Annotated in this window: 52 protein-coding genes, 1 tRNA gene and 2 pseudogenes (2 of these 55 running past the window's edge); 8 read left to right on the forward strand and 47 right to left on the reverse strand. The window is 29.3% G+C overall.

The features are described 5' to 3' along the window. The 29 genes and pseudogenes from ACOTVC_RS00575 to ACOTVC_RS00715 form a co-directional block, all read right to left on the reverse strand. Positions 1 to 569 carry the start of a capsule biosynthesis protein gene (locus ACOTVC_RS00575; RefSeq protein ID WP_214116656.1) on the reverse strand. The gene continues 610 nt to the left of window position 1, outside the view, so 569 of the gene's 1,179 nt are visible here — the first part of the coding sequence; its start codon is at positions 567 to 569; its stop codon lies off the left edge, out of view. Beyond that, positions 566 to 2,593, reverse strand: coding sequence for a capsular polysaccharide biosynthesis protein (locus tag ACOTVC_RS00580; RefSeq protein ID WP_214116658.1), 2,028 nt, complete (start codon positions 2,591 to 2,593; stop codon positions 566 to 568). Before ACOTVC_RS00580 ends, ACOTVC_RS00575 begins: the two co-directional genes overlap by 4 nt. 30 nt (positions 2,594 to 2,623) lie before the next feature. Further along, entirely contained in the window at positions 2,624 to 3,862 is a 1,239-nt protein-coding gene (locus ACOTVC_RS00585; protein ID WP_421627372.1) for a sulfotransferase family 2 domain-containing protein, read from the reverse strand. Continuing rightward, positions 3,855 to 4,445 carry an adenylyl-sulfate kinase gene (gene cysC, locus ACOTVC_RS00590; protein WP_421627374.1) on the reverse strand — a complete coding sequence of 197 codons (591 nt, stop codon included), beginning with the start codon at positions 4,443 to 4,445 and terminating at the stop codon, positions 3,855 to 3,857. Before cysC ends, ACOTVC_RS00585 begins: the two co-directional genes overlap by 8 nt. An 8-nt stretch (positions 4,446 to 4,453) precedes the next feature. Beyond that, positions 4,454 to 6,169, reverse strand: coding sequence for an SLC13 family permease (locus ACOTVC_RS00595; protein ID WP_214116839.1), 1,716 nt, complete (start codon positions 6,167 to 6,169; stop codon positions 4,454 to 4,456). After that, positions 6,166 to 7,590, reverse strand: coding sequence for a sulfate adenylyltransferase subunit CysN (gene cysN / locus ACOTVC_RS00600; protein ID WP_421627376.1), 1,425 nt, complete (start codon positions 7,588 to 7,590; stop codon positions 6,166 to 6,168). Before cysN ends, ACOTVC_RS00595 begins: the two co-directional genes overlap by 4 nt. Beyond that, complete coding sequence (cysD, locus tag ACOTVC_RS00605) at positions 7,590 to 8,483, reverse strand: sulfate adenylyltransferase subunit CysD (RefSeq protein ID WP_421627377.1); 894 nt, start codon at positions 8,481 to 8,483, stop codon at positions 7,590 to 7,592. The genes cysN and cysD overlap by 1 nt, the downstream gene beginning before the upstream one ends. A 250-nt stretch (positions 8,484 to 8,733) precedes the next feature. Then, a complete protein-coding gene (locus ACOTVC_RS00610) occupies positions 8,734 to 10,212 on the reverse strand; it encodes a sugar phosphate nucleotidyltransferase (RefSeq protein WP_421627378.1) in 1,479 nt (492 codons plus the stop codon). Position 10,213: 1 nt separating this feature from the next. Further along, positions 10,214 to 10,939 (reverse strand): class II aldolase/adducin family protein, encoded by a 726-nt coding sequence (locus tag ACOTVC_RS00615; protein ID WP_421627380.1) that lies wholly within the window; start codon positions 10,937 to 10,939, stop codon positions 10,214 to 10,216. Next, on the reverse strand, positions 10,929 to 12,227 hold the full coding sequence (locus ACOTVC_RS00620; protein ID WP_421627382.1) for an HAD-IA family hydrolase: 1,299 nt from the start codon (positions 12,225 to 12,227) through the stop codon (positions 10,929 to 10,931). The genes ACOTVC_RS00615 and ACOTVC_RS00620 overlap by 11 nt, the downstream gene beginning before the upstream one ends. Next, on the reverse strand, positions 12,220 to 12,813 hold the full coding sequence (locus tag ACOTVC_RS00625) for a hypothetical protein (RefSeq protein WP_421627384.1): 594 nt from the start codon (positions 12,811 to 12,813) through the stop codon (positions 12,220 to 12,222). Before ACOTVC_RS00625 ends, ACOTVC_RS00620 begins: the two co-directional genes overlap by 8 nt. Position 12,814: 1 nt before the next feature. Continuing rightward, complete coding sequence (locus ACOTVC_RS00630) at positions 12,815 to 13,927, reverse strand: hypothetical protein (RefSeq protein ID WP_421627386.1); 1,113 nt, start codon at positions 13,925 to 13,927, stop codon at positions 12,815 to 12,817. Next, a complete protein-coding gene (locus tag ACOTVC_RS00635; RefSeq protein ID WP_421627388.1) occupies positions 13,924 to 14,502 on the reverse strand; it encodes an HAD family hydrolase in 579 nt (192 codons plus the stop codon). The genes ACOTVC_RS00630 and ACOTVC_RS00635 overlap by 4 nt, the downstream gene beginning before the upstream one ends. Next, the gene (locus tag ACOTVC_RS00640) at positions 14,499 to 14,987 is read right to left on the reverse strand and encodes a YhcH/YjgK/YiaL family protein (RefSeq protein WP_421627390.1); all 489 of its coding nucleotides are present in this window, start codon (positions 14,985 to 14,987) and stop codon (positions 14,499 to 14,501) included. The genes ACOTVC_RS00635 and ACOTVC_RS00640 overlap by 4 nt, the downstream gene beginning before the upstream one ends. Continuing rightward, positions 14,987 to 15,664, reverse strand: a complete 678-nt coding sequence (locus tag ACOTVC_RS00645; protein WP_421627392.1) for a cyclase family protein — start codon at positions 15,662 to 15,664, stop codon at positions 14,987 to 14,989. The genes ACOTVC_RS00640 and ACOTVC_RS00645 overlap by 1 nt, the downstream gene beginning before the upstream one ends. Next, positions 15,661 to 16,536, reverse strand: coding sequence for an NAD-dependent epimerase/dehydratase family protein (locus tag ACOTVC_RS00650; RefSeq protein WP_421627393.1), 876 nt, complete (start codon positions 16,534 to 16,536; stop codon positions 15,661 to 15,663). The genes ACOTVC_RS00645 and ACOTVC_RS00650 overlap by 4 nt, the downstream gene beginning before the upstream one ends. Beyond that, positions 16,529 to 17,482 (reverse strand): phosphoglycerate dehydrogenase, encoded by a 954-nt coding sequence (locus ACOTVC_RS00655; protein WP_421627394.1) that lies wholly within the window; start codon positions 17,480 to 17,482, stop codon positions 16,529 to 16,531. The genes ACOTVC_RS00650 and ACOTVC_RS00655 overlap by 8 nt, the downstream gene beginning before the upstream one ends. After that, positions 17,479 to 18,243: an HpcH/HpaI aldolase family protein gene (locus ACOTVC_RS00660; protein WP_421627396.1), complete on the reverse strand. Its 765-nt coding sequence runs from the start codon at positions 18,241 to 18,243 to the stop codon at positions 17,479 to 17,481. Before ACOTVC_RS00660 ends, ACOTVC_RS00655 begins: the two co-directional genes overlap by 4 nt. After that, on the reverse strand, positions 18,240 to 18,917 hold the full coding sequence (locus tag ACOTVC_RS00665) for a cytidylyltransferase domain-containing protein (protein ID WP_421627397.1): 678 nt from the start codon (positions 18,915 to 18,917) through the stop codon (positions 18,240 to 18,242). Before ACOTVC_RS00665 ends, ACOTVC_RS00660 begins: the two co-directional genes overlap by 4 nt. A 13-nt stretch (positions 18,918 to 18,930) precedes the next feature. Next, entirely contained in the window at positions 18,931 to 20,928 is a 1,998-nt protein-coding gene (locus ACOTVC_RS00670) for a 6-hydroxymethylpterin diphosphokinase MptE-like protein (RefSeq protein ID WP_421627399.1), read from the reverse strand. Positions 20,929 to 21,937: 1,009 nt separating this feature from the next. Continuing rightward, positions 21,938 to 22,454: pseudogene (locus tag ACOTVC_RS00675) on the reverse strand (glycosyltransferase family 2 protein); the annotation flags it as partial. Next, positions 22,444 to 23,703, reverse strand: coding sequence for a glycosyltransferase family 8 protein (locus ACOTVC_RS00680; RefSeq protein ID WP_421627401.1), 1,260 nt, complete (start codon positions 23,701 to 23,703; stop codon positions 22,444 to 22,446). The pseudogene ACOTVC_RS00675 and the gene ACOTVC_RS00680, both read right to left, overlap by 11 nt. A 1,083-nt stretch (positions 23,704 to 24,786) precedes the next feature. Continuing rightward, positions 24,787 to 25,306: pseudogene (locus tag ACOTVC_RS00685) on the reverse strand (glycosyltransferase family 2 protein); the annotation flags it as partial. A gap of 175 nt (positions 25,307 to 25,481) precedes the next feature. Further along, complete coding sequence (locus ACOTVC_RS00690; protein WP_421627402.1) at positions 25,482 to 27,635, reverse strand: capsular biosynthesis protein; 2,154 nt, start codon at positions 27,633 to 27,635, stop codon at positions 25,482 to 25,484. Further along, complete coding sequence (locus ACOTVC_RS00695; protein WP_421627404.1) at positions 27,632 to 28,588, reverse strand: KpsF/GutQ family sugar-phosphate isomerase; 957 nt, start codon at positions 28,586 to 28,588, stop codon at positions 27,632 to 27,634. Before ACOTVC_RS00695 ends, ACOTVC_RS00690 begins: the two co-directional genes overlap by 4 nt. Before the next feature lie 8 nt (positions 28,589 to 28,596). Continuing rightward, positions 28,597 to 30,255: a polysaccharide biosynthesis/export family protein gene (locus tag ACOTVC_RS00700; protein WP_421627406.1), complete on the reverse strand. Its 1,659-nt coding sequence runs from the start codon at positions 30,253 to 30,255 to the stop codon at positions 28,597 to 28,599. Next, positions 30,255 to 31,370, reverse strand: coding sequence for a capsule biosynthesis protein (locus ACOTVC_RS00705; protein ID WP_263690984.1), 1,116 nt, complete (start codon positions 31,368 to 31,370; stop codon positions 30,255 to 30,257). The genes ACOTVC_RS00700 and ACOTVC_RS00705 overlap by 1 nt, the downstream gene beginning before the upstream one ends. Beyond that, positions 31,360 to 32,031 carry a capsular polysaccharide export system, ATP-binding protein gene (locus tag ACOTVC_RS00710; RefSeq protein ID WP_039617525.1) on the reverse strand — a complete coding sequence of 224 codons (672 nt, stop codon included), beginning with the start codon at positions 32,029 to 32,031 and terminating at the stop codon, positions 31,360 to 31,362. The genes ACOTVC_RS00705 and ACOTVC_RS00710 overlap by 11 nt, the downstream gene beginning before the upstream one ends. Next, on the reverse strand, positions 32,028 to 32,804 hold the full coding sequence (locus ACOTVC_RS00715; protein WP_421627409.1) for an ABC transporter permease: 777 nt from the start codon (positions 32,802 to 32,804) through the stop codon (positions 32,028 to 32,030). Before ACOTVC_RS00715 ends, ACOTVC_RS00710 begins: the two co-directional genes overlap by 4 nt. Before the next feature lie 81 nt (positions 32,805 to 32,885). Between ACOTVC_RS00715 and ACOTVC_RS00720 the strand changes: the two genes are divergently transcribed. Beyond that, complete coding sequence (locus ACOTVC_RS00720; protein ID WP_421627411.1) at positions 32,886 to 33,683, forward strand: ferritin-like domain-containing protein; 798 nt, start codon at positions 32,886 to 32,888, stop codon at positions 33,681 to 33,683. Between the two features lie 2 nt (positions 33,684 to 33,685). Here the strand turns inward: ACOTVC_RS00720 and ACOTVC_RS00725 are convergent. From ACOTVC_RS00725 to acpP, 4 genes are all read right to left on the reverse strand, one after another. Next, a tRNA-Phe gene (locus tag ACOTVC_RS00725) sits at positions 33,686 to 33,761 on the reverse strand. 68 nt (positions 33,762 to 33,829) lie between these two features. Beyond that, a complete protein-coding gene (locus tag ACOTVC_RS00730; protein WP_421627413.1) occupies positions 33,830 to 34,765 on the reverse strand; it encodes an acetyl-CoA carboxylase carboxyltransferase subunit alpha in 936 nt (311 codons plus the stop codon). Between the two features lies 1 nt (position 34,766). Then, on the reverse strand, positions 34,767 to 35,981 hold the full coding sequence (locus ACOTVC_RS00735; RefSeq protein WP_039627924.1) for a beta-ketoacyl-ACP synthase II: 1,215 nt from the start codon (positions 35,979 to 35,981) through the stop codon (positions 34,767 to 34,769). A gap of 28 nt (positions 35,982 to 36,009) precedes the next feature. Beyond that, positions 36,010 to 36,243 carry an acyl carrier protein gene (acpP, locus tag ACOTVC_RS00740; RefSeq protein ID WP_039617517.1) on the reverse strand — a complete coding sequence of 78 codons (234 nt, stop codon included), beginning with the start codon at positions 36,241 to 36,243 and terminating at the stop codon, positions 36,010 to 36,012. Between the two features lie 145 nt (positions 36,244 to 36,388). Here acpP and tenA point away from each other — a divergent pair, with 145 nt between their 5' ends. Further along, positions 36,389 to 37,054 (forward strand): thiaminase II, encoded by a 666-nt coding sequence (gene tenA / locus ACOTVC_RS00745; protein WP_214098998.1) that lies wholly within the window; start codon positions 36,389 to 36,391, stop codon positions 37,052 to 37,054. A gap of 15 nt (positions 37,055 to 37,069) precedes the next feature. On the opposite strand, the gene feoB is transcribed toward tenA, so the two are convergent. From feoB to ACOTVC_RS00780, 7 genes are all read right to left on the reverse strand, one after another. After that, the gene (gene feoB / locus ACOTVC_RS00750; protein WP_214098999.1) at positions 37,070 to 39,094 is read right to left on the reverse strand and encodes a ferrous iron transport protein B; all 2,025 of its coding nucleotides are present in this window, start codon (positions 39,092 to 39,094) and stop codon (positions 37,070 to 37,072) included. Then, on the reverse strand, positions 39,094 to 39,321 hold the full coding sequence (locus ACOTVC_RS00755) for a FeoA family protein (RefSeq protein WP_039617512.1): 228 nt from the start codon (positions 39,319 to 39,321) through the stop codon (positions 39,094 to 39,096). Before ACOTVC_RS00755 ends, feoB begins: the two co-directional genes overlap by 1 nt. Before the next feature lie 93 nt (positions 39,322 to 39,414). Next, positions 39,415 to 40,755: an MmgE/PrpD family protein gene (locus tag ACOTVC_RS00760; RefSeq protein ID WP_214099000.1), complete on the reverse strand. Its 1,341-nt coding sequence runs from the start codon at positions 40,753 to 40,755 to the stop codon at positions 39,415 to 39,417. A gap of 6 nt (positions 40,756 to 40,761) precedes the next feature. Further along, a complete protein-coding gene (purB, locus tag ACOTVC_RS00765; protein WP_214097768.1) occupies positions 40,762 to 42,126 on the reverse strand; it encodes an adenylosuccinate lyase in 1,365 nt (454 codons plus the stop codon). A 3-nt stretch (positions 42,127 to 42,129) separates the two neighbouring features. Then, entirely contained in the window at positions 42,130 to 43,299 is a 1,170-nt protein-coding gene (locus ACOTVC_RS00770; protein WP_214097767.1) for a trans-sulfuration enzyme family protein, read from the reverse strand. Positions 43,300 to 43,312: 13 nt separating this feature from the next. Next, the gene (gene dcuC, locus ACOTVC_RS00775; RefSeq protein WP_421627417.1) at positions 43,313 to 44,752 is read right to left on the reverse strand and encodes a C4-dicarboxylate transporter DcuC; all 1,440 of its coding nucleotides are present in this window, start codon (positions 44,750 to 44,752) and stop codon (positions 43,313 to 43,315) included. A gap of 3 nt (positions 44,753 to 44,755) precedes the next feature. Then, positions 44,756 to 45,118 (reverse strand): Rid family detoxifying hydrolase, encoded by a 363-nt coding sequence (locus ACOTVC_RS00780; RefSeq protein ID WP_012661024.1) that lies wholly within the window; start codon positions 45,116 to 45,118, stop codon positions 44,756 to 44,758. Positions 45,119 to 45,284: 166 nt separating this feature from the next. Here ACOTVC_RS00780 and ACOTVC_RS00785 point away from each other — a divergent pair, with 166 nt between their 5' ends. After that, positions 45,285 to 45,959 (forward strand): YheO-like PAS sensor domain-containing protein, encoded by a 675-nt coding sequence (locus tag ACOTVC_RS00785; protein ID WP_039617503.1) that lies wholly within the window; start codon positions 45,285 to 45,287, stop codon positions 45,957 to 45,959. Position 45,960: 1 nt separating this feature from the next. Here the strand turns inward: ACOTVC_RS00785 and ACOTVC_RS00790 are convergent, their stop codons facing one another. Genes ACOTVC_RS00790 through ACOTVC_RS00805 form a run of 4 tightly spaced genes read right to left on the reverse strand, consistent with a single transcriptional unit; the run spans position 45,961 to position 50,702 of the window. Further along, a complete protein-coding gene (locus tag ACOTVC_RS00790; protein ID WP_421627419.1) occupies positions 45,961 to 47,292 on the reverse strand; it encodes an anaerobic C4-dicarboxylate transporter family protein in 1,332 nt (443 codons plus the stop codon). Between the two features lie 5 nt (positions 47,293 to 47,297). Continuing rightward, positions 47,298 to 48,695 (reverse strand): argininosuccinate lyase, encoded by a 1,398-nt coding sequence (gene argH, locus ACOTVC_RS00795; protein ID WP_421627421.1) that lies wholly within the window; start codon positions 48,693 to 48,695, stop codon positions 47,298 to 47,300. 60 nt (positions 48,696 to 48,755) lie between these two features. Next, positions 48,756 to 49,226 (reverse strand): ankyrin repeat domain-containing protein, encoded by a 471-nt coding sequence (locus tag ACOTVC_RS00800; RefSeq protein WP_039625330.1) that lies wholly within the window; start codon positions 49,224 to 49,226, stop codon positions 48,756 to 48,758. Positions 49,227 to 49,277: 51 nt separating this feature from the next. After that, a complete protein-coding gene (locus ACOTVC_RS00805; RefSeq protein WP_214115874.1) occupies positions 49,278 to 50,702 on the reverse strand; it encodes a catalase in 1,425 nt (474 codons plus the stop codon). 243 nt (positions 50,703 to 50,945) lie between these two features. Between ACOTVC_RS00805 and ACOTVC_RS00810 the strand changes: the two genes are divergently transcribed. From ACOTVC_RS00810 to acpS, 3 genes are all read left to right on the forward strand, one after another. After that, positions 50,946 to 51,584, forward strand: coding sequence for a helix-turn-helix transcriptional regulator (locus ACOTVC_RS00810; RefSeq protein ID WP_257906153.1), 639 nt, complete (start codon positions 50,946 to 50,948; stop codon positions 51,582 to 51,584). A 76-nt stretch (positions 51,585 to 51,660) separates the two neighbouring features. After that, a complete protein-coding gene (fliL, locus tag ACOTVC_RS00815) occupies positions 51,661 to 52,194 on the forward strand; it encodes a flagellar basal body-associated protein FliL (protein ID WP_421627485.1) in 534 nt (177 codons plus the stop codon). Continuing rightward, entirely contained in the window at positions 52,194 to 52,550 is a 357-nt protein-coding gene (gene acpS / locus ACOTVC_RS00820; protein WP_039640767.1) for a holo-ACP synthase, read from the forward strand. The genes fliL and acpS overlap by 1 nt, the downstream gene beginning before the upstream one ends. Positions 52,551 to 52,560: 10 nt before the next feature. Here acpS and fabG read toward each other — a convergent pair whose 3' ends face one another. Both fabG and gpmI read right to left on the reverse strand, forming a co-directional pair. Next, positions 52,561 to 53,304, reverse strand: a complete 744-nt coding sequence (fabG, locus tag ACOTVC_RS00825) for a 3-oxoacyl-ACP reductase FabG (RefSeq protein WP_421627425.1) — start codon at positions 53,302 to 53,304, stop codon at positions 52,561 to 52,563. 14 nt (positions 53,305 to 53,318) lie between these two features. Continuing rightward, complete coding sequence (gene gpmI / locus ACOTVC_RS00830) at positions 53,319 to 54,797, reverse strand: 2,3-bisphosphoglycerate-independent phosphoglycerate mutase (protein WP_421627426.1); 1,479 nt, start codon at positions 54,795 to 54,797, stop codon at positions 53,319 to 53,321. Positions 54,798 to 54,875: 78 nt separating this feature from the next. Between gpmI and mraY the strand changes: the two genes are divergently transcribed. Next, a complete protein-coding gene (mraY, locus tag ACOTVC_RS00835) occupies positions 54,876 to 55,934 on the forward strand; it encodes a phospho-N-acetylmuramoyl-pentapeptide-transferase (RefSeq protein WP_039640761.1) in 1,059 nt (352 codons plus the stop codon). Beyond that, positions 55,934 to 57,133 (forward strand): UDP-N-acetylmuramoyl-L-alanine--D-glutamate ligase, encoded by a 1,200-nt coding sequence (murD, locus tag ACOTVC_RS00840; protein WP_421627429.1) that lies wholly within the window; start codon positions 55,934 to 55,936, stop codon positions 57,131 to 57,133. Before mraY ends, murD begins: the two co-directional genes overlap by 1 nt. Here the strand turns inward: murD and ACOTVC_RS00845 are convergent. Continuing rightward, positions 57,125 to 57,671, reverse strand: the 3' portion of a protein-coding gene (locus ACOTVC_RS00845; RefSeq protein ID WP_421627431.1) for a LysR family transcriptional regulator. The gene runs 317 nt beyond the window's last position; only the last 547 of its 864 coding nucleotides appear in the window; its start codon lies beyond the right edge, outside the window; it ends in the stop codon at positions 57,125 to 57,127. The two genes, murD and ACOTVC_RS00845, sit on opposite strands and share 9 nt — an antisense overlap.

Consider the following 57,671-nt stretch of genomic DNA (forward strand, 5'->3'; position numbering starts at 1 on the left):
AATAATTTTAAACTTCTATGGTGTAAAGAATTATTAAAATACCAAGAAAATAAAAAAGCAAAAAGCCAGTATAAAAATGAAGCAAAGGCCATATTTCTAAAAGTGCTTGAGAAAGTTTTAAATTTAAAATCTTTATCAAATTTTTTCTGGTTTAGATAAAATTCTTTTTCTCTTGGCAAAGTGGAGTTTGCATTCACTCCATCTTTTTCAAAAGTAATGAAGTTTGGTCTTATATAACCTTCTTCAAAAATCCATACTTCAATACCCATTTGCTTAGCTACATTAATGGCGATTTCATGAACTTTTCTACAATCATTATACATAATGATAACTTGAATTTGTTTTTCTTCAAAAAGCTTTTTATAAAAGTCTTCAAGCTTGGCTAAACTTTTAGTGTAATTAATGCTTTTAAAAGGATAAAAGAAAAAATCTCCGCCGTTAAAATTTACCTTATAAACCTTAGCTTGTGGAATTTTTGTAGCAATTTTACGAAAAAATCCACCCACAGGACCTTGGAGCAATAAAACATTTTTACCAGAAAATTTTTTTAACTTTTTACTTAAATTCATCTAATCAAAATAAATTCTATTAATCTTCTTATTTTTCTTAATATATAAATTCTTATATCTATAAACCAACGCAAATAAAATTTAGAAAAATAATCTTTTTGCATTTTTAACATTATATCTAATGCAAGTTCAACTTCACATAAATTTTTACTTTTTGGATGGATATATCTTGGATAAAGGATCAAAACTCCAGCAACAAGCTCTTCTAAACTAAGTACCCTTGTGCGTCTTGGAATTTCATGTAAATCCATAGTTAAACCCCAACCTGCATAAAAAGGCTTACCATAGACCACAACTTTTTTACCACGCAAAAGAGCGTCAAAACCGCTTGTAGAGGTTATAGTGTGGACTTCATCACTTGCATTGATAGCACTATCTATGCTGACATTTTCTATAATTTCATCACAATATTTTAAAATAATGTTTTTATCTTTTAAACCCTTACGGTTACCGCTTAAAACATCAGGGTGAGGTTTAAAAACTATAAAGGCGTTTTCATTGGCCTTTCTCACACTTTGTAAAAGTTTTAAGGTATCATAACCTGCACCACCTAAGATCATAGAAGCATCATCTTCTACTTGAGCAGGGATTAAGATGATTTTTTTATTGGTATTAAAATTTAACTTTTCATGCTTTAAGCCATTATACTTTGAAAATTTATTTTGCGTGATGGTAGTGATGAGTTTTTTAGCTCTTTGTTTTAAACTTTCATCAAAGATGTAATTTTGCAAAATATCTTCTAAATCGCTTGGCTTACTTGGATCAACATACAAGCCTTTACTATCTACTATCAAAGAAAAAGGGCGCGTAAGATCTGAACCTAAAAAAACAGAGCGTAAAAAGCCATCTTCTACTAAGAAAATTTCATTATTAAAATCTTTAGCTAGCAAAATTTTATCATACTTTTTACCCCAAATGAAAATTTTATCTTCAGGATTTAAATTTGCTTTGTAAAGTTCATTAAGCGAGTTTAAAAAAATGATTTTATTATTTTTAGCTTTAAAAAAAGGTCTTACAAACTCTCTTTTCCATTTAGAAAAACCTAAAAAATACAAAGTATTAGAATTAGCTTGCTCTATCTTTTTATACTTTGCTAAAGTATGAATAGTATCAAAAATATCACTTTTTTGATTTAAATAAGGATTAAAATACTCACTATATAAAATATAAGTAGCATAAAAAACTTCTTCTAAGCTTCTTTTTTTAAGCCTTCTTTTACACACTTGTTTATCTTGAGTTAAACCCCAGCCTGCATAAAATGGCACACCATAACACACACATTCGCATCCTAACATCAAAGCTTCAAAGCCCATACCAGAAGTTTTAGTATAGACTTTTTTAAAATAACTTAGCAATTCTACGGGATTATAATTTTCTTTTATAACTACACAATTACTTGGTAAATCTTGTGCGTTAAAATCACTTTGTTTTTTACCACTTAATACATCAGGATGAATTTTAATGTATATTTTGGCATTTGGGTTTTCTTTGATAGCATCATTTATGATATCTTGAGTTGAAAAACTATCAGCTAAACCAAATTTTAATGAAACATCGCTTACTACTTGAGTGATGATCAACACGGGTTCTTCATTAGCACTAAAAAACTCTTTTGGTATACAAAGGTTATTATTATACTTGCTAAGTTTTTCTTTTTTTATAAGTTCTATAGCTTTTTTTGCTTGCTCTAATTCTTCGGTACTAAACTCATAAGTATTTAAAATCTTTTCAAGCTTAGAAGGCGTAGTCGCATCGTAATAAATTCCTATATCGTCTTTGACGATAGAAAAACTTGGACTATTTTCTACACCTAAATTTAATGAGCGTAAAAAACCATCCTCTAAAAGTAAAAATTTTGCATTATGTTTTTTAGCTAACTCTATGGCTTTTAAACCTGACTTTTTTCTACCCCAACCTACAAAAATATCTTCTTTTGTAATGTTTTTATAGGTATGATATAGAGTTATTGTATAAAAATTTTTAACATTTTCTTTTAGCTTTTTAGATATGGTATAAATTTTCATAATCTCTCTTTAATTAAAAGAAAGATTATATCAAATTTTATTTCTGAATTCCCTTTTTAACTTCCTTACTTCAAACCACATCTTAACATACCCACCCTTATACCAAGTTTTATTAGCTTTTATAAGGGCTTGTCCTAGTTTATAAGAAAGATGATTTTTAAGTTTTAAGGCTTCTTGACAATCAGGATAATCTTCTAATAGAGGTAGTTTTAAAGAAGGATCTTTTTTTATTTTTTCTTGGTAGATTTTTTGTTCTTGTTTATGTGAAATCATTATACTTAATAATGCCATAGGCATTATTAAGTAACCTAGAAAAGATTTTGAATTTACTATCATAGCTTGACCTAGTTTATAAGAGAGTTGGTTTTGGATACGAGATTTTACCGTGCCATGTTTGGCTTGGAAGGATAGTTGATTACTTAACAACTGAATTTGAGTTAAATTATTTTGAATAGCCTGTTCTTTAAGTTTTATATTTTGATTTAAATTTTGAATTTGAGTTAAATTATTTTGAATAGCCTGTTCTTTAAGTTTTATATTTTGATTTAAATTTTGAATTTGAGTTAAATGCTTTAATCTTAAATTTTCTAGCACATCATTCTTATATTCTATTTTATTTTGCAGTATATTTAAGATAACATTATCAGAAATATTAAAATATTTTTTATCCTCTAAATCATAATCAAAAATCTCAAAATCATTCTTATAAATTTCTCTTATAATTTTATATGTTTCACAATTATAATAATCTTTATAGTTGCAGTGCTTACTCTTATTTACATGGATAAGACTGTCTTTTCTATTGAGAATATTTAAAATTTTTTTAAAATCACTATTTAATTGTTCAAATCTTCCAATAAAATCTACTAAGACATTCATATTCTCATCACATAAATATTCATACTGAAAAGAAAAGTGATTTTTAGTTAAAATTTTTTGCTTAAACTCCTCATCTTGTAATTTTAAAACAAACTCTTCAAATTCTAAATCTCTAATATTCAATTTACCCCATTCTATATCACAAGGATCTGGACTATCATTTTTTAAATAATGATACGCTGAAACTACTCTATCATAAGGATTTCTCACAAAACTAAAAGAAAAATAACTCTCAAATTTATTCCTATCAAGCTTTACATAATCACTTGCTTTTACATGTCCAACAAGCCATCTATCTGTTTGATATATCACTCTTTCTATACTGCTACCAGCAACCTTTGGCACATGAATAAAAATACATTTATACTTATCATGAAAATCTTTAAACATCACACTTTCTTCCATTTAAAAATCTCAAAATCATATCCACATTCTCATTAAGATCTTCTTTTGTTATATGTATATGCGGGTTTTTAGGTTTTTCATAAGGACTATCTATACCTGTGAAATTTTTAATCTCTCCGCTTCTTGCTTTTTTATAAAGTCCTTTTGGATCTCTTTTTTCACAAATTTCCAAAGGTGTATCAACAAATATTTCTATATATTCATCCTCATCTAAAAGATCTTTTATAAGCTTTCTATCTTTTTCAAAAGGCGATATAAAAGCACAAAGTACTATCATACCAGCATCTACAAAAAGCTTACATACTTCTCCTATACGTCTTATGTTTTCTACTCTTGAAACCTCATCAAAACCCAAATCTTTATTAAGTCCATGACGTACATTATCTCCATCTAAAAGATAAGTATGAAAACCTCGCTCAAAAAGTTTTTTTTCAACCGCATTTGCCAAAGTAGATTTACCACTACCACTAAGCCCACTAAACCACAAAACACATGGTTTTTGATTTTTAAGTTTAGCTCTTTGAGTTTTTGTAATGCTACTTGTATGCCAAGTTAAATTTTTACTCATTTTTTTCCTTAAAAACTAAAAAATACCGGAGTTATAGTTAAAACAATAGCTGAATAAGTCAAAGAAACTACCCATCCTATTTTTATAAAATCAGTAGTTTTATACCCACAAATTGAACCTACCATCAAGTGAGTTTGATAACCATGTGGCATTAAAAAAGCACAACTTGCCCCGTAAGCAACCGCTAATATAAACGGAGTTGGATTAACTTCAAGCGCCAAAGCAGTACTATAAGCGATAGGAAAAGCCAAAGCTGCGGCAGCGTTATTGGTAATGATTTCAGTTAAAAGCAAAGTTAGAAGATAAATTCCCACAAAACTACCATATAATCCATACACTCCAAAAGTTCCTATAACAAATTCAGCCAAATCTTTAGCTAAACCACTATCAACTAAAACTTTAGTAATGGCTAAAGAAGATCCTACTATGATAAAAATTTCCAAAGGAAAGCGTCTTTTTACTTCATCAAAACTTATGATTTTAAATATAAATAAGCAAGCTAAAAACACTAGCAGCGCTTTAAGCAAAGACACTAATTCCAAAGCAGATAAAGCAATGATGGCTAAAAACGCAAAAATCACTATAAAACTTTGGATATTACTTAACTTTTGATTTTGCGTGATATTTGAGATAATGTAGAAGTTTTTATTGATATTATCTCTTGAGTGAAAGTCCTTACCCACACTTAAAATAAGCCTATCTCCAGCTTGTAATAAACTTTGGCCGATTTTTGAAATATTTTTTGAGCCTCTTTTTAGAGCTACAATCCCTGCATCAAATTTAGCTCTAAAGTTTGCTTCCTTAACACTTTTTCCTATCAAGTTTGACTCAGAATTTATAACAACATCTATTAAATTTAATGTTTCTAATTTCAAATCTTGTGAGCCAATTTGCAAGCCATCAAATTTTTTCAAAGCCTCTAAATGTGTAATATCTCCACTAAAAACTAATACATCTCCTTCTTTAATAAGCTCATTATGACTAACAGGAGTAATAAGCTCATCTTTTCTTTGAATTTCAAGTAAAAACAAAAACTCCAAATTCCTTAAGCCATTTTCTTGTATAGTTTTCCCCACTAATGAACTATTTTTCAATACTTTGGCATTGATTAAATACTCATTGATGACATTTTCTCTTTCTTTATACTCAGGCAATAAAAAGCTAAAAATCAAAAGTACTACAAGCACTCCAACACTTATACAAAAACCCACCGCAAAAAAATCAAAAATCTTTAAACTTTCCAAACCATTTTGCACTACAAAAGAATTGACTATCAAGTTAGTTGAAGTGCCTATCAAAGTCATTGTTCCACCAACTATGGAAAAATATGAAAGTGGGATGAGTAGTTTAGAAGGAACTTGAAATTTGTTATTTTTTATAATACTCATAAAACTTGCCACTACTGCAGTATTATTTAAAAAAGCTGAAATACTAGCTGTAACAACTCCAAGCTTTAAAAGTGATAGATGATAATTTTTACCTATGATGAACTTAGAACACCAACTTATCACAACGCTTTTTTCTATAGCCAGTGAAACTAACAAAAGCAAAATAAGCACTATTAAAGATTCACTCGTGTAAGAGCTAAGCCAAGTACTTAAATTTAAATACCCTAAAAGATAATAAAGCACAGCTACACTACCAAATAAAATAAAAGGTTTAATTTTATTGCTAATTAACAAAATAAGCAAAATTAAAATACTTAATGCAACAATAATTTTCATATTTTTTTACACCCCCACTCAGGATAGTTTTTTCTAATGTAAACATTAAGTTCTATTTCTGCTTGAGTGTAAATTCTACTCTTTTCTTCGCTTGCTAAAATTTCTTCTACCATACCCGCTGCTAAGGTTTCATTAGAGTATTTATCTATGATGATAAAGCTTCCTAAAATTTTATTGTCCTTATAAGCTTTAAGGGCTGTTTTTTTATTAAGCTTTAAGGTGCATTTAGCAATATCATTGAGTTTTAATTCACTACTTTGAAATTCTTTGAAAGTATTAATGTCTTTTTTAAAATCAATTTTTTCAAATACTACATTAGTAGTTAAATTTGCTATTTTGATAAGATAGTTTTCATTTAAATTAAACTCAACTTCACTCATCCATATTACCATAGCTTTAAAAGAATTTGAAATTTCTATACTATGGTTTTTAGAAGCTATTACATCGCCTCTTGAAATGTCTATCTCATCTTCTAAAGTTAAAGTCATAGCACTTGGAAAGCTAGCATTTTTAGCACTTTGAACATTTTCATTTTTACCAAGTGCATTTAGGTTTTTAATATCAGGCGTGATAATTTGTTTTATTTTGCTTGTTTTTAAAGAAGGTAAAATCACAACTTCATCTTTAACACTTATACTTCCACTAGCAATATTTCCACAAAAACCTCTAAAATTTAAATGAGGGCGATTGACATATTGCACACTCATGATAAACTCATCGCTTAAACTAGTAGCAATAGGCAAAGTATCTAAAAGCTCAGATAAGGTTTTTCCACTATACCAAGGCATATTAATACTTTTAGAAGCTATGTTGTCTCCATCTAGTGCACATATAGGAACAAAGTGAGTTTTAATATGTTCATGATTTTTTAAGTATGGTAAAATTTCTTGATAATTTTTACAGATTGTATTAAAAATTTCTTGATTATAATCGACCAAATCCATTTTATTCACAGCAATAATAAATTGTTTTATGCCAAGCAAACTCGCTATATAAGAATGTCTTTTGGTTTGAGTTAAAACCCCTTTTCTAGCATCTATAAGTATGATAGCAATATCAGCTGTACTAGCACCTGTTGCCATGTTTCTAGTGTATTGCTCATGGCCTGGAGTATCTGCTATGATGAATTTTCTTTTTTCACTTGTGAAAAATCTATATGCTACATCTATAGTTATACCTTGCTCTCTCTCGCTTGCAAGGCCATCTACTAAAAGTGCAAAATCAAGCTTTTCTCCTGCATTGCCAAGCTTTTTGCTATCTTTTTCTAAAGATAAAATTTGATCTTCAAAAAGCATTTTTGCATCATAAAGCATTCTACCTATAAGGGTAGATTTGCCATCATCTACACTACCACAAGTAATAAATCTACAAAGCTCTTTATTTTCATGTTCTTTTAGGTATTTTTCTACATTCATTTTCATTAAAAATACCCCTCTTTTTTCTTTTTTTCCATACTTGCTTCTTCATCAGTGTCTATAAGCCTACCTTGTCTTTCACTTGTTTTAGAAAGCAAAAGTTCTTCGATGATTTCTAAGGCATTACTAGCACTTGAGTTTATGGCTCCTGTTAGCGGGTAGCAACCTAGGGTTCTAAAACGAACCAATTCTTCTTTAGCATTTTTAGCAAGTTCTTTTGGCATACGCTCATCATCAACTAAAATTTTAGCTCCCATATACTCTACCACCGGACGCTTTTTAGCAAAATAAAGGCTTGGCAAAGGAATGCTCTCTTTATAAATATACTGCCATATATCAAGCTCAGTCCAATCACTAAGTGGAAAAACCCTTATAGACTCACCTTTTTTATGGCGACCATTATAGATATCCCATAATTCTGGACGTTGATTTTTTGGATCCCATGAGTGATTTTCATCACGAAAAGAATAAATTCTTTCCTTTGCGCGTGATTTTTCCTCATCTCTTCTTGCTCCACCAAAGACTGCATCAAACTGGTATAAATCAAGCATTTGTTTTAAACCCTGGGTTTTAGCAATATCTGTATGCATAGATGAACCATGTGTAAATGGAGAAAGGTTTAATTCCTTGATTTTAGGATTTTGATAAACTATAAGATCCATACCAAGTTCTTTGGCGCGTTTGTCTCTAAATTCTATCATCTCTTTAAATTTCCATGTAGTATCTACATGCACCAAAGGAAGTGGAGGTTTAGTCGGATAAAAGGCCTTACGCAAAAGATGAAGCATAACTGCACTATCTTTTCCTATGCTATAAAGCATAGCTGGTTTTTCAAACTCAGCTACCACCTCACGGATAATATGAATAGACTGTGATTCCAAATATTCTAAATGGGTCATTTTTACTCCACTGTAATATAAAAATCTTAATTACATGAAAATACACTTATGATTTTTATAACCAACCTAATCATTGCATCTATAAAAATATTTTGAAAATAGTTTTATAAAATTTTCTTTTTATATTTTTCTAAAAATACACAATCATAAAAGTAATAAATATGTTAAAACTTATAGACCACTTCTAAATAGTATTTTATAATAAATACCTTAATTTTTATACTTTAACAAACAGTAATATAATAAAAAATTAGTTGAAATTACACCAATATCCATTTTCCAAATACTCCTCTGGAGTTCCAAAAGAAAAATAATTATCAACGATTACGTAACCTATCTTATGTGTTTTAATTAACAATTCAAACACATTGTCTATATAAAATTCACCGTTAGTTTTTATATCTTCTTGGAATATTTTATTTATATACTCTAATAACAAAGAATTTTCCTTAAAATAAAAACTTCCTATCATTACTAAATTTGCATCATTAGATCTATTTTTAACAAAAATATTATCTATTTTATTATTTTCCCCATCTACCCAAGTAAAATAATGCGGATTATTAATATTATATTTAGAAGCATGTGTAACAAACACAATAACTTCATATTCTTTTTGCAATCTTATAAATTCCTTAGTAATATGTTTAGCAATCAAATCACAAGGGATAATTAAAACATCGCTTGACAAATCTCCACAAGATTCTTTGTAAGAATACGCCGCACCAATTTTATTCGGTTTCACAAACCTTACTTCTTGCTTTATACTTTCCCAATATTTTTTATGATCTTGTGCACCAACGCAAATAACTTTCGTCTCAATATCTTTTAAGGTATCAATTATATTCTCTATAATACTTGTTTTACCAAGAGGCAAAAATGGTTTTGGTTGGTTAAAATTAAGATTTAAAAATCTCTCTCCTCTACCAGCAGATAATATGATAGTATTTTGTATTTTTGTTTTTTCGTTATTAACATCTTGTGAGTTAAGTTTTTCTTTTACATATTCAAAATCTTTTGGAGTACCAAATTGATAAAACTTCTCTATAAAAGGATAGCATAAAACATTTTCTAGATAATTATTAGTTATAGACACATAATATTCTCCAGAAATCATATCTTTGGCTTCTATTTGTTTTTTTATTGCTTCAATAGCTAATTTTAAAGTTCTAAAATAATAAATACCAGAAGAATGATATTCTTCAAATTTATTCTTAGAATTATATTTTTCTATAACCTCATACACTTTATAAGTATTATCATACGCCTTGCATACTGCATACACATTTTCTAAAGGCAATAAATGAGGATGATAACCAGTATAACAAGGAATTATAGCCTGAGCATCTGGGTTTTCTTGTACAAATTGTAGAAAATCATTATAGTCCCATTCTTGCCCAAAATCACAATAGCTAACAATAACTTCCTCATCAAATATATCTTGCAACTGCGACACCACACCATATAAGCTTCCAACAGGTCCTAGTTTTTCCCCTTTGTAAACAATAATTTTTGCTTTAATTTTTCTAGATAAAACAAAATCTTCAAATTTATTTTTTTCACATTCTTGAACAATAAAACAAAAAACATCTTTTTGAGTATCAAAGCATTCAATCACATAATCTAAAACGACTTTATCTTTCATAACTTTAATAAAAGGTTTTAATTCTTTATATCCAACTTCTTTAAACCTCTTACCTATTCCAGTTGCAGGTATAATAATATTCATTCTAATTCTCACTTTCCATAATTCTTTTTCTATATTGCTCATCAGGCAAATTTAACAATTTATCAATTTCACTCACTTTTAATGGGTGTAGATTAATTTGTTTTTTAATAGCAATATTCTCCATTACATTTCTAAATAACCATAGCTCCTCATTGGTCTTATCAACCGCATCATCTGGAGTATATACAAAATCATTTTGTTCAAAAAATTCACTTTTTAATTGATTGTATAATTCTATTATATCTTGAATTTGCTCTGCGTAAACAACAACACCATGATTTCGTAGCAATATTATACCTTTTTCTTGATAAGAATAATTTTTTCTTAATGCTTCATACAAATCATTTCCAGGCAAGGCAAAATCAATAGTTTCATAATTTTCAAATTTATATTCCCTAGCACACAAATAAGGTAAAATATAAACAGGATGATAATGTGCTACATATTTATTTTTAAACACCATATGCATTTTGATTTCCATAGATGGCTTCACAATATCTACAGAATAATCTTTGTAATAAGAAAAAGAATTGATATTATTTTTAAAAATAGAAATTTTATGCTCTTTTTTTAAATCCCCACCTGAAGCCTTAATGATGAAATATTCATCATTCTTTATAGAAATATTTCCACCTTTTGATGGAGCATCTAAAATATTGCCAAAGATTTTACACAACACTTGATAGTCTTTAATACATCCATTAAGCTTTTCATTACTATGCATCATTTTCCACTATCCATCTATTTTTCAAAATCAGATCAAAAATATCTTTTACGGTTTGAATCAAATCTTCATATCTACCAGTATATTCTTTTTGCAAGTAATCATTTAACAATATATCCCTTAAACGTATTTTAAAAATACCATCTCTAACTATAATTAGAAAATTTGCATTGTCTTTTTGTTTTTCAAGATATTTTTTATAATCTTCCTCTCGTTTTTGTATAGTATCTATAATCTTAGAATGATTATAATTTCTTTCTTTGCTATCTCTATTTATCTTCTGTTTATCTGCTTCATCTGAATCAATATATATTTTGATTTTTACAAAATCTCCTATAACCTCTTGATATAAAGTGTGCAAACCCTCTATAATCACAATATCTAAATCTTTAATCTCAATCTCATTGGATTTAACAATCACTCCATTTTTGTGATCATATAATGGTATACATAGTTTACTCCCTATGTCTTGATAGATATGCTTTATATCCATAGCTAACTGGATGAGATTATTCGCTTCAGGATTATAGTGTGTCACCCTCTCCCACATCTTAGAGTGCCTTTCATATTTATGATAACCATCTGTACTAATAATAAAACTTGTATATATCTCATCAATAGCATTACTCAAAGTAGTCTTTCCACTTCCACTTTTTCCAGAAATTGAGATCAGAAGTTTTGAACAATTATATGGATAATAATTTATCCTATACCCCCCCCCTAGAAAATTATCAGCGATAGAATCTCCGATCATTACAATTTCTTCTTCATCAATACATTTCCCATAAAGCTCTAAAGCTCTATTAACAAGCGCTTTATTTGGTTTTTCAAGCTCAAATTCTTCAGAGCATACCAAATAATCAATCATATTTGTCAAATTTGCACAATTTAGTTTATGGATTTGCTCAATAAAATAAAAGTTTGTTATAGCTATTACTTTTTTATTAAGACTTTTAACAAAACATAAAAATTCAAACATTGTTTTATCTACTTTTAAATTTCTTGTAAAAATAGAAACGTACAACTCAAACATTTCACTAGCTTTTGAAAAATGAATATTTTTATTTTCACAAATAATTTTAAAATACAATTCTTTTTTATGATGATTTGCAGATAACCCTCTTTTTGCAATCATCTTTTTTGCTAGATCATAATCTTCTAATGTAAAATTATATTGTTTCATTGTAGCTTCTAAGGCATTTTTATGTGCAAATGTGTAATTAAATAAAGTATTATCAATATCAACCATAATAAGTTTATATTTTTCAGCTATTTTTCTTAAATTAAACATACATACTCCATAAATCAGGCTTTTTAGTACACACAGAAAATCCTTTTGGTAGAATACTTTGAATAGGTTTTATAAGTTTCATATATGATAGATCGTATAACTCAGGAGAAACCAATATAGGTTCAACTTGTCCTAATTTTGGCTTGATACTGTAAATAAATTCTTTATAATCTTTAATATCAAAACTAGAAAATTGTGAGTAATCTACCCATGCATATTTAGGCTTGCTAATATCCATAAGCTTTTTATTATAAGATTCAACATCTGAAATTCTAATGATAAATTTACCTTGATATCCATTTTTTGATAATCTTAAAATATCTGGAATTTGAGAGTCTAAAAAATAATACTCAAAATTATCACCGAGTAATTCTATAATTTTTTCTTCTAGTCCTGATTCTTTTACATTACAAATAATAGGGATATTTTTCATAAATTGAATTTTTTCTTTAAAAAAAGGATATAGAGAATTTTTTTCTAATAGATCATGATTTAATATTAATTTTTCATTATATCTCAAGTCAATTTCTATGCCATAATTTTCAATAGGAAACTCTAAATTATTTTGGCGATGTAAAAATATCATCCTATATCCTTTTTTTTGTATAAAATTCCCTTTTCAACTTCCTAGCTTCAAACCATAATTTAATATACCCTCCCCCATACCATGTTTTATTAGCTTGTATAAGAGCTTGACCAAGTTTGTAAGTTAAACATTCTTTTTCTTTTAAGGCTTCTTGATAATCAGAATAATCTTCTAATGGAGGTAATGCTAATGATGGATCTTTTTTTATTTTTTCTTGATAGATTTTTTGCTCTTGATCGTGTTTGTCTTTTATATAAGATAATACAAAAGGCATTCTTATATAACCTAGTATAGATTTAGAATTTACTATCATAGCTTGACCTAATTTATAAGAAAGTTGGTTTTGAATACGAGCTTTGGCTGAGCCGTATTTGGTTTGGAATAATAATTTAGATTGAGCTTGATTGAGTTGAGTTATTTTAAAATTTATAATATGATCTTTTTCTCGACTACATTCATAACCAACAGGTCTTTTAATGTCACATTCTATACCGATACGATACTTCAAATAAATCTTTATTTTATCTTTATCTTCAGCGTTTGGTACACAAAAATTACTTACTTTTGTAAACCACAAAATATCATTTGCTGGAGTCCATCTTGGATCATATAATGGAAAGTTCTCTAAAATTCTAGAAGCACACATAATAAATTTCTCTGGCAGTCCAATATTTTTCAGCGGACTTTGCGAATATAAATCTAAATAATAAGACAATCTAAATTCTTTAAAAAAAATAATATCCGGTCTAGTAAAAAGTACATAATCATAGTTAATATTATTTTGCTTTTCGTATTCTTTTCGAAGCTCATTTACACGCCTGACAGTTGTATGCAAGCCATATTCCTTCTCTAATGTCTCAATGCTTATTTTTTTTGGATGGTATATTTGATAGAGTTTGTCAATATCTATTTTTGTTAATTTTCTTTCATCAAAATCATGTCGACCTCTATGCCAACTCCCAACCGAAGAACTTAGAGTATCCCATGTATGAATAAAAATATCAATTTTCCACCCATCTTTAATATTGGGGTTTACAATATTGTCATAAAAACTTTTACATGTCATCTCGTATGTTCTTAAATGACCAAACAAATGTATTGCCAACTTTTTCATGATAATACTCCATAAAAATAAATTTTATTTTTTAATGCAGCTTCAAAATCATTAACACTATCCCCAATCAAAATTGTTTCTTTATTTTTATAATTATTATTTATAAGTATATTTTTTACTAAAATATCTTTTTTTACAGGAGAACCATGAATACTTAAAAAAAATTGCGATAGTTTTAATTTATCACAAATCTCAAGTAAATCTTGCTCATCTGCACCTGAAGCTATATGCATATTATAACGCATTTGATTTTTTTTAATAAAATCAAAAGTTTCTTTTATAATATACTTAAAATTACATAATTTCTCTTTTGTAAGCTTGGAATATTTTTTTGCATATTTTGAAATTTCACCATCTGAAATTTCTCTATGAATGATATTTTCAAAAAAATACTGAATTTTATAATATCTGGAGATGCCGCCATTTTGCAAGTGGAATTTTAACAATTCTTGCACTTTATCTTTAGGAAATTCTTGAAAAAGTTCAGCAAAAGCTTGTGTTTTTAATTCCACAGAATCAAGTATAACCCCATCAAAATCAAAAATAATATTTTTTATATCTTCTATATTTATCATATCTTACGCTTTATCACAGTTTTTATTATATAAGAATCATCTTCTATACTTAAACCTGGCATATGTACATCTTCAGGATAAAAAATAGCAATATCATTTTCATTTAAAATCAAACTAGAAGTTAAAAATTTAGGTTTTTTATATATAATTAAATCCTTGGATTCATCATATTCTTTTTCAATTTCAAACAATTCTTTATCACCAAATTCAATCTTTTCTTTACCGCTTACAATAAGCTGAATATCTATATGATCTTTATGAGATTCAAAAAAAGCTTGATTTTTATTTTTAGCAAAATAAGTTTGTTCTAGAGCAAAAATATCTTTAGCAAGTTCAATTTTTTCAAATGCTCCTATATTATACGCATGTAATCTCTGGAATTCTTTACTATTTGGATTAGCACAACTAGACAAATAACTAAGAATCAAATTTAGATCTTTTATATTATATCTACCAATATCTCTTAGTTTACAAAAAATAGCCATTACAATACCTCTGCTATAACTGTACAAGGCAATCCATCAGAATTTTCAATTCTTAATGGTGCGACTATAAGTTTTTTTACATTATCCTCTTTGTATATTTCATTTAAATTCATATCTTCTAAAAGTAAAATTGGTTTTTTTGGATCTAGAAATTTTCTATGCGCAATTCTACCCAATTCTCTATTTGTAAAACTAGAAACAGAAATACTATCAAAACCAAACAATCTAACATTAGGAAAAAATTCTCTAATATAATCAGCTATGTCAGGATGAAAACCAAAATTTTCTTTCCAATATACTTCGCCATTTCTTTTGGAACCAATTCCTGTTTTTACAATAATAGCCTCAATACCCATTTTATCTTCTGCTTTTGATAACTCTTGAATTAAATTTTGATTAATTATAGTATCACTTGAATTAATTTCGACGAATAAAACATGATTAAAAATGAAATCACTACAGCAAAAATCGTTTATACTTTGTCCATTAGAAAAAAAATGCAAAGGCATATCAATGTGCGTTCCATTATGAACACTTGTTGTTATTATGGTATGGTTTGCAATATCATTATGCTCTATAGAGCTTTTTTTTATTAAATTCACTTTATCACTATTGCCATAAGTTGGAGTTGTTTCATTTAAACAATAAGATAAATATATATAATTATTAGTCCTCATAAATATTTCTTTTCGATAATTCTCATACACTCTAATATGCCTTGTCCCATATCAATATGAGGATTTGCTACTAATTTTTTACTTCTAGTTGGATGAAAAGAATATGGAGTTGTTTTATAGTGGTTATGATAACCTGAAGCCTTGAGCAAAATCTCTATTTTACCTCCAAGCATTTCATTTATCATTTCAAATAATTCTTTTCTTTGCATTCTTTCTGTGCCAGTTAAAATCAAATGCTCATTTTCAAATTCACTATTCTCTATAACTTGTAAAGCCAATTTTGCAACATCATAAGCATGAATATATTCTCTAATTTCTGCACCATCGCCACTATGAGAAATCTTTCCATTAAGCATTGCTTCTTTAACTAAATTATAAATATAATTATTATAATATTCTTTTTCTCCATATACCGAGCCATAACGAATAATGGTAAATTTTAACCCGAATTTTTTATAATATTCTTCGATAATTTTTTCAGAAGTTAATTTACTAATACCATAAAAAGACCCTTTATCGCTCATAGCATAAGCACTACTTGCATAAATATATCTTTTTATTTTATGTATTTTGCATCCTTCTAAAATATGCATATTTCCTATAACATTTAATTCTAAAGTTTTCAAAGGATTTGCTATGGCATCATCTAAATTAGCAAAACCTGCAAAATTGAATACTATATCCACATCCTGACATAAAAACTCAACTTCTTTTTTTTGCATAATATCACATTTTATAAAATACCGCATTGGAATATTATCGCATGGATTTAAATCAGCATATAACACATTGTAATTATTGGTCAACAACTCCTCTACAACATAGCTACCTATAAAACCTCCTCCTCCAAAAACCAATACCTTTTTATTCATTTTCAAAAACCTCATTTTTTAAAGAAATGTTGTTTTTATATCTTATTGCTTCTTCTACAGCTTGCGTCTCCATATCTGTTCTACTTTCTATAGTACTAGCACCCATATGACAAGTTAAAACAACATTATCAAGCTCTCTTAATTTACCTTTATATGGTTCTTCTTCAAAAACATCCACAGCTGCACCAGCAATTATTTTGTCTCTTAGAGCTATAAATAAATCTTGTTCATTTACTATACCACCTCTTGCAGTGTTGATTAAAATAGCCGATTTCTTCATTTTTTCCAAATCATCAAGTGTTAGATAATCTATAGTATCTTTTTTTAATGGTAAATTTAAAGATACAACATCAGACTCTCTTAATAGTTTTTCTTTATCTACTAATTTTATATTATACATCTTTAAAAAAGCAAAATCTGGATTTGGCTCACACACCTTAAAAGAAACATTGAAAGAAGATAAAAGCTTAATCAAGCTTTTTCCTATTCTCCCCATACCAATAATACCAATCGTTTTGCCGTAAAGTAACATACCCATATGTCTATTCCAAATACCCTGTTTTAAATTTACATCTGTAAAACTAATTTTTCTTGATAGATCAAGTATCAAACCTACACATAATTCAGCTACAGCCATAGTAGGAGCATCTGGCGTATAAACAACCTTTATGTTATATTTGCGACATAATTCAAAATCTATACCGTCCAAACCTATACCAACTCTTGATATAAGTTTTAAATTCGGAGCATTTTGCAAAACTTCTTCTGTAATTTTTTCAGTTCCAGCTATCAAGATTTCAGCATCTTTAATGTCTTCAGCTAATTCTTGTGAAGATATTTTCCTTCCATGGTTGTTTAATCTCACACTAAACCCATTTTCACTTAACAACTTCAATGGATTTTCAGATGTTTCTCCAAATGGATGTGTTGAAACAAACACTTTCATTTTATATCCTTTTTGATAATTTCCATTCCCTTTGTTGCATTATCACTCAAAAATAAAAAATCTATACTGTAAGCTAAAAAAGTACAGCCTTCGTTGATTTTTTCCTGAAGTTTTTTTGGATCAGTTTCTATTACATGAAAACCCGAGGGAATATTGTATCTTTTACAGCATTTCAAAACTTTAGCAATAGCCTCCTTCACTTCTACCCTATGATACTCCCCTGGAAAACCTAAACTACCAGATAAGTCATATGGTCCTATAATAACTCCATCAATTCCATCTGTATTTACTATATCTTCTATATTTTCAACAGCTTCATAATGCTCTATCTGAGCAATAATAATAAGATTTTTATCAACCCATTGTTTATATTCTTCAAATTTTAATCCATAGTTTTGAGCTCTAAATAAACCCACTCCTCTTTTACCCACTGGAGGATACTTTGCAAATTCAACTGCTTTGATGGCATCTGCTTTATTTTTAATCATAGGAACTATAATACCATCAGCACCCATATCTAAAACTTTCTTAATAATTACCTCTTCGTTTTTACATACTCTAACCAATGCTTTAATCTTTTTAGATTGAATGGTAGTTATCAAATTTTGCACTGTTTCATAATTCATCGATGTATGTTCAAAATCTATTACAAGCCATTCAAAGCCCGCATTTGACATAATTTCAACTACACAAGGATGCCCTATACTTATCCAGCTACCTATAGTTAGTTTATTATTTTGCAACTTTTCTTTTAAATTCATATTATATCCCTATTTTTATATAACAATTCTGCTAGGATAAAATCTTCAGGATTGTCTATATCCACAGCCTCAAGCTTATTCATAGAAAATATCTGCGGTCTCAAACCAATTCTTTTTTTACCAGCCAAATTAAAAGATTCTTTAGAAAAAATGTAAAAGTTAGAATTTTCTTCGTACATGGGTTCTAAATCCTGGGTTCTTAAAAGCTCATTTGGATCGTGATTTATAGCCTTTGCATTCTTATCATAAAATCTAGTCTGTACTTTTGTAACACTAAATAAACTATCATACAAATCCAAGCCATCAAAAAACTTTTTAATGGCCAAATCAATGGTAGATGTTTTTAACAAAGGATTTGTGCTGTGTGTTTGTAAAAAATACTCTCCATTACATTGGGTTAAGTCATAAGCGATGATGTCATTCATAGATACAAAATCACCTTGAATTTCTTTAGGCCTTTTAATAATAACAACTCTGTCACAATCAAAATTTTTATTAACATCAGATGCTATAATATCGCTATCTGTATTTATAAATATTTTATCTATACAAGAAGACTCTAACAAAACTTTCATTATAGCATGATACAATGGAAATCCATTAAAATCTTTCATATTCTTATTTTTTACTCTTTCTGAATTCCCTTTCATCGGCAATAGCGCATTTACCTTCATTTCTTCTTAATTCCTATTTTCTTTTTTTGTGTTCTATGATAATTTTTATTAATTTATACAATAAAAACGGATTTTTATAATTAGAAACTATACACTTCCCTAGCTTATAAGAAAAATACTGTTGCACCTTTAGGGCTTCAGAATAGTCACTATATTTCCTTAAATTTTTACAATTTTTATTTTTTTCTTTTTTATGATTTCTAATAATACTAAATAATCTAAAAGGAATATTTACCACATCACTTATCTTCTTAGTATCGTGAACAATAGTTTTCCCAACTTTATAACTTAAATGATTTTTTACTTGGTCAACAGCACCAATATTTGATACATTTGGTTTTTCAAATATAGAATAATAGTCTATTCTATCGAAAATTTCCAACTTTCCACCGATAGTAGCATTGTAAATTTTTCTCCCTGAACTTTCATAAATTAGCTTTGCCATTTTATAATTTTTTGCAACTTCATGAAGCTTAGGATCGTGCCAACTTTTACCTTTTCCAAAATAATCCTTATGAAAATGATTTGGATCATCCGTATTAGATATCAAAGTACTACCAATTCGCTTGTGTGATTCTGGTATAACATAGTGAAAATCCATACCAATTAAATACACTTCTTCAAAACCCATAAAATAAGCCAATTGCAATGCAATGTAAGTTACACTTTGTCCGCAAAATAATTCTTCGGTTGCATCCAAAGAAAACCTTGGAATACGGAAATATCTAGAAGTTCCTTGATAAAAACCTAAATTCATTTTGAAAAAAAATTGATTTGGAGAAGGCTTTAGTAATTCTTTGTAATTTATGGGAAAAAACTTATATTGAACTTCATAATCTTCTATTTCTTTTAACCTTTCTTTCATTACCAAATTATCTTCTACAATATAAAAATTTGGCCTAAATTCATCTTTTTTATAGAAAATAGAGTTAAATCCGAAAGTAATCTCATCTTTCAATAATGATAAATCATGTTTATTTAAAGAAGGACCATTACCAACTATAAAACATCTTTTTTTTCTCCTAAATATATTTCTAAAATTATTTATTTTATAAATATCGTTAAAAGTAATTTGAAATAGTGCTTCTCCATATTCTAAATTTTTATAATGGAATTCATTGATTTTTGATTGAGCTTGGCAAAATTCTTGCCATAGATTTCTTTTTTCAAAACGATACAGATCAGCATCTCCAAAGAAATGTTTTTTTAATAAATTATATTTTTCAATTTGTTTTATATCAAATTTATCATTGCTTGAACAAATATTATTGAAAATTTTTCTACCCTCAAAATAGCTTTCTCCATATTTTTCTTTTAAGAATGTAAATCCGAAATTATTTAACTGTTTATCATCATTGGGACTCCATAAGCAAGTGTATGTCTCATTAGAAATTCTAATCTCATTTTCTTTACAAATTCTTTTGAGCATTAAATTTAATATTTTATTTTCAATTTCAAAAGGCATATGCTGATTAAAACCATTAATCTCCAAAAAGAATTTCTTATTAAATATGCACAAACCATCCATAATAAATTTTATAGGATGAGGATTTTCCAATGGTATATTTTTAAGATCCAATCGTTTTTTAAAATTATCCGAATCAGCTTTATTTAAATAGTGTATATATCCACATGGAGAAATAACTTTATATTTTTTTTGATCACATAAATAAACTTCTTCTATAAAATTATCTTCTACAATAAAATCAAAATCATAGAAAACAATAGTTTTTGCATTTGAAAAATGTCTTGCTGCTACATTTTTTCCCCAATTAAGATTAAATTCATAAGGATTATAAAGAAAATAATATCTCACATTGTTATTCTCTTTACAGTATTTCTGCAACTCATCTTTTAAAAATGTGTTAACATCTTGTTCCAAAATGATAATTTCAAATAACTTGCCATATTTTTTAAGCAAACTATTTAATATAAACAAAAAATTATCTATTTTGACTTTATTCTCAGCTTTTACATTAAAAATTATAGAAGCTAAATACTCTCTTTGCATTACTATCCTTCATGTGTTTTATAAATTTTATAAATATCATATGGTAATTTAAAAATACCACCTTTATACCATATTTTACAATTTTTAATCAATACTTGTCCCAATTTATAGGAAAGATAATTCTTAACCTTTAATTCAGCTAAGTATTCTAAATATAAATACATATCAGAATTTTCATTTCCAAATTCTCTCTTTTCTTTTGGTGATATTTTTATCTGTTTTTTGATTTTATAATTTATCATTATCTCAAACACACTATAAGGCAGTAAAATAATATTAATTAAACCACGACTATTAAGTATTTTATTACCCAATTGATATGAAAAAAATCTTTTTTTTTCTTCAACTTCTTTTAAAAAAAATTCTTTGTGACTAGGATTCATAAAAGCAATCAAATCGTTTATTTTCGAATGAATTAAAAAATCAATATTGCTAGGATCTTTATATATATTTTTTTTAAACATAATTGAAAATAGAAAATAGTTATTTATCATTTTTTTTAAAAAAAAATTTTCAATTTTTTGTATTTTCTCTTCATGCATAAAATTCAAAAGCTGCAAAGCCATTGCGCACCAACTATAAGCTATAATATATTTTTTTGCTTGTATATTATCATTGGAAAATTTTTTATAAATGCCGATCATATGTGAATTAAAATTTTCTTTTTTTATTTTTTTATCGTGATTCATAATACTATTAGCTCGTATTCTATAATTGTACATTTTAGCAGGAAAAATAAAAATATTTTTTAACTGCAAAAACAGCAAAACACCAAATGATTGATCTTCATATACAACGCCATCTAAAAATTTAAGTTTGATTGATTTCAAGTACTTAAAATCAATCATGCCCATAACAGAAAACCAAAATTTCATAATATTTAATTCTAAAGATTTTTCTAACCATTTTTCTCTACTCACAACGCCTTCTTTTTGAAATCCATATAATTCAATAAGAAATTTAGGTATTATTTTTGGTTCTTCCACTCCGTCATAAAAACGTTTTCTATTAAACCAAAGCACTTCTACCCCATCCATTCTAGGTACACATTCTTCTATGCAGTTTAATTCCCAATAATCATCAGAATCTAAAAAGATAATATAATCTATACTAGGATAAGTAAAGTTAGTTAAATATTGTTCATTACTAAAAGCTTTATAGCTTTTATATACAGTATATATTTCATAAGGATTATTACCTTCTATATTAAATTCTATTAAAGAATTTTCTTTTAAAGTTTGAGTTTTGTTTTTGAGTTTATATTCTCCACTAAAATATTCTATACCTACATTTCTTGCACTGCTTAAACCACCATTTTTTTTATCAAAAAGAGTGATTCTTTTATCTTTTAGGGTATATTCTTTTGCAATATTGAGTGAGTTTTCATCTGTGCTACCATCATTTACAAGTATGATTTCTAAATTAGTATAAGTTTGATTGATTACACTATCTAAACATTCTTTTAGATATTTTTCTACATTGTATATGGGGATTACTACGCCTACAGTCTTAGTATTATTTTTCATCTTTCCATTGCCTATAAATTTTTCTTATCTTAAATACAAAAGTTAAAGGGTTATCAACAAAAGCTTTACCCATCATATAAGATAAATGTTTTTTAACATATGCAACATCCTTATAATCTACATATTTTTCCAAAGGTACCATCTTAAAAGATGGGTTTAATTTTATTAGAAAATTATAAAATTTTCTTTGCGCTATATGAGATATACATAAAAATGCAATCGAAAGAGGTAAAAAAAGAAATTTAATTGGATTTTTTGCATCTATTATAGTCTTGCCTATTTTATAAGAAAGATGATTCTTAACTCTCTCTACAGCACCTTTTTGAATAAACACACTTGCATTTGCCCTCTTATTATATTTGAAAAAAAGTTCTAGCAATAATTTTTCGTAGAATGTAGTTTGCTTAGCGAAACTCCACCATATTTCTGCTTTTTCAGCATCTATGTTATCCCAAGGCTTTCGTCCCCCATTAAAATGCCATATTTTAATGTTTTCATCCGAACATATATACTTCGAAGGTAATCTTGATAAATTCGGACTTATATTTTGTTGGTAATTCCAAGAAAAATTTATTAATTTAACCCTCCCCTCTAAGACACTATTAAGTATATCCTGATCACGCCAAAGAGGATGTTTTAAATCTTTCAATTTTTTCAATAATTTTTCCTCCAAATTAAATTTCAAGCATTTCTTTATATCAAAAAGGATAACACCTGCGTTAAAGTAATTTTTTGTATTTTTCATATGAAGATGGTTGGTAAAATATTCGCTACTTGACATTTGTTTTTCGTTAAAAGAAACCCTAATATTAGAATCTACCAAAAAAGCAACATCTGGACATGCAATAGCTAATTCCTGTTCAGATAATTCTTGTTCAAACAAATAAGAAATATCACTCAATACTAAAATATCAGCATCTAAATACAAAACTTTATCACACTCATTTAAAATTTTTGGAATAAAAAATCTATAATAAGTTTCTTTTGTTACACGTTCTCCTTCATGAAAAATAGAACTGTCTATATCTTTAAAATGTTCATTAAGATCTATAGCTCTAAAAGAACAATGCTCTAAATTTTTTAATCCATTCAAATATCGTTTATACGAAATATTAAGATCTGTATAAAAAATGACAATTTCGTAAAAATATTTAGTATTGATATTGTTTAATATAGATTGTATAGTAACAAGTAAATATAAAAAAAACTCATTATTGATAGCAAAACATATTGTAATTTTATTTTTCATAAATTTAACCTTTCCTAAAATATTTATTTCATTTATTTTTTCTACTTTTATAAATTTTCCTAATACTAAATGGCAATTTAAAAATACCACCCTTATACCATATTTTATAATTTTCAATTAATATTTGTCCCAATTTATAAGAAAAATGATTTTGAATCTTAATAGCCTCTTGATAATCAGGATATTTTTTCAAACTAGGTAAAGCCAACAATGGATCTTTTTTTAAATTATCATGATATATTCTCTTTTCTTGCCAATCCGCAATTATAATCGATAACAAATAGATTGGCAACATCAACACTCCAAATATATTCTTGTAGTTTGTGATTAAAACTTTTCCTAATTTATAAGAAAGATGGTTCTGAACTCTTAATTTTGCTGTTCCATATTTGCTATAAAATAATACTAAGTTGGTTTCATTATTCTTTATATGTGCAATATCAGAAGCAAAATCTATCATTAATTCTAGATTAATAGCTGAATTACTAGACATTATATAAAATTTTTTTATTGTCAAAGATATTGCTTTGTTTAAATATTTATCATCAAAATCAACTAAACTGTTTCTCCAATTTTTTAATTTTAACCAAAAAACTTTCTTTAATAACATCACACCATTCAAATGTTCATTTTCATGAATAAATTTAAATACCATTAATGCGGTTAAAGCTTTACTGGAAAGTGTCAAGTATTTTCTATATAAAAAATAATTCCTATCAAAAATTTCATACGTAAATCTATCATATTCTGGTATATACAAACCACTAAGATCATAATCCATAATGCTATTTTGTCTTATACGATAAAAATATAATTTTTGTGTCAGAATATAAATAAAATTTGATTGAAAAAAAAGTAATTTCCCAAAGTGATGGTCTTCGTGAATAACACCATCTAAAAATTTAAGTTTGATTGATTTCAAATACTTAAAATCAATCATGCCCATAACAGAAAACCAAAAAGTATCTCGATTTAACTCAATCATTCTTTCAAAGAAATCCTTTGATTCAACTTTACAACTCAAATAATATTTATGACTTTCAATAATAGTTGAACGTGGTTTTAATTGCTCTACATTATCATAATAAAAATAATGATCAAACCAAAGCACTTCTACCCCATCCATTCTAGGTACACATTCTTCTATGCAGTTTAATTCCCAATAATCATCAGAATCTAAAAAGATAATATAATCTATACTAGGATAAGTAAAGTTAGTTAAATATTGTTCATTACTAAAAGCTTTATAGCTTTTATATACAGTATATATTTCATAAGGATTATTACCTTCTATATTAAATTCTATTAAAGAATTTTCTTTTAAAGTTTGAGTTTTGTTTTTGAGTTTATATTCTCCACTAAAATATTCTATACCTACATTTCTTGCACTGCTTAAACCACCATTTTTTTTATCAAAAAGAGTGATTCTTTTATCTTTTAGGGTATATTCTTTTGCAATATTGAGTGAGTTTTCATCTGTGCTACCATCATTTACAAGTATGATTTCTAAATTAGTATAAGTTTGATTGATTACACTATCTAAACATTCTTTTAGATATTTTTCTACATTGTATATGGGGATTACTACGCCTACTTTTTTCATATAAAATCCATTATCTCTTCTAATAAAGTGTTTTTCCAAATTATAGTCTTAAACCTATTTAATAAATACAGATCCACTAATTCTAAACATTTTTATAGTCTTTTACAAAAAACATTAAAAATATTTTATCTTATTTCTTAAACAAAAACATCATAAATATATTTAAAATCCTAAACTATCTGTATTTTTTTATATAATCAATAAAAAATTTTCTTGGATTATACACTAACTTTCTAAAAAGCTTATAAAACCTAGTATGCATAATTCTTAATTTTATGAAATCTGGGAAAATCAAATTAAATGCTTTTACCATGATACCTGTATGATTAATTTCACTAATATATGGTTTATAAATTAAGGACTTTAGACTATAATGAATTTTATTTATATTTTTGACATTTAAATAATTCTTTAAATCTATATTAATGCAATAATATTTCGTTTCATATACTTTAGAATAAATTCTGTTGTTTTTTTGAACTACTTTATACTTAGATTTTCCAAAACTATACACATTGTTTTTAAGATAATATATAAACCTTATAACCTTTTCATAATCAACACTCAAATCACTTTTCAAATACTTTAATAACTCATCTTTATTTAACGCTTGATAATTAACTCCATTAATAGCATAAAAAGCAAATGCACAATTAATACAAGGTTTATTCATCATCATAGCATAAACTCCCACACCAGAATTTAAAGTCAATATCACATCACACATATCAAGCAAATCAATAATATTTACATCATCTTCTGTGAAAATCAGTGAGTCATAACTCGTTTTATTTATTTTGCATGTTAAAGGATGTTTTTTGATTAAAAAAACATGACTATGTTCTAGTTGTTTTGCCATTTCGTTAATAATCTCTAAAAAGTTATTATATTCAAAAGGTGCATAAGTAAAATATTTTACCACCGTATCATTTTCAACCTGCAAAGGAACAAAAACTATTTTCTTATCTTTTATATTTAATTTGCTTTTTAATTTTTCAGGATTTCTTTTTCCTTGTTTTTCTAAAAAATTATCTTCATTTAAGACTTTATTTGTATATTCTTTGCATTCGTTAATTTCTTCTATGGTTAAGTTTTTATTCCAATTTTCTTCTTTATAAGTAGAAGAATCATAATTGAATCCTTTGGTGTCAAAAAACCAACTATCTGGCAAAGCACCTCTATCATAACAAATAAATTTAAGATTGTTATTTTTCACAAATTCATAAATAATTAGCCTCTTTTCATTGCCATATGGGTTTGGAAATAATACACATTCAATATGATTTTCTTGAATGAAGTTTAAAAATTTATTGCTACTAAATTCGTCTTCATTGAAGAAAAAATTTTCATTTTTGCTTTGTATTTTACCAAGATAAACACTCACATCTTTTATTGAATTAAGTATCAATTTATCATTATTACATAGCAATAAAATATTTTTATTTATCGCTATCTTATCTTGAAGTGGTGGTATACTATAATCTTTTAAATTTTTTAAATTATTATAAAATTTTCTATGATTTTGAAATCTATTCCCCATGTAGTTATTTTGATTTGGCTCATCATGATAAAAATGATACATATAAACACCATGAAAACTCGCCTCATAACCAAACAAAGAAAACCAAGTTCTAAAGCCTTTAAATTCTTTTATATTCCAACTTCCCTCATCATAACACAACTTTTTTGGCATTTTTTCAAAAGAAGTTGTTTCAAATAACAATCTTGCGTAAAAATCATGATCTTCATAACTATGACCTATAAATGCTTCATTATTTCCACCTAAAGATAGAAATTTATGTTTATTTAAAACTAAAGAACTAGAGCTTAAAGAAAAATACTTAATCCACTCTCTTTTTCCACTGATTAAATCATTTTTAATCAAACCATCCCATAAATCTTTTTCTTGCGTGTAAATAAATTCACTACCCTCTTTACTAAGATAAACAACAGGAAGTACTAAAAACTCATTAATATTTTGTGAAATATTTTTTATATCTATAAGTTGTAAAATTAACTCAAGAGTTCTTGTAGAAAAATAACAATCCACATCTAAAAACATCACCACGTCTGAATTTGCAAAAGATGCACCTAGATTGCGACACTTTCCTTGGGAGAAAAAATCTTTTTGGCTTTCATCTTTAAGGTAAATATGTCCATTTTCTTCAATAACACGCTTTAAATCATTTTCTAAAGAAGAATATCCTTCAACAAAAATATATTTAACTTTATCATCGCTTTTAAACTCACATGCTTTTTGAATAACACGATCTTTTATATAAATTCTTTCCTTACTTAAACCAAAAGGTATGATAATAGAAAGCTTCACACATTTCCTATCGCATAAAGTTGTATGATACCTACTATTTTTTCATCTTGAACAACAACTATTTCTTTGATTTTGTGTTTTAACATAAGCTCTTCTGCTTCACTTGCCATAGCACTTGCTTCTATGGTTTTTGGACTCTCGCTCATGATTTCTTTAGCTTTAAAATCAAATCTTGGCTTATCATTTGCTCTTAATGCTCTTCTTAAATCACCATCTGTAATAATTCCAACTAGTTTTTCATTCTCAAGTACTATACAAAGTCCTAGTTTACCACTAGTCATCACATCAACTAGCTCATTAAATTCACTCTCAGGACTTACTATAGGTAAATTATTTGACACCATCAAATCACCTACTCTAGTTAAAAGCTTTCTACCCAAGCTTCCTCCTGGATGAAATAAAGCAAAATCATCAGGTCTAAAATTCCTTGCCCTCATCAAAGCTACCGCTATAGCATCGCCCATCGCTAAAGTAGCTGTAGTAGATGAAGTTGGAGCAAGCTGGAGTGGGCAAGCTTCTTTTTTTACTGCTATGTTTATAAAAATATCTGCTTGTTTGGCCAAAGTAGAGTTTTGATTTCCTGCCATGACAATTAAAGGAATTTTTCTTTTTTTAATCACTGGTATGAGCTTTAAAACCTCTTCAGTTTCACCTGAATTTGAAATAGCTAAAAGCACATCCTCGCTTGTAAGCATACCAAGATCTCCATGTAATGCTTCACCTGGATGCATAAAAAAGCTCGGGGTACCTGTACTAGCCAAAGTCGCAGCTATCTTAGCTCCTATATGACCTGATTTACCCATGCCACTTACTACACATCTACCTTTAATAGATAAAATCAGCTCAATGGCTTTATTAAAATCTTCATCTAAATTATCGCATAAATCTAAAATTGTTTTTGATTCTATCTCAAAAACTTCTTTGGCTATTTTAATCGCATCTATTTGGTTCATCTAAATTCCTATATATTTAACACTACATTAGTTGCAATAGCTATTTGATATAAAATTTGTGTTAGCATGCTAAAAATTTGGAGATTTTGGCTATCTACTTTTGGTAAAACTAGAATTGAATCTCCTGCTTTGATATCCGCTGAGCTTCTACCGCTGTATTTAGTTGCTTTACCATTAACATTGATTACCAAAACTCTTGATATATCAGCTCTATCGCTAAAGCCACCCGCTAGGTTGATATAATATCTTAATTTTTCTTTATCCATATATACAAATGCACCTGGTATAGAAACTTCACCTTGAACTAAAACAAGATTATTTTTACTAGGCACATTCACTACATCGCCTTCTTCTAATACTATAGAATTATATGCTTTGACATTGTCTATAACGATTTGTCCTTTTGGCTGAGCTTGCTTTGCACGCGCAATAAATTCTAAAATCGTCTTAGCTTGAGTAGCTCTAATGCTAGCTTGCTCAGCATTTACTGAAGAACTTGTTAGAGCTAGTGTTTCAAGCTCTTTAAGCTGAGCTTCTATAAGTTGTTTTTGAGTAGCTGCTACACTTTTTCTAAAAACTTGTAAGGCATTAATGTTTGATTGATCGTTAACTGTAATCATTTTAGCAAGTTCAGCTAAAGTTGTGCCTTTTTTTATCACCATAGAATGCAAACCACTATGCTCACCTTCTATACTAATGCTAATATTTTGCGCTGTATAATCAGGTCTAAACTCTATCTCATCACCATTGTATAATTTCACGCCTAAAAATTGCTTTTTGCTGTAAGCATCTACATGCAATTTATGATCATCTCTATAGCTTTTTACCACTGCATTAGTTACTATAGGCTTAGCTCCTGCAACTTTTGCTATATCTTCTAAATTTAAAATATCATTACTGAGTTCAAATCTAAAAGGTTTTTGCACGTCTCCTTCTACAAAAACATACTTTTGCACACTACCCACTAAGATCACATCACCCATTCTAAAAGGAAAAAGATCAAGTTGACCTTTAAGTAAAAAGTCATATAAATCTACCTTTTTAATGACTTTATTATCTCTTAAAATTTGAATATCTCTAAAACTACCATATTCTAGATTAATACCATTTGCTTTATCTAAATACTGTATGATAGAATCTGAACTTAGTCCTTGATAAAGGCCTGGTTGATTTACATTTCCTGTAACAAATACCGATACATTTTGATAAATATCCATATCCGCATATACATAGACATTGCTTTTATAAATTTTATTAATAGCTTTTGTAATAACTTGAACCAAAGCACTATTTTTCACACCCAAAAGATTAATCGCACCCACTTTTGGTATAAAAATATTTCCTTGAGAATCTACTGTTAAAGTTTGTATAAACTCTACTGCGCCCCAAATTTTTACATTAATCCTATCACCTACTGCTAGTTTATAATCAGGATTATAAACATGTTGAGTAAATTTAGTAAAATTACCATTAAATAAATGTGCACCAAAAACTTTAGTTATCGGAGTTTGAGTTTGATTAAAATCACTTTGGTTGTTATCATAATTTATAATTTGTGGCTCTAAAGATGGAGTTAATGGCTGATTTTGAATTTTAGCAATCTGAGAAACATCTACCGCTGAAAATAAAAACAAAGGTAAAAGTAAAAATAAAAATATCTTTTTCATTAGTATCTATGCTCCTCTATAATCATTTTAATAAATTTAACAATTCCATAAATCAAAGATAAAATCATAAAAGCCGTGAGTATATTATACAAAGCTTCTGGATATTTTGCGCTTTGAGGTAAACTTGGACTTTGCACTATAACCACTTGTTTTATCTTTCTTAAAGCTTCTATCCTAGCACTTTCATAAGCTTTTAATGCAGCTGTGTAAGCACTTTCTGCAAAACCTGCCTCTATAGTTAGATCTTGAAATTTAGCTGCAAGATCATTAAGCTTTTGAGAGGATTTTGGGGATGAAATTTTGGATTTTTCTTTTTGAAGTTGTTTTTTTAAGGCTGTGATTTCACTTTTTATAGTGACAATTTGCGGTGCATTATCATTAATATAACTTTGCATCATCAAAAGTTCAGCTTCTTTGGCTGCTATTTTTGATTCAAGTTCGGCAATGAGTTTTAGAGTACCTTCTGCTTGTTTAAGTGGATCAAATACTCCATATTTATTTTGAAAGGCTAAAAGTTCATCTTTAGCCTTTTGATATCTTTTTTTAAACTGCAAAAGCTCTTCTTCAGCAAATTGCATTTGATCTCTTGCGGCTTTATGTGAAATTTCATTGATAAATTTTTCACTTTCTTTAACTATAGTTGAAGCTATTAAATGTGCGCTTTGTGGATCAAAACCTTCTACTTCTACACGCAAAAGCCCATTGGCTGAGTTTTCTTGAATAATCTTAACACGGTTTTGATAATACTTTAAAAAATCCTCTTGGTCAGCCGATGAAGAAATACTATAAAAAAAATCAAGTTTTTGTTTTTGATATAACTCGCGAATTTGGATTTTTTCTTCTAAGATATTTAACATATCTAAAGAATGAATATATGATTTTAAGAAGGTTATATCCTCGCTTGAAAAAGAATTATTAGTTAAAAGTGCGGCAATTCCAGTAATAGCTCCGCTATCTCCTGTGGTTGATTTCACACTTAAAACACTTTCACTCACATAGCGATTTGCTGCTATAAAAACATAATAAAATACAACAAATGCCGTTAAAATCAATACTATTTTAAAAGAATTAAGTATCTTTAAATTTTTAAACTTTTTTAATAAATCATTTTGCATTTATTTTTCCTTGATACACCGCTATGCCCTCATCTACATCATCGTATATAGTAGCTTGTCCATCTTGCATAAATATAATTTTATCACACCATTGTTTAATTTCAGCTACATTATGCGAAACCATAATAACTTTTGACTGACTTAGCTTTTCTTTATAGATTTTAGAGCTTTTTTCTCTAAATTTAGGATCACCCACAGCACCTGCTTCATCGATTAAATAATAATCAAAATCAAACGCCATGCTTAAGCCAAAAGATATCCTAGCACTCATACCTGCTGAGTAAGTATTCATAGGCTCATCGAAAAATTTTCCAAGCTCAGCAAAATCTTCAACAAATTTAATCTTTTCTTCTAAAGCCTTTCCTTTATAACCATATACTCTAGCCACAAAGCGTGCATTGTCTCTTGCTGAGAGTCTGTGTTGAAACGCACCTGCTAAACCTAATGGCCAAGATAATTTTTTATTAGTGATAATCTTACCTCTATCAGGAAGCAAGGAACCACTTAAAAGTTTCATTAAAGTAGATTTTCCAGCACCATTGCGCCCCATTAAGCCTATACTACAATTTTCAGGGAATTCAAAACTTAAATTTTTAAAAACATAATGTCTTCCACCATTGCGTAAAGGAAAAGATTTTGTTAAATTAACTAATTTTATCATCGCACCGCTATCAACTTTTCTCTAGTAAAATAATAAAAAAACAATCCCAAAAACAAAATCACACTCAAACATGCAATAGGGTAATAGTAATTATAATCATCGAGCAATGGATAATTTTGAAAAAAATTATATTTTAAAAGCTCCATGATATGTAAAAGTGGATTGTAATATAAAATGTCTAAAATAGGTTTTGGAACTATCCATATAGGAAATACCACCAAAGCTGTCCAATATAAAACTATATTTAAATAATTTAATACCATTTTTAAAGGCTCCGCAAAATGTCCTGCTATAGCAAAACACATCCCCATAGCAAAACCAAATACTACAAGCAAAAAAAGCGAAAACATCACTTCTAAAAAATGTTTAGGTATAACTTGCATATGCAAAAACCAACCTGCCAAAAACATTACACAAATAAAAATAGTAAAATAAATACAAAACTCAAGCATAGTTCTAGCAATAAATACATGTATAGGTTTTACTGGCTTATAAGCAAATAAAGTTAGATTAGAACTAATGCCATTTAAAAGCTGAGTAATAATACTTCTAAACATAAAAAAAGGTATAATCCCTACTGCTAAAAATAAAAAGATAGAAACACCCTCGGGCATGATTTGATGATGAAATTCTCTAATAGCTGTTATAATGGAAGTGATTACCAAAACCACCATCATAGGCTCTCCGATCACCCAAAAATAGCCCAAATATTTATTAATACCAAATCTTGTCTTTAACTCTCTAAAAAAAAGAGCATATATGACATTAAACATATTTTTAGCAAACCTTTTTAAATTTTCAAAATTTTTATATTATACTTTTTTATCTTATATAATATTTAACAAGGTTTAAAAATGAAAAGAAATTTCTTTGAAGAATTAGAAAAAATTTTATATCACAAAAATATTTTTAAAAAGATTGAATTATTTAATGAATTTTACGAAAATTTTAAATCTAATTTGTATGATTTTAATCATTCCCATGAGGCGATCATTTGTGAAAACTCACAAGTTAAAATCCTTCATCCTATGAAAATAAGACGTCCAAAAGAGGCAAATAGCACTTTATCTTTAGCTAAAATCTTACATTCAGTTGCACATATAGAATATAGTGCTATAAATTTGGCTTTAGACGCTAGTTATAGGTTTAAAAATTTACCATTGAAATTTTATCAAGATTGGCTTGAGGTAGCTGATGAAGAAATTAAGCATTTTTTACTTTTAGAAAAAACTTTAAATGAACTTGGTTTTAAATATGGAGATTTCCATGCTCATGATAATCTTGAAAAAGCCTTGTTTTTAACCAAAGATAATCTTGCTCACAGAATGGGCATAGTTCATAGAGGACTTGAAGCAAAAGGACTTGATGCTAATCCTTTTGTTTTAGAAAAATTAAACACAACTAATCATCCTATAAAAAGTTTATTTAGTGAAATTTTTACCATTATACTAAATGATGAGATTAAGCATGTAAATAAAGGGGATTTTTGGTGGAATTATGCAAAAAATGAAAATGATAGCTACCTTGATCTTTGCGCTAAATATAAAGAATTTAATCTTTTAGGAAAAGTATATAACAAAACAGCTAGAATTCAAGCAGGATTTAACGAAAATGAACTTCAGGAATTAGATGATTTTTATAATAAAAAATAAAATGGTGGTTAGAGGCAGAATCGAACTGCCGACACGCAGATTTTCAGTCTGCTGCTCTACCGACTGAGCTATCCAACCACTGAACTGAAGTTGTAATTATACAATAGTTTTTTTAAAAAAAGTTGAAATTTGCATAAAAATGCAAATTATTCAGAAAAAGCTCCAAATTTAAAGATTTTTTGCATTCTCAATGCAGCTAATTCACGTTTATCGTATTGTTCTAATTCTTCTATAGCTTTTAAGACATAATCACTTAAATTTTTAATTGCATTTTCTTTATCTCTATGTGCTCCACTTATTGGCTCTTCGATAACATCATCTATCAAACCTTGGGCTTTTAAATCATCAGCAGTTACTTTCATCGCCTTAGTGGCAGCTTCACTTTTTGATGGATCATTCCATAAAATAGCAGCACAACCCTCAGGTGAAATCACAGAAAAAACTGAATTTTTCATCATAGCAAGTTTATCAGCTACTCCTATAGCCAAAGCACCACCACTTCCACCTTCGCCTATAACTACTGCTATAGTGATTGTTTTAAGGGCGCTTAATTCATATAAATTTCTAGCTATAGCTTCACTTTGACCACGCTCTTCAGCACCTACTCCTGGGTAGGCACCCGGAGTATCTACCAAAAATAACACTGGTATGTCAAATTTTTCAGCCATTTTTGCCACTCTTAGAGCTTTTCTATAACCTTCAGGATGAGGCATACCAAAATTTCTATGAAGTTTATCTTTAGTACCTCTACCTTTTTGCTCACCTATAACAATAACTTTTTTACCACCTATATAGCCCGCATAACACACAATAGCAGGATCATCTCTAAAAGCACGATCGCCATGAATTTCATAAGCATCACTTAATATAGCTTGGATATAATCAAGCGCATAAGGACGATCAGTATGTCTTGCAAGCTGTAAGCGTTGGTAATCGCTTAAATTTTTATAAACTTTTTGGGTTTCTTTTTCAAGGTTTTTTTCTAAAATTTTTACTGCTTCATCATCGCCTTTGATTTTAGCATTTGCTAAATCCTCATCAATTTGCTGAATATTTTTTTCAAAATCTAAATAAGAAGCCATATTAATCTACTTTTTTGAAAATCACACAACCATTTGTTCCACCAAAACCAAAAGAATTGCTCATTACAACATTAACTTCGCTTTTTCTTGCAGTATTTGGTATATAGTCAAGATCGCAATTTTCATCTGCTACGATTTGATTGATAGTTGGCGGTAATATACCTTGATCAAGTGCCATTAAAGAAATAACAGCTTCAATTGCTCCAGCAGCACCTAAACAATGTCCTGTTTGACCTTTTGTAGAACTAACTAAAGGAATTTGATCTTTGAAAAGCTCTTTAATAGCTGCTGTTTCATTTTTATCATTTACAGGAGTAGAAGTTCCGTGTGCATTAATATAATCTACTTTTGGATTTCCTGCCATTTTTAAGGCTTTTTTCATAGCACGCAATGGCCCTTCTAAAGTAGGTGAAGTGATATGATGTGCGTCCGCACTTTCGCCAAAACCTACCAACTCAGCATAAATTTTAGCTCCACGCTTTTTAGCAGCCTCATACTCTTCAAACACTAAAGCACCGGCACCCTCACCCATTACAAAGCCATCTCTTTCTTTATCAAATGGTCTTGAAGCTTTAGCTGGATCATCGTTTCTAGTAGAAAGAGCTTTCATAGCAGCAAAGCCACCTATACCTACAGCACAAATAGCCGCTTCAGCGCCTACTACAAGCATTTTATCTGCATTGCCTAAAGCTATGCTTTTATAAGCTTCACCTATAGCATGAGTTCCTGCTGCACAAGCAGTTACGCATGAGATATTTGGTCCCTGTAATCCATGCTCGATTGAAATAATCCCACCAAGCATATTAACCAAAGCTGATGGTATGAAAAAAGGAGTAATTTTACGTGGTCCACGTTGTGCACAAGTAACAGAATTTTTTTCTATATTTGGTAAACCACCTATACCAGCTGCTGAAACTACACCAAATTCTTCTTTGTTTAAAGTTTCATCAAATTTAGCATCTTCCATAGCTTCTCTTGCTGCTTTAATACCAAGTTGTATAAAACGATCTATTTTTTTAACCTCTTTAGCATCACAAACACTTAAAGGGTCAAAATTTTTTACTTCAGCAGCAATTTGCACTGGAAAATCAGTGGTATCAAAAAGAGTGATTTTATCAACACCGCTTTTGCCATCACAAATTGCTTTAAATGAGCTATCTTTGTCTAAGCCAAGGGCATTGATCATTCCTATACCTGTTACTACAACGCGTTTCAAACCGCACTCCTTATTTTAAAAATTAAAATTATTTTTGAAGATTTTCTATATAATTAACAACATCTTCGATTTTTACTAGTTTTTCAGCATCACTGTCTGGAATTTCGACATCAAATTTTTCTTCTAAAGCCATAACTAATTCAACAACATCTAAAGAATCTGCACCTAAATCTTCAATGATTTTAGATTCCATTTTAACTGCATCTTCATCAACACTAAGTTGCTCAACAACTACTTTTTTTACATCATCAAAAATTGCCATTTTTATCTCCTAGTTTAAAAAATTAAACCACATTTTACAATAAAAAAATAAATTTCTTGTTTAAAAAGTTAAAAATTAAAGATTATTACGAAAAATTTAATTATCTGTGTTTAAATAAAAGCTTAATTTTTAACAAAGGAAATTAATGCTTTTGGATAAACTTATAAAAGAAAATAAAAAAACTTGGGATCGATACATCCATCATGAATTTGTAAAAAAACTTCAAAATGGCACTTTAGAAAAAGATGTATTTTTGTTTTATCTTAAACAAGATTATATCTTTTTAAATAATTATGCAAAATGCTATGCCTTGCTTGCTTTAAATGCAAATAATGCTAAAGAAATTCAATTTGCTATTAAAAATCAAAACTACACTTTAGAAGGAGAATTAGAGCTTCATAGAAGTATTTTAAAGCTAGGTATTGATGTAGAAAAACTTGACCATAAGGATGAAAGTTTAACTAATATTGCCTATACAAGATACTTACTAAGTGTGGGACAAAATGGAGATTATTTGGATATGCTGTGTGCTTTGAGTGCTTGTGCTATAGGTTATGCATATATAGGAGAAGAAATTTATAAAGGACTTAATGAAAAAAGCTTAGAAAATCATCCTTACAAAGAATGGATTTTAACCTATGCAGGTAAAGAATTTCAAGATGAAATTAAAGAATTTAAAGACTTTTTTAATTCTTATGCAAATAGCATTAGTGAAGAAAAATTTAAAAAATTAAATGAAATTTTTTATACTACTGTAAGACTTGAAACAGCCTTTTGGCAACACTCTTTAGAGCAAAAAATGGAAATTTAATCATCATGAAGATGATTAAATTATCAATTTAGTAATATTAATCCCTACAAAAGCAACCAAATACGCACATAAAGATGTAAATATAAAAAGATACCATGCATATTTTTTATTTCCTGCTTCTTTAGCAAAAACTATAGTTGCTGCAAAACAAGGATTATAAATCATAACAAAAAGTACAAAAGCTACTGCTGTGCTAAAAGGGATGTTTTCTTTTATAGCCTCTTGTAAATTTAAACTTGTCTCATCAACTTCATCACCTAAAGAATAAAGCACGCCCATAGTAGAAATCATCACTTCTTTAGCAGCTAAACCACTTACCAAAGATACACTAAGTTTCCAATCAAAACCAAGTGGTGCAAAAATAGGCTCTATTGCTTTACCAAATTGTCCAAGATAACTATTTTCTATCTGAAGTTCTTGAGTTAAAGCATTTTGAGTATTATTTTCTTGTGCAGGAAAATTACTCGCAAACCAAATAAGTAAAGAAGCTATCAAAATAAATGTTCCTGCTTTTTTTAAATACATTTTGGCTTTGTTAAACACCATAAACCATACTAAATTCCAATTTGGCATTCTATATTTTGGCATTTCCATCACAAATGGTTCATCTTGTCCTCTAAAAGCACTCATTCTTAAAATTTTAGCTGCAATCAAACCCAAAAATGCACCTAAAAGATAAATCCCAAAAAGATAATTTCCCGCTACATCAGCAGGAAAAAACACTCCAACAAAAAGCACATACACAGGAAGTCTTGCACCACAACTCATAAAATTAATAATAAAAAGAGTTAATAATCTATCTTTTTTATTTTTTAAAGTTCTTGTAGCCATAAATGCAGGTACCGAACAGCCAAAACCCGTGATTAAAGGGATAAAACTTTTACCATGTAAGCCAAATTTATATAAAATGCCATCTAATAAAAATGCAACCCTAGCCATATATCCGGTTGTTTCAAGTAAGGCTATACCAAAAAATAAAATCATAATATTTGGCAAAAAAGTCACAACCGCGCCAACCCCACCTAAAACACCATCAGCTAAGGCTGAAGCGATAAATTCTTTGCTAATATTATTTTTTACCATATCACCTAAGTTAGTAAAAAACATTTCTATATAATCCATAGGGATTTGACCTAAAGTAAAGGTTAGTTGAAATAAAGCCCACATAAAAAACAAAAATATAGGAATTCCTAAAAATTTATTGATTAAAATAGAATCTATTTCTTTAGTATGATTTTTATACTTAACACCCTTGCTTAAAACCTTAGCACATATACCATTTGCAAAAGCAATCAGCTCTTCTTTAAAAATACTTTCTATATCTTTACTATGATATGCCATATAAATTTTTTCCAAAGCTTCATCAAGTATTTTTCTCAAAGCGAGTGAAATGACTATATTGGCTTCATTTTTAAGTAAAGCAAGTGCCAAATCTTTTGTAGAAAAATCTAAATATGTAATTTCATTTTGATTTAAAAAATCACTTATTTTTACAAGTTCTTCTTCTATAATATCACTATAAACACGCTCTTTAGCTTCAAATTTAGCTTCATGGGCTGAAATGATTAAATCCAAAAGTGCATTTAGATTTTCTTTAGTTTTAGCACACACGCCAAGACAAGGTGTATTTAGAAGTTGGGATAAAATTTTAAAATCTATACTAAAACCTTCATTTTTAGCTTCATCTTGCATATTTAAAGCCATAATCATTTTGGTTTTAGCTTCTATTAAAGATGCACTCAAAATCAAATTACGCTCTAAATTTGTAGAATCAAGCACATTTACTACAAGATCAAAATTACCCTTTTTTAAAAAATCTTTTGTAATTTTTTCTTCTTCGCTATAACCATCTAATGCATAAGTTCCTGGTAAATCTATAAATTTAAACTCATAATTTTTATAAATTAATCTAGCTTCAGCTTTTTCAACCGTAACACCGCTAAAATTTCCAACTTTCATATTAGCTTTACAAAGTGCGTTAATTAATAAACTTTTACCAACATTTGGCTGACCCACTAAAGCAACGATGATTTCTTTCATTAAAACTCTTTTGAAATTTGTATTATTTTTGCTTCACTTGAGCGTAAAATCACGCAAGTTGTATCAAGTTCTACCATAATAGTAGAATTTGCAATAGAAGAGCGAATTTTTTTAACTTTTTTGTTTTTTGCAAAACCAAAACTAAATAGTCTTGCTTGGAGTTGTTTATCTGCTTCAAAGCCTACTATAAGAGCTTCTTCATTATCTTTTAATGTATCTAAAGTCATGTTTTTCCTTACAAAAACTAAGATAAAACATTATATAAAAAATTAAATTATTTCTTTTTTAAAATAATAAGCAATCTCAAAAAAATGAGATTGCTAGAAATCAAAATCATTTAGATTTTCTAAATTTTGAAGCTTTTTGACTAATTCCTCAGCCTTTTCTAAAGAAAGTGCTATACTAGCATTAGAAAGAAATTTATCTTTTAATTCATCAAAACTTAAAGGATTATCAAAATTTCCTTTGTTAATCAGTACATCTTTTTTAATTACCTTTCCATCATTTAAAACAGCTTCTAAATGTCCTGGAAAGTATTTAGGGAAACCACTAGATTTTTTCTTTTCATAGCTAATTTTTTTAGCAAATTCTATTAGTTCGGCTCTATTTAAATTTTCATAAGATTTTAAAGTGATCTTTCCATCAAAAAATGCCAAAGCCATTAAAAAAGGCATGGAAAATTTAGCAGCATAAGCACTTTGTGGAGTGTATTTTGCTTCTATTGGATCACAGATAAATGAAATTGGTACCTCATCTACAAAACAATGCAAACTTTTGATATCTTGTGCATTTAAGCCATCATTTCTTAAACTCATAGCACAATCAATAAGCCCATGTGCAAAATGACAACTTGGATAAGGTTTTAATGATACTTGCATTACTTGCCAAATTTCATTCAAACCCTTACAAAGTTCATTTTTATCACACTCATATTCTAAGCCAAAAGTTCTAAAGACATTATCCCTTCCTTCAAATATACTCAAAGGACCACTCATATTAGCTTTTGCGCAATTTGCTACTAAAATTCCATTTTTCAAAGCATTAGCTATGTGTAAAACTTTAGAATTAGACCCATTAGATAAAAACTCATTTACCCCACTTGCAAAACTTCCTGCTAAACCTAGAGCATTGATGATTTGTTCTTTGTTTAAATCAAGCAAAACACAGCTTGCAGCCACACTACCAAAAATTCCTGCTATAGCTGTAGTATGAAAGCCGCGTTTATGGAAACTTCCTTTGCTTGCTATACCCACTCTAGCAGCAATTTCCCAACCAACTATAAAAGCTTTTAAAACTTTTTTTCCATCTTTACTTACGCTAAATCCATAAGTTAAACAAAGCGGAGTTAAAATAGCACTAGCGTGCAAAATAGCTTCAGTATGAGTATCATCAAAATCAAGGGCATGCGCTGCAATGGCATTTACCATCGCAGCATAAATTACATCAAGCTTTTTATCCCCACTCCAAATTTTTTCACTAGGATTTATGCTTAAAGCTTCAAAAGCCTTAGTTGCATTTAAAACACAAGCTTCATTTTTAGCAGCTAGGGCTGTTCCTAGTGCATCAAGCATAAGCTCTTTTGCTCTTTGCTTTACTTCGTTAGGAATAGCTTCATAGTCTAAATTTACGATAAATTCGGCTAGTTTTTCACTTAAATACATTTTTTCCTACTTTAGAATTGGCGCATTAGCGATTTTTTCTAAGAACTCATCAACTAATTTTGGCGCATAACCTACATAAGTTGTAGCATCCATTAAAACATCAATATCTTTTTCACTTAAAACCTTACTCACACGCTCATCTTCAAGTAAAACTTCTTTGAAAGTTTTATGATTTTCTATGCCTCTCATAGCATTTTCATAAACAATTTCATGTGCATGTTGCTTACCATAATGATCACTCAAAGCAAACATCACGCGTTCTGCTAATACAAAGCCATTAAGCGTATCAAGATTTTTTAACATTTTGTCTTTTTTAACTTCTAAATCATCAAAGACAAATTTCATATTTGCTAATACCACTGAAAGCATTAAAAATGCTTCTGGTAAAAGCTTCCATTCCATTTTCCAAACTTGACCATCTCTTTCATGCTCATGTCTTTCTATATCGCTTAAAATCGCAATATTAGCTCTTAGGGCATTACTTACAGTCACTGCGTTTTCACTTACTGCTGGATTTCTTTTATGAGGCATAGTAGAGCTTCCTACTTGACCTTTTCCAAAAGGCTCAGCAATTTCATCAATTTCATTATGAGCTAAGATTAAAAGTTGATGTGCGATTTTGTTAAAGGTTGCATTGATATTGCCTAAAACATAACCAAGCTCAATAAAACGATCTCTTGCTGGTTGCCATGAGATATCAGGAACTTCTAAACCTAAACTTTCTAGAGTAAGTTTTTCTACTTCATTAGCTTTGTCACTTAAGCTTGCTTTAGTTCCCACTGCACCTACGATTAATCCTACATATAATCTTTTTTCAAGCTCGATAATTCTTTCATAATGGCGATTAAGTTCACTTAGCCAAATTGCAACTTTATGTCCAAAAGTTATAGGTAAAGCTTGTAAAGCTAAGGTTCTTCCCATCATTGCAGTGTTTTTGTGCTCTTTTGCAATTTTTGCTAAATTTTTAGCTATATCTTTTAAATCTTGCTTGATTAAAGCCATAGCTTCTTTAAATTGTAAAACTATACCTGTATCAATGATATCTTGCGTTGTTACACCAAAATGTACATATTCACCAAGACCATTTTCACAAGCTTTTTCTAAACCACGCACAGTAGGCACCAAAGGGTGTTTGGTCTTTTTAAACTCAGCAAAAATAAAATCCATATCCATAAATTCATAATGCGCTTTTTTAGCTATTTCTATAGCCGCTTCATTAGGAATAATGCCAAGTTTTGCTTGGGCTTTTGCCAAAGCAGCTTCTACATCAAGCCATTTTTGAATTCTATTTTCTTCACTAAAAATAGCTCTCATTGCAGGGGTACTCCAAGAATCTTGAAGCAACCTCATATCAAATACACTCACACCCATGTTTTATCCTTTAAAATTTATTTTTTCAAATGCTTGTTTTAAGTCAGCAATCAAATCCTTACTATCTTCAAGACCTATATGAAATCTCACAAAAGGTCCTCTAGCACTCCAATCTGTTGCTGTTCTTGGCGGAGTAGTAACAGTAGCTAAACTCTCATATCCACCCCAGCTTGCACCGATTGAAAAATACTCTAAATTATCTACAAACTCAATAGCTTGTTCTTTAGAAATGCCATCTGCAAATTCAATCGTTACCATACCATTAGCACCTTTATGATCGCGCATAAAAACTTCGTGATTTGGATGAGTTTTTAATTTTGGATAAAAGATTGTTTTAACTTCTTTTCTACTTTGTAAAAACTCTACCACCTCATCTGCACTTTTTTCATGTGCTTTCATTCTTACATCTAAAGTTCTCATACCACGAAGTACTAAATAAGCATCATCAGGACTTGTAGTAAATCCTAAAGCTTCTGGCAATTTGTCAAAATTTTTCCATTCTTTTTCATTAATCACTACTATACCCATGGTTACATCTGAATGCCCGCTTAAGTACTTAGTCGCTGCAATTACTGAAATATCTGCTCCAAGCTCAAGTGGATTTAAAAAATACCCACTTGAATAAGTATTATCAATCGCTACTGGTATGTTATGTTTGTGTGCAATTTCGCAAAGTTTTGGCAAATCTATGATTTCATAAAGTATAGAACCTGGGCTTTCACAAAGGATTAATTTTGTATTTGGTTTGATTTTTTCTTCTACATCAGAGGCATCAGCTTTTAAAAAGTCAATTTCTACGCCCATTTTAGTTAAAAATAAATCACAAATTGTTCTAACAGGTCCATAAATAGCATCAGTGATTAAAAAATGAGCATCTTTACTAGCATAATTTAAAAGCACCATAGCTAATGCTGCAAGTCCTGTTGGGAAAAGTTGCGCTCTATGGCCACCCTCAAGCTCACAAATTAGTTTTTCAAGTTCAAAATTAGTTGCTGTTCCTCTAGCACCATAACTTAAAACACGATCTGTTTTTCTTAACTCACGGTATTTTTGCCAAGTTGCATGATCTTTAAAAAGTATAGTTGATGCACGCATTAAGGTTGGATTAACTGATCTTACTTCAGCATTTTGATCGCCTCTTCCTAGGTGGATTAATTTAGTTTTGTTGTTCATTTTGTACTCCTTTTTATAGATAAATATAAGTCATAATCACATTAACAATAGCAGCTACGAGCATAGGAATAGCCGTTCTTTTCACAACTTGTAGTGGATTTACTTTAGCTATAGCCGAAATTGCCAAAATAGCAGGTGCAATAGGCGAAACACATCTACCAAACCCTGTCATGATTTGAATAGGCGCTATCATAGCTATGGTTTCAACCCCAAAAGATTTTGCTATATTTGGAATAAGTGGCGCAAAAGAAAAAAATGCTGCATTTCCTGAACCCATTAAAAATGCACATACAGCAAGCAAAATAGAAACTGCTATAATAATAGCAAGCACTCCAAAACCTGCATCTTTTGCAAAACCTATTAAAGTATCTACAAAGCCAACTGATAAAAGTCCGTTTGCAAAAACTTGACCACAAACAATCAAAGAAACTGTAATTACAAATAAATGCCCCATGCCTTTAAAAAATACCATAATAGAATTTAAAGTATCAATCAAACTTCTATAACGAATGATTTCAAAAATAATTGCAATAAAGGTTGAAATCATCATTGCAACTGGTACATTCATTTTAATAGCAGTAGATGAAGCGACTTCAACTTCTTCCATGGTAGCAAATCCCATTAACACCATAATGCTATCTAAAACACTGCTAAAACCCAAAATTAACACTAAAGGTATAATAGGTAAAATCGCATAGATTCTAGGTGGTTTTTTCACCTCTTCTTTTTTGCTATCATTTTCTGACAACTCTTTTTCTATCTCATCACGATTAAAAACAAAATTTTCTTTTTTATCAAAATATTTTGAGCAAAAATAAATCGCAATACCCACAGCAATAATAATAGGTATAGTTGCAGGGAGTTGGTAATGAACAAAATAAATTGCAGGGTCAATTTTGGCTTTTTCTGAGGCCATAATCACATTACCACTGCCTGGGCCATGGTCAATGTATTGACAAATAGCGATAATTGAAAGCGCAGAAAGCTTAGAAACGCCTGAGCGCACTAAAATAGGATACATTGTAACCATAAGTAAAAGCGCCAAACCTGCATGTGAAGGTATAAAAAGCACTAAAAACTGGATTACAAAATATGAAACTAGCAATAGAACATAAGGTGATTTTACTGCCTTTAAAGGTCTTTCAAATACTTTAAATAAAGCATAACTTGCGCCCACATGATCCATATAAGCAGAAAATCCCGCTATACACATCAAAGTAAGTCCAAGTCCTGCTAGAGTGCTTGACATATTTGTATTAACAACTTGGAAAATATCAAAAAGACCTAAATGCAAAGATTGCTTTTCACTAATGATAGGAGAAAGTCCAAAAATTCCTGCTAGAGATAGCAAGAATAAACCACTTAAAAGCAACGCCATATGGGCGTTGATTTTTTTATAGAGCATAAAAACAAGTAAAAATACAGAACATCCTGCAAAAAATAAACCCAACATGCTCTATCCTTTATGAGCAATAACCTCTATCTCCACTTTAGCACCCTTAGGAAGATCTTTTACCGCAAAAGCACTTCTTGCAGGATATGGAGCTGCGAAAAATTCAGAATAAACCTCATTGAAAGCCACAAAATCATCAATATTTGCTAAAAAGCAAGTAGTTTTTACCACATTGTTAAAATAAAGATTATTTTCTTCTAATATAGCCTTAATATTTAACAATGACTGTCTTGTTTGTTCTTTTACATCTTCACTTTCTATATTTCCACTTTCTGGATTAATAGGAAGTTGTCCTGAAATGAATAACAAACCGTTAGCTTCTCTATAAGCTGAATATGGTCCTATAGCCTTTGGATAATTTGCCATGTATACTCCTTGTGTTTAAATAAAATCATAATATGATATTATCATCATAATAATAAATTGTCAATATTTTTTTATCATAGTAATAATTTTTTTTATTATGATAAATATTGGCAACTTTGATGAAATATTTTGTAAAATAACAAAAAACAACAAAAAGGTCTAGATCATGGATGAACAACAAAAAGAATTATTTATCAAACTCACTCAATTTTTAGGGCAAGTACTTGGAGATCAATATGAAATCGTTTTTCATGTAATTGCACCTGAGGGTTCGTATATTGCAGCCATTGCAAATAACCACATTAGTGGAAGAACAATTAATTCTCCATTAACTTCTTTTGCAAGCGAGCTTGTACAAGAAAAAGAATATTTAAATAAAGACTTTTTATGTGATTATAAAGCAAAGGTTGGAAAGTCTAAGATTGTTACTGGATCAACTTTTTTCATTAAAAATCAAAATAAAATCGTAGGGATATTATGTATAAATCACGATACCACAGAGCTTAGAAATGCTATTAGTAAAATCATAGAACTTGAAAAAATCAATGATTTTAGTGATTTATTAGATATTCATAATCAAAACAATGTAAATTTACATAATGTGAGTAATATAGAAACACTTAGTCATTCTATAGAAGATATTTTAGCTGAAAACATAGATTTGAAATATTTAAATTCAGGATATAGCTTAAGCACTGAGCAAAAAGATGAGATTATTAAAAAGCTTCATTCAAAAGGAATTTTTAACATCAAAGGAAGTATACCTATAGTTGCTAAGTCGCTTAATATATCAGAACCTAGCGTCTACAGATATCTACAAAAACTTAAAAACAATCTCTAAGCTAAAATACAAGCTTAGAGATAAAATAACCCACAATAGTCGCACTAATAATCAAAACAAACCCCGGTCTTAAGTAAGAGTGGTTGATTACAAATTTACCTATTTTTGTTGTACCCGTTCTATCAAAAGCCACGCATGCTATTTGATTAGCACCTGGAACTATAAAATCTCCACTCACACAAGGATAAAGTACAATAAGAATTTGGGGAGGAATTCCCAAACTCACACCCAAAGGCATTAAAGCAGCTACCGTTGCTGAAGGAGAAAAAATCACCATAGAAAAGGCGAATAAAGCTACCCCAAATAAATACGGATAGTCCTCTACAACATGTGATAAAGAATCGCTAAATAAAGGCTTATAAGCCTCAAAAAATGTTCCTGTCATCCAAGCTATACCAAAAACCCCTACAACTCCTATAAGTCCTGATTTAAATACAGAAGCTTCACCAAGTTTATTAGCAGGAACTTTAGCAAAAAGCATAATCAAACAAGCTGTTGCAAGCATGGTCATTTGGATTAAATTTGGGGTAGAAAGTCTTTCTATTTTACCATTTGCAAGCTCATAATGAGGCAATAAATTCGTAAAAGTTCCAAAGAAAATAATAGTTAAAATCCCCAAAGCAAAAATATATAAAGACCTTTTAGCCATAGGATCATGCTCGCTATCTTTATTTTGCAAGTCTTCACTTAAAAAATGATATTCTCCTGCTTTTACTCTTCTTTGAAACTCCTCATCTTGCTCAAGCTCTTTTCCTCTTTTAAAAACACTCAAACAAGCAAGAAATACACCTATAAAAAAAGCAGGTAAACTTACCATTAGAATTTGCACTATCGTTGTACCACTAAAAGCTAAAATAGCTACCATAGCAGCAGTAGCTGCACTCATAGGAGAAGCTACCACGCCAATACCTGCTGCAATCACTGAAACAGAAAGTGCTCTTTCAGGTCGAATTTTAGCCTGAGCAGCCACTTCTGCAATCACTGGGTAAATAGAAAAAGCTACATAAGTAGTACCACAAAAAATAGTAAAAGTAGAGCTAATCAAAGGCCCCATAAAAACAATGGCTTGAGGTTTTTTCTTTAAAATTTTTTCTGCTATTTTTACCAGCAAATCAAGCCCGCCTGCACTTTGCAAAACACTTACACAAGTAATCACAGCAAGTATAATAAATACAACACTCACAGGAAGCGAAGCTGGTTGCATACCAAAAACCAAAACTAAAACACACATACCAAGTCCGCCTGCAACACCAAGGCCTATACCGCCATATCTACCACCTATGGCTATCATTGAAAAAATAATAAAAAGTTCTAATAAAAAAATAATATCCATTAATCTTACGCCTTATATTGATTCAAAAGCTCTTTTGCATGTTTAATTTGCTCTAGTACCACTTTAGTTCCTGTGCCACCATAAGATACTCTTGCATCTATACAAGTTTCTAAAGCAATTGCTTCATAAATATCTTCTTGGATATTTTTATTAAACTGATGGAATTCCTCTATACTAAGTTCTTCAAGCATTTTGTTATGTTTAATACAATAATTCACAGCACCACCAACTATGCTATGAGCTTCTCTAAATGGTATATTTTTTCTTACTAAATAATCAGCCATATCCGTAGCATTTGAAAATCCTTTTGCAGCAGCTGCTCTTGTATTATTAGCATTTACTTGCATTTTTTCTATCATAGGAGTTATGATTTTCAAACTTGCCATTAAAGTATCCATAGAATCATAAACTTGAGCCTTATCTTCACTCATATCAGTATTATAAGCTAGTGGAATACCTTTCATAATAGTTAGCATTGCCATAACATTACCATATATTCTACCTGTCTTACCACGCATTTTTTCAGCTACATCAGGATTTTTCTTTTGAGGCATTATGCTTGAGCCGGTACAAAAATCATCACTTAATTCTACAAATTTAAAATCTTGACTTGAAAAAAGTATAAGCTCTTCGCAAAAACGACTAAGGTGCATAAAACACATAGCAGCCACAGAGGTAAATTCAACCATATGATCTCTATCACTAACACTATCAATACTGTTTTCTGTTGGTTTTGTAAAACCTAATTCTTTGGCACAAAAATGTCTGTCTATATTAAATGTAGTTCCACCAAGCGCAGCTGCTCCTAAAGGACACTCATCCATTCTTTTATACAAATCCTCAAAACGAGAATAATCTCTACTTAACATCCAAAAATACGCCATAATCCAATGTGAAAAAAGTATTGGCTGACCCGTTTGTAAATGTGTATAACCTGGCATAATAACTTTGATATTTTTTTGAGCTTGATTTATAATCTCTTCTTGCAAAGCAATAATTTGAATTAAAATTTCTTTAATAACTGCCCTCATATGCATTTTTGAATCAAGCGTAGTTTGGTCATTTCTACTTCTTGCAGTATGAAGCTTTCCACCTACTGGGCCTACAATTTGTGTCATTCTTTTTTCTACAGCCATATGAATATCCTCATCAGCTATATCAAAAACAAAAGTTCCATTTTGAATTTCTTCTCTAACTTGTTCTAAACCCTTGATGATAGTTTTTGCTTCATCTTCTTTTATGATGCCTTGTTTTGCAAGCATGGTACAATGGATTATACTTCCTTGTATATCAAAAGGAGCAAGTCTTGGCTCAACTAATAACGAAGCAGTGTATTCTTCAACTAATTTATTTGTAGGCAAATCAAAACGTCCACCCCATAATTTCTCTGCTTTTTGTGACATATTTATCCTTCTATTTACAAATAAAAGGATAATTTTATAATTTTTATTTTTTCAAAGAGTTTAACTTTTCTTTCTTTTAAAAATTTTCAACACACCAAAAGCTATTTTTTTAAGAAAACTTTTTTTAGAATGCTTTGTTAAAAATTCTACTATATCTCTATGCCCAAACATTAGTGCAAAAGTAAAAGGTGTCATACCAAGACCGTTGTTTTCATCAATATTTGCCCCATATTCTACCAAAAGCTTGCACATAGGCAAATACCCTTTAAAACACACCCCTGCTAATGGAGTTTGTCCTCTATCATTTTTCTCATCTACCCTAGCATTATTTTCTAATAAAAATTTAGCACACTCATAAGCATTATGATAGCTTGCAAGCATTAAAAGACTATCGCCTTTGTGATTTTTTAAATTCACACTCAAACCCGCTTCTATCATAATCTTTAAATTTTGTAAATCATTTTTTCTTGCGTAATCAAAAGCCATAGTGCAAAGTTCTTGAATTCTTTTTTCTTCTTCATTACTAAACATATTTTTCCTTTATAATCTTTAGTTTGCCACTTTTAAAGTGGCAAGTAAAAATTACATTTTCAAGGCTTTTTTAATGCCATTTGCATATTCACTTGAAATTTTTTCAAAATGACTTAATGCTCTTTGTATGATTTTTTCATCAACCCCACTCATAGAAGCTGCTATGTTTTTAAATAATTGCTCTTTTTGATCTTGATTCATTATATTAAATAAAGCTCTTGGTTGAGTGTAAAAATCATCATCAAGTGGAGCATATCTTTGTGCACTACCTTCAAGTACTAAGTCGGGCTCAAGATAGCTTTTATCTTCTTTTGGGCTATCATCATAACTATTTGGTTCATAATAAGCTAGACCATTTTTATAAGTATCAAAATTCATGGCTCCTGCTACATTATAAGTATTTACTTCACTTTTTGCACGATTAACTGGCAATAAATGATAATTTGTTCCTATGCGGTATCTGTGCGCATCAGGATAAGAAAAAATTCTAGCTTGTAACATTTTATCAGGGCTAAAACCAATACCAGGAACAATATTGCTTGGACTAAATGCAGCTTGTTCTACTTCGTTAAAGTAATTTTGTACATTTTTATTAAGTACTAATTCTCCTACTTCTATTAAAGGCGCAATACTATGTGGCCAAACTTTAGTTAAATCAAAAGGATTAAAACCTAGTTTTTCTGTTTCATCTTCTTTTAAAACTTGAATTTGGAAAGTCCATTTTGGAAAATCTCCTTTTTCGATAGCTTCATATAAATCCCTTTGATGACTTTCTCTATCATTTGCTATTAAATTTGCCGCTTCTTCGTTGGTTAAATTTTTAATACCTTGCTTGGTTTTAAAATGAAATTTCACCCAAAATCTTTCATTTTTATCATTAATTAAACTATAAGCGTGACTTCCAAAACCATGCATATGACGATAACTTGCAGGAATTCCTCTATCGCTCATTAAAATAGTAACTTGGTGTAAGCTTTCAGGACAAAGGCTCCAAAAATCCCATGCTGCATTATTACTTCTTAAATGAGTTCTTGGATCTCTTTTTTGAGTATGGATAAAATCAGGAAATTTATACGCATCTCTTATAAAAAATGTCGGGGTATTATTACCTACTAAATCCCAATTTCCTTCTTTAGTATAAAATTTAATTGCAAAACCTCTTACATCTCTTTCAGCATCAGCAGCACCTGCTTCACCTGCAACGGTTGAAAATCTTATAAATAAAGGTGTATTTTCTCCAAGCTGTAAAACTTTTGCTTTAGTGTATTGAGAAATATCTCTAGTGATTCTAAGTTCTCCATAAGCACCACTTCCTTTTGCATGTACTGTTCTTTCTGGAATTCTTTCTCTATTTTGATGAGCAAGTTTTTCAAGCAAAATATAATCTTGCATTAAAAGTGGACCTTTAACACCTGCGCTTAGCGAATTTTGATTATCAGCTATGATGTTTCCAAAATCATTTGTTAGTTTTTTCATCATTTCTCCTTTTTTAAATAATAATTTTTATTATTTGATAAATTATATTCATATATTATTAAAATAAAATAAAACGATAAAAACTATCATTATTTAAAAATAGCTATATTTTTATTATTTTTTACATATAATCTCTTTTTAAGCAAAATTATTTTTATTTTGTATTAAAATTGTTGAAAAATAAGAATAAACATTCTTGTTTTAAATATTTTTACTACAAAATTAACAAAAAAGGAATATCCTATGGACAAAGAGACAAGAACTTATTACATTAAATTAGTAAAATTTCTCGCAGAAGCCTTGGGTAGAAATTATGAAATAGTTTTGCATGATGTAAGTGAAGATGGAGCTAATATAGCAGAAATTGCTAATAACCATATTAGTAAAAGAACTATAAATTCACCTCTAACGGGCTTTGCTATTGAAATGATTAAAAACAAAATCTATTTAGAGCGAGATTACATAACACATTATAAAACTTCCACCAAAAACTCACAAGTCATGTCAGGTTCAACATTTTTTATTAAAAAAGATGAAAAACTTGAAGGTTTGCTTTGTATTAATCATGATACTTCAGCATTTAAAAAAATCTCTGATGAAATCTTAAACCTTGGAAATATTTATGATAATGCTTATGAAAACACAGAACAAGAAAATAAAGAATACATAAAACTTGATCTAGAAGAAATTATCAAAGATATTTCTGGTATGGATATAGAAAGTTTTAAGAATAAAAGTTTAAAACCGAAAGAAAAACAAAAAATTATAGCTAGTTTATATGAAAAAGGCGTATTTAATGTAAAAGGTGTTATTCCTAAGGTTGCTGAACTTTTAGGCATTTCCGAACCTAGTGTTTATAGGCATTTACAAAAGATTAAATAATCATAATTTTAAAAAAACATAATTTTTGATACAATAACACTCTAAATTTAATAAAAGGAAAAATATGGCTGAAGATATGATAGATGAACAAACCGAATCAAAGAAAAAAGGTGGCAATACCTTAGTAATTATTATCGTTGTATTTTTATTTGTATTTTTACTTGTGATTGTAGGAGCAATTGCTTATTTAATGTTTAGTGGTGGTTCTGAAGAAAATCCTACTCCACAAGTCGAAGAAAGCACTCAAGCAACACAAACTCCTAAAAAAACAAATGCAGTGGCAGCTAGAGGAAGTGATTATGCAAATATCGGCGTTATGTATCCTTTAGCACCTTTTACACTAAATTTATTAAGTGATGGTGGATCAAGATATGTAAAATGCACTATTCAACTTGAGCAAAATGTTGAAACTTTAACTCCTGAGCTTGATAAAAAAGTTGCTATTATTAGAGATATTATTATTAGAACTTTAACTTCAAAAACCTTTGAAGAAGTAAGCACCACAAAAGGTAAAGAAAGATTAAAAGATGAATTAACCGGTAAGATCAATGAGGTTTTAACTGATGGTTTTATCAAAAATATTTATTTTACTGACTTTGTAGTATCTTAATGATAGGCTGTGACATAGTCGTATGCTCTCGCATAGAAAAAATTTATGAAAGACACAAAACGCTTTTCTTGGATAAATTTTTATCCAAGCAAGAGCAAAGTTATATAAAAAATACCAACACTCTAGCCGGATTTTGGGCTATTAAAGAAGCTGCTTCTAAGGCTTTAGGGGTTGGAATTTCCAAAGAATGTTCTTTTTTTGACATCATCATCTCTAAAGATGATAAAAATGCCCCACATATTAGTTTTTCTCAAAAAATCATGCAAGAATTTAATATAAAATCAGTAAGTGTAAGCGTAGCACATGATGGAGGTTTTGCCATAGCAGTAGTGACTATAGAAACTAAGCAAGGTTAAAACCTTGCTTTTACATATAAAGCCCACCGTTGACTTTTAAAATTTCCCCTGTAATATAAGAAGAATGATCGCTTAATAAAAACGCCACAGCTTGAGCTACTTCACTTGCATCAGCAAAGCGTTTTAAAGGGATATTATTAATATAATTTTGTTTTATTTCATCACTTAAAACTTCAGTCATATCACTTTTTATAAAACCTGGTGTAATACAGTTATATCTTATATTTCTTGCTGCACCTTCTTTAGCAAAAGATTTTGTTAATGCTATCATACCACCTTTGCTAGCACTATAATTAGTTTGACCTGCATTTCCCATTTCTCCAACTATAGAAGCAATATTAACAACCGCACCAAAACGCTTTTTACTCATAGTTTTTAATGCTTCTCTACAACCTAAAAAGCTTGAATTCAAATTAGCATTAATCACTGAAGAAAAATCATCCATGCTCATTCTAAGCGCTAATTTATCATTAGTAATACCTGCATTATTAACTAAATAACTAAGTTCACCATCACTTTCTACTATAGTTGCAATAGCGCTTGTAAATTCTTCTTCAACACTTGCATCAAATTTAATCACAGCTGCAGCGCCACCATTTTTTTCTATCTCTTCTTTTAACACATCAGCAAGTTCAGGTTTACTTCTATAATTAATCCAAACTTTTAAACCATGACTTGCTAATTCTTTAGCTATTGCTGCGCCTATACCTTTACTTGCACCTGTTATTAAAACATTTTTTCCACTAAATTTCATTGTTCTCCTTTAAATTAAAATAAAGCCTCATCCATTTCTTTTGGAATAGGCAAGTTTAAAATTTTAAGCACACTTGGCGCTATATTACTAAGTCCCATGCCTTCTTTGAGTTTATCTACTCCTTTAGCTTCTATAAAAGCAAAAACATCAAAGGTTGTGTGATTAGTGAGCATATTTTCATTTTCATCTCTCATTGCTTCACAGTTTCCATGATCTGAAGTAATAATGAAAGCATAATCATGCTCTCTTGCTTTGGCAATAACCCTACCTAAACACTCATCCACACATTCAACCGCACTAATCGCAGCTTCAAAATCACCCGTATGTCCTACCATATCACCATTTGCAAAATTGACTACGATAAAATCCATACCATTTTCTATGCCCTTAAGCACCTCATCTGCAACTTCTTTAGCGCTCATTTGAGGTTTTTCATCGTATGTTTTTACCTTAGGACTTGGGATTAAAACCCTTGTTTCATTACACTCTAATTCTTCTTTTCCCCCATTAAAGAAAAAGGTTACATGAGCGTATTTTTCTGTTTCAGCTGTGTGAAGTTGGCTTAAATTTGCATTAGCTATCACAGAAGCTAAGGTATTATTTAATTCTTCTTTTTCAAACATCACAGATAGTTTAAAACTCTCATCATACAAACTCATAGTAATGGCATTTTTTACAAGTACTTCTTTTGGAAATTCATTAAAACTTTCTTGGGTTAAAGAAGCAACTAATTGACGCATTCTATCATTTCTAAAATTGATAAAAATCACGCCATCTTCAGCCTTAATCCCATCAAAGTTTTGACTAATAACTGGGGTTAAAAACTCATCTGTGATGTTTTCATCATAGCTTTTTTGTATAAATTGCACAAAATCATCACACTTTTGTGCCTTAGCAAATAAAGCATCATAATAAGACTTAACCCTATCATAGCGCTTATCTCTATCCATAGCATAAAATCTTCCTGATAAAGAAGCAAAATTAACCCCTTCTTTTTCGCAAAATTCCTGTAAAGATTTTATAAATTCTAAACCTGAATTTGGAGGACAATCTCTACCATCACTAATTGCATGTGCAAAAACTTCTTTATTTTCTTGCTTACAAATTTTTAAAAGTGCATTAAAATGTGTATGCATAGAATGCACCCCGCCATCACTATAAAGCCCTATAATATGCACTCTTTTGCATTTTTGCAATAAATCTTTTAAAGCCTTATTATCTTTTAAAGTATCATTTTCTATGGCTTTATTTATCTTGACTAAATTTTGATAGATTATGCGTCCACTACCTATACACATATGCCCTACTTCGCTATTACCCATTTGACCTTCAGGTAGGCCAACTGCCAAACCACTTGTTTTTATCAAAACATTAGGGGTATTTTCAAAAAGCTTATCATAAGTTGGCTTTTTAGCATGAAAAAAAGCATTAAAGTTTGAATTTGTATTATGTCCTATACCATCTGTGATTATCAAAATACATTTTTGACTCATTTTTTACTCTTTTTTATAATTTATTTATGTGATTTTACTAAAATTATGCTTTTAAAAAACAAATACAAGGTTAAAATTTTGCTTTATCTTACAGAATATACAAATTATATGTTTTTTTCTTATATTAGCGTGCGTGCTGGTTTTGCATTTTTTATCGCTTTATTTTTGAGTTTATATTTAATGCCAAAATTTATCAAATGGGCTCAAAATAAAAAAGCAAATCAACCTATTTATGAATACGCCCCACAATCACACCAAGCCAAATCTCATACTCCTACTATGGGTGGGCTTGTTTTTATCTTTGCTACTATCATAGCAAGTGTTTTAAGCGCTGATTTAAATAATAGTTTTGTAATCGTTGGATTATTATGTTTGGTATTATTTTGCACTATAGGTTTAGTGGATGATTTGGGGAAAATTTTAAAAAAAGACAATCACGCAGGATTAAGCCCAAAAATGAAGCTTCTAGGGCAATTTAGCGCTGCTTTTATCTGTGTTGGGTTATTATATTTATTTGATATAAATACTGAATTTTATTTACCTTTTTACAAACATGCTCTATTTGATGGTGGTGTGTTTATGTTGTTTTTATGGATTTTAGTTATTGTATCAAGCTCTAATGCTGTAAATTTAACCGATGGACTTGATGGTCTTGCAACCGTGCCTTCTATATTTTCTCTTTTAAGCCTTGGTGCTTTTTTATATTTAAGTGGAAATGCTATTTATAGTTCTTATTTATTTTTACCTAAAATTCAAGGTCTAGGAGAACTTGTGGTATTAAGCGCAGCTTTAGTTGGTGCTCTTATGGGATTTTTGTGGTATAACTGCTATCCTGCACAAGTTTTTATGGGAGATAGTGGGAGTTTAAGTATAGGGGCATTTTTAGGCTATCTTGGTATAGTAAGTAAAAATGAAATTTTACTTTTGCTTATAGGTTTTGTATTTGTTTTAGAAACTATTTCAGTGATCTTGCAAGTAGGAAGTTTTAAAATCTTTAATAAAAGAGTATTTAAAATGGCACCTATTCATCATCATTTTGAAAAAATAGGTTGGGTGGAAAATAAAATCATCGTGCGTTTTTGGATGATAGCCTTACTTGCAAATATCATTGCATTAATTAGTATAAAGTTAAGATAATGAAAATTTCACTTTTTGGATACGGAAAAACAACCAAAGCTTTTGCGCAGCGTTTTGGAAATTGCGATATTTATGATGATCATTTTACAAGTATAAGTAAAGATGAATTTGGCAATACACTTTTACCACCTTGTGAATTTAATCCTTTAAAAAGTGACTTAGAAATTCCAAGCCCTGGCTTTCCAAGTGATCATCTTCTCATACAGCAAGCAAGAAATTTAAGTAGCGAGTATGATTTTTTTTACGATGGCATGCCAAAAAGTGTTTGGATAAGCGGAACAAATGGCAAAACCACCACCACTCAAATGACACATCATCTTTTAAAACACATTAACGCACAAATGGGAGCAAACATAGGAACCCCTTTAGCGCAAATGGATGCTAATGCCAAATTATGGATTTTAGAAAGCTCATCATTTTCGCTTTTTTACACCAAAGTAGCTAAACCTGAAATTTATGCGCTTTTACCTATCACACCTGATCATCTTTCTTGGCATAAAAGCTTTGAAAATTATGAGCGAGCAAAACTTAGCGTGCTTGAAAGAATGAATGAAAATGATGTGGTAATTTTACCTAAAAAGTATGAGGCTTATCCAACCCATGCTTATGTTATAAGCTATGAAGATGAGCAAGATTTAGCTAAAAAAATGCAAATTGACTTAGAAAAAATTCATTTTAAAACCCCATTTTTACTTGATGTACTTATTGCTTTAAGTATAGAAAAAATCATACTAGATCGTTGCTCTTATGAGCTTTTAAATGAGTTTAAGATAGAAAAAAATAAACTTGAAGAAATATTTGATCATAAAAATAGACTTTGGGTAAATGATACTAAAGCAACTAATCTTGATGCTAGTTTAGCTGCTCTTAAACGCTATAAGGATAAAAAAATTCATCTTATCATAGGTGGGGATGACAAAGGAGTGGATTTAAGTGCTTTATTTGCTTTTATGAAAGAGCTTAATATAGAACTTTATACCATAGGAAAAAGCACTAATAAAATGCTTGAATATGCTAAAAATGCTAATTTAAAAGCACATTTTTGCGAGTTTTTACCTAAAGCAGTAGAAAAAATCAATCAAAACTTAACTAATGATGAAGTAGCCCTGCTAAGCCCTGCTTGTGCGAGCTTAGATCAATTTAAATCTTACGAAGAAAGGGGAGAGCTTTTTAAAAAATGTATTCAAGAATTAAACTAAATCTTTTTGAATGCAAAGTTTTAAAAACTCACATAAATTTATAAATTTCTTGCTTGGCTCTTTATTTTTATGATAAATCAAGCAAAGCTCTCTTGAAATTTTAAAATTTTTTAATCTCACTTCAAATAAGCTTTTAGCTTCAAGTTCTTCTTTAACACTAAATTTAGGTAAAACTGCTAAAAATTTACCTTTTTTAACCAACTCTTTTATCATAGCAGTTGAGTTTAACTCATAAACTAAATTAAGCTTTATATCTTTAGGTAAAGCATTTAAAAACACTTCTTTTGCACCTGAACCTTGCTCGCGACTTAGCCATTTAAAATCCTTTAACTCATCTATGAAAAATTGTTTTTTTAAGTCATTTTTACTCACCACAATAAGTTCATCATCACAAATTTTAATCTTTTTTATATCCTTATCTTTGCAAATCCCTTCAATCAAACCTATATCTATTTCTTTATTTAAAATATCTTTGATGATATTTTGACTATTATCCAAAGACAAATTTAATTTGATATTTTCTGCCTTTTGATCCAAA

Source organism: Campylobacter sp. GB48 (genome assembly GCF_049221845.1).
GTDB classification, from domain to species: Bacteria; Campylobacterota; Campylobacteria; order Campylobacterales; family Campylobacteraceae; genus Campylobacter_D; species Campylobacter_D lari_C.

Coding starts and splice junctions, on each gene's coding strand:
- tenA (WP_214098998.1), top strand. CDS start 36,389: ATGCTTTTGGATAAACTTATAAAAGAAAATAAAAAAACTTGGGATCGA.
- argH (WP_421627421.1), bottom strand. CDS start 48,695: ATGTCACAAAAAGCAGAGAAATTATGGGGTGGACGTTTTGATTTGCCT.
- ACOTVC_RS00755 (WP_039617512.1), bottom strand. CDS start 39,321: ATGACTTTAGATACATTAAAAGATAATGAAGAAGCTCTTATAGTAGGC.
- gpmI (WP_421627426.1), bottom strand. CDS start 54,797: ATGAGTCAAAAATGTATTTTGATAATCACAGATGGTATAGGACATAAT.
- ACOTVC_RS00650 (WP_421627393.1), bottom strand. CDS start 16,536: ATGAATAAAAAGGTATTGGTTTTTGGAGGAGGAGGTTTTATAGGTAGC.
- ACOTVC_RS00760 (WP_214099000.1), bottom strand. CDS start 40,755: ATGTATTTAAGTGAAAAACTAGCCGAATTTATCGTAAATTTAGACTAT.
- ACOTVC_RS00805 (WP_214115874.1), bottom strand. CDS start 50,702: ATGAAAAAACTAACAAATGATTTTGGAAACATCATAGCTGATAATCAA.
- ACOTVC_RS00635 (WP_421627388.1), bottom strand. CDS start 14,502: ATGATAAATATAGAAGATATAAAAAATATTATTTTTGATTTTGATGGG.
- ACOTVC_RS00595 (WP_214116839.1), bottom strand. CDS start 6,169: ATGAAAATTATTGTTGCATTAAGTATTTTAATTTTGCTTATTTTGTTA.
- ACOTVC_RS00580 (WP_214116658.1), bottom strand. CDS start 2,593: ATGAAAATTTATACCATATCTAAAAAGCTAAAAGAAAATGTTAAAAAT.
- ACOTVC_RS00780 (WP_012661024.1), bottom strand. CDS start 45,118: ATGGCAAATTATCCAAAGGCTATAGGACCATATTCAGCTTATAGAGAA.
- ACOTVC_RS00670 (WP_421627399.1), bottom strand. CDS start 20,928: ATGCAAAGAGAGTATTTAGCTTCTATAATTTTTAATGTAAAAGCTGAG.
- feoB (WP_214098999.1), bottom strand. CDS start 39,094: ATGAAAGAAATCATCGTTGCTTTAGTGGGTCAGCCAAATGTTGGTAAA.
- murD (WP_421627429.1), top strand. CDS start 55,934: ATGAAAATTTCACTTTTTGGATACGGAAAAACAACCAAAGCTTTTGCG.
- ACOTVC_RS00720 (WP_421627411.1), top strand. CDS start 32,886: ATGAAAAGAAATTTCTTTGAAGAATTAGAAAAAATTTTATATCACAAA.
- ACOTVC_RS00625 (WP_421627384.1), bottom strand. CDS start 12,813: ATGATATTTTTACATCGCCAAAATAATTTAGAGTTTCCTATTGAAAAT.
- ACOTVC_RS00585 (WP_421627372.1), bottom strand. CDS start 3,862: ATGTTTAAAGATTTTCATGATAAGTATAAATGTATTTTTATTCATGTG.
- fliL (WP_421627485.1), top strand. CDS start 51,661: ATGATAGATGAACAAACCGAATCAAAGAAAAAAGGTGGCAATACCTTA.
- ACOTVC_RS00800 (WP_039625330.1), bottom strand. CDS start 49,226: ATGTTTAGTAATGAAGAAGAAAAAAGAATTCAAGAACTTTGCACTATG.
- fabG (WP_421627425.1), bottom strand. CDS start 53,304: ATGAAATTTAGTGGAAAAAATGTTTTAATAACAGGTGCAAGTAAAGGT.
- ACOTVC_RS00680 (WP_421627401.1), bottom strand. CDS start 23,703: ATGAAAAATAAAATTACAATATGTTTTGCTATCAATAATGAGTTTTTT.
- purB (WP_214097768.1), bottom strand. CDS start 42,126: ATGGGTGTGAGTGTATTTGATATGAGGTTGCTTCAAGATTCTTGGAGT.
- ACOTVC_RS00645 (WP_421627392.1), bottom strand. CDS start 15,664: ATGAGGACTAATAATTATATATATTTATCTTATTGTTTAAATGAAACA.
- ACOTVC_RS00660 (WP_421627396.1), bottom strand. CDS start 18,243: ATGAATTTAAAAGAAAAGTTGCAAAATAATAAACTAACTATAGGTAGC.
- ACOTVC_RS00770 (WP_214097767.1), bottom strand. CDS start 43,299: ATGAACAACAAAACTAAATTAATCCACCTAGGAAGAGGCGATCAAAAT.
- ACOTVC_RS00730 (WP_421627413.1), bottom strand. CDS start 34,765: ATGGCTTCTTATTTAGATTTTGAAAAAAATATTCAGCAAATTGATGAG.
- ACOTVC_RS00715 (WP_421627409.1), bottom strand. CDS start 32,804: ATGTTTAATGTCATATATGCTCTTTTTTTTAGAGAGTTAAAGACAAGA.
- ACOTVC_RS00630 (WP_421627386.1), bottom strand. CDS start 13,927: ATGAAAAAGTTGGCAATACATTTGTTTGGTCATTTAAGAACATACGAG.
- ACOTVC_RS00620 (WP_421627382.1), bottom strand. CDS start 12,227: ATGTTTAATTTAAGAAAAATAGCTGAAAAATATAAACTTATTATGGTT.
- ACOTVC_RS00705 (WP_263690984.1), bottom strand. CDS start 31,370: ATGCAAAATGATTTATTAAAAAAGTTTAAAAATTTAAAGATACTTAAT.
- ACOTVC_RS00710 (WP_039617525.1), bottom strand. CDS start 32,031: ATGATAAAATTAGTTAATTTAACAAAATCTTTTCCTTTACGCAATGGT.
- ACOTVC_RS00610 (WP_421627378.1), bottom strand. CDS start 10,212: ATGAATATTATTATACCTGCAACTGGAATAGGTAAGAGGTTTAAAGAA.
- cysD (WP_421627377.1), bottom strand. CDS start 8,483: ATGACCCATTTAGAATATTTGGAATCACAGTCTATTCATATTATCCGT.
- cysN (WP_421627376.1), bottom strand. CDS start 7,590: ATGAAAATGAATGTAGAAAAATACCTAAAAGAACATGAAAATAAAGAG.
- acpP (WP_039617517.1), bottom strand. CDS start 36,243: ATGGCAATTTTTGATGATGTAAAAAAAGTAGTTGTTGAGCAACTTAGT.
- ACOTVC_RS00665 (WP_421627397.1), bottom strand. CDS start 18,917: ATGAAGGTAAATGCGCTATTGCCGATGAAAGGGAATTCAGAAAGAGTA.
- ACOTVC_RS00790 (WP_421627419.1), bottom strand. CDS start 47,292: ATGGATATTATTTTTTTATTAGAACTTTTTATTATTTTTTCAATGATA.
- ACOTVC_RS00695 (WP_421627404.1), bottom strand. CDS start 28,588: ATGAACCAAATAGATGCGATTAAAATAGCCAAAGAAGTTTTTGAGATA.
- ACOTVC_RS00785 (WP_039617503.1), top strand. CDS start 45,285: ATGGATGAACAACAAAAAGAATTATTTATCAAACTCACTCAATTTTTA.
- ACOTVC_RS00640 (WP_421627390.1), bottom strand. CDS start 14,987: ATGGCTATTTTTTGTAAACTAAGAGATATTGGTAGATATAATATAAAA.
- ACOTVC_RS00810 (WP_257906153.1), top strand. CDS start 50,946: ATGGACAAAGAGACAAGAACTTATTACATTAAATTAGTAAAATTTCTC.
- ACOTVC_RS00615 (WP_421627380.1), bottom strand. CDS start 10,939: ATGATGCATAGTAATGAAAAGCTTAATGGATGTATTAAAGACTATCAA.
- cysC (WP_421627374.1), bottom strand. CDS start 4,445: ATGAGTAAAAATTTAACTTGGCATACAAGTAGCATTACAAAAACTCAA.
- dcuC (WP_421627417.1), bottom strand. CDS start 44,752: ATGTTGGGTTTATTTTTTGCAGGATGTTCTGTATTTTTACTTGTTTTT.
- acpS (WP_039640767.1), top strand. CDS start 52,194: ATGATAGGCTGTGACATAGTCGTATGCTCTCGCATAGAAAAAATTTAT.
- ACOTVC_RS00655 (WP_421627394.1), bottom strand. CDS start 17,482: ATGAAAGTGTTTGTTTCAACACATCCATTTGGAGAAACATCTGAAAAT.
- ACOTVC_RS00700 (WP_421627406.1), bottom strand. CDS start 30,255: ATGAAAAAGATATTTTTATTTTTACTTTTACCTTTGTTTTTATTTTCA.